The 54,840-nt window shown below is 67.7% G+C and carries 55 protein-coding genes, 2 tRNA genes and 1 pseudogene (1 of these 58 only partly in view); 32 read left to right on the top strand and 26 right to left on the bottom strand.

Annotation, left to right across the window (positions count from 1 at the left end; all coding sequences use genetic code 11):
• Positions 1 to 313: 313 nt before the first annotated feature.
• The 7 genes from CFB89_RS05100 to CFB89_RS05070 all read left to right on the top strand — a co-directional run bounded on the left by CFB89_RS05100 (position 314) and on the right by CFB89_RS05070 (position 9,008).
• The gene (locus tag CFB89_RS05100) at positions 314 to 3,451 is read left to right on the top strand and encodes an Rne/Rng family ribonuclease (RefSeq protein ID WP_089466976.1); all 3,138 of its coding nucleotides are present in this window, start codon (positions 314 to 316) and stop codon (positions 3,449 to 3,451) included.
• 129 nt (positions 3,452 to 3,580) lie between these two features.
• Positions 3,581 to 4,693 carry a GTP 3',8-cyclase MoaA gene (gene moaA / locus CFB89_RS05095; protein ID WP_089466975.1) on the top strand — a complete coding sequence of 371 codons (1,113 nt, stop codon included), beginning with the start codon at positions 3,581 to 3,583 and terminating at the stop codon, positions 4,691 to 4,693.
• A 27-nt stretch (positions 4,694 to 4,720) separates the two neighbouring features.
• Complete coding sequence (mobA, locus tag CFB89_RS05090) at positions 4,721 to 5,338, top strand: molybdenum cofactor guanylyltransferase MobA (RefSeq protein ID WP_089466974.1); 618 nt, start codon at positions 4,721 to 4,723, stop codon at positions 5,336 to 5,338.
• 111 nt (positions 5,339 to 5,449) lie between these two features.
• Positions 5,450 to 6,748, top strand: a complete 1,299-nt coding sequence (gene glp, locus CFB89_RS05085) for a gephyrin-like molybdotransferase Glp (protein WP_089466973.1) — start codon at positions 5,450 to 5,452, stop codon at positions 6,746 to 6,748.
• Between the two features lie 37 nt (positions 6,749 to 6,785).
• The gene (locus tag CFB89_RS05080; protein ID WP_006476519.1) at positions 6,786 to 7,061 is read left to right on the top strand and encodes a hypothetical protein; all 276 of its coding nucleotides are present in this window, start codon (positions 6,786 to 6,788) and stop codon (positions 7,059 to 7,061) included.
• Entirely contained in the window at positions 7,058 to 7,543 is a 486-nt protein-coding gene (locus tag CFB89_RS05075) for a GNAT family N-acetyltransferase (protein ID WP_089466972.1), read from the top strand. The genes CFB89_RS05080 and CFB89_RS05075 overlap by 4 nt, the downstream gene beginning before the upstream one ends.
• A gap of 136 nt (positions 7,544 to 7,679) precedes the next feature.
• On the top strand, positions 7,680 to 9,008 hold the full coding sequence (locus CFB89_RS05070) for an IS4 family transposase (RefSeq protein ID WP_089466718.1): 1,329 nt from the start codon (positions 7,680 to 7,682) through the stop codon (positions 9,006 to 9,008).
• Between the two features lie 57 nt (positions 9,009 to 9,065).
• Here CFB89_RS05070 and rmuC read toward each other — a convergent pair whose 3' ends face one another.
• The 5 genes from rmuC to pncB form a co-directional block, all read right to left on the bottom strand.
• Entirely contained in the window at positions 9,066 to 10,544 is a 1,479-nt protein-coding gene (gene rmuC / locus CFB89_RS05065) for a DNA recombination protein RmuC (protein WP_089466971.1), read from the bottom strand.
• On the bottom strand, positions 10,541 to 11,530 hold the full coding sequence (locus CFB89_RS05060; RefSeq protein WP_089467912.1) for a D-glycerate dehydrogenase: 990 nt from the start codon (positions 11,528 to 11,530) through the stop codon (positions 10,541 to 10,543). The genes rmuC and CFB89_RS05060 overlap by 4 nt, the downstream gene beginning before the upstream one ends.
• An 81-nt stretch (positions 11,531 to 11,611) precedes the next feature.
• Positions 11,612 to 13,042 carry a sodium:proton antiporter gene (locus CFB89_RS05055; protein WP_089466970.1) on the bottom strand — a complete coding sequence of 477 codons (1,431 nt, stop codon included), beginning with the start codon at positions 13,040 to 13,042 and terminating at the stop codon, positions 11,612 to 11,614.
• A gap of 41 nt (positions 13,043 to 13,083) precedes the next feature.
• On the bottom strand, positions 13,084 to 13,746 hold the full coding sequence (locus tag CFB89_RS05050; RefSeq protein WP_089466969.1) for a lactate utilization protein C: 663 nt from the start codon (positions 13,744 to 13,746) through the stop codon (positions 13,084 to 13,086).
• An 87-nt stretch (positions 13,747 to 13,833) separates the two neighbouring features.
• A complete protein-coding gene (gene pncB / locus CFB89_RS05045; RefSeq protein ID WP_089466968.1) occupies positions 13,834 to 15,033 on the bottom strand; it encodes a nicotinate phosphoribosyltransferase in 1,200 nt (399 codons plus the stop codon).
• A 289-nt stretch (positions 15,034 to 15,322) separates the two neighbouring features.
• Here pncB and fdxA point away from each other — a divergent pair, with 289 nt between their 5' ends.
• The 8 genes from fdxA to CFB89_RS05000 all read left to right on the top strand — a co-directional run bounded on the left by fdxA (position 15,323) and on the right by CFB89_RS05000 (position 19,761).
• Positions 15,323 to 15,646: a ferredoxin FdxA gene (gene fdxA / locus CFB89_RS05035; RefSeq protein ID WP_011544919.1), complete on the top strand. Its 324-nt coding sequence runs from the start codon at positions 15,323 to 15,325 to the stop codon at positions 15,644 to 15,646.
• 104 nt (positions 15,647 to 15,750) lie between these two features.
• Positions 15,751 to 15,826 (top strand) — tRNA-Asn (locus tag CFB89_RS05030).
• Positions 15,827 to 15,898: 72 nt separating this feature from the next.
• Positions 15,899 to 15,974: transfer RNA gene (locus CFB89_RS05025), tRNA-Asn, on the top strand.
• Between the two features lie 130 nt (positions 15,975 to 16,104).
• Complete coding sequence (locus tag CFB89_RS05020; protein ID WP_050011493.1) at positions 16,105 to 16,590, top strand: CreA family protein; 486 nt, start codon at positions 16,105 to 16,107, stop codon at positions 16,588 to 16,590.
• Between the two features lie 61 nt (positions 16,591 to 16,651).
• Positions 16,652 to 17,584 carry an AraC family transcriptional regulator gene (locus CFB89_RS05015; RefSeq protein ID WP_089466967.1) on the top strand — a complete coding sequence of 311 codons (933 nt, stop codon included), beginning with the start codon at positions 16,652 to 16,654 and terminating at the stop codon, positions 17,582 to 17,584.
• Between the two features lie 138 nt (positions 17,585 to 17,722).
• Complete coding sequence (locus CFB89_RS05010; protein WP_089466966.1) at positions 17,723 to 18,490, top strand: AzlC family ABC transporter permease; 768 nt, start codon at positions 17,723 to 17,725, stop codon at positions 18,488 to 18,490.
• Positions 18,487 to 18,825, top strand: a complete 339-nt coding sequence (locus CFB89_RS05005; RefSeq protein WP_089466965.1) for an AzlD domain-containing protein — start codon at positions 18,487 to 18,489, stop codon at positions 18,823 to 18,825. Before CFB89_RS05010 ends, CFB89_RS05005 begins: the two co-directional genes overlap by 4 nt.
• 159 nt (positions 18,826 to 18,984) lie before the next feature.
• The gene (locus CFB89_RS05000; protein WP_089466964.1) at positions 18,985 to 19,761 is read left to right on the top strand and encodes a DUF4088 family protein; all 777 of its coding nucleotides are present in this window, start codon (positions 18,985 to 18,987) and stop codon (positions 19,759 to 19,761) included.
• Between the two features lie 131 nt (positions 19,762 to 19,892).
• On the opposite strand, the gene CFB89_RS04995 is transcribed toward CFB89_RS05000, so the two are convergent.
• Positions 19,893 to 20,294, bottom strand: coding sequence for a hypothetical protein (locus tag CFB89_RS04995; RefSeq protein ID WP_089466963.1), 402 nt, complete (start codon positions 20,292 to 20,294; stop codon positions 19,893 to 19,895).
• A gap of 248 nt (positions 20,295 to 20,542) precedes the next feature.
• Between CFB89_RS04995 and CFB89_RS04990 the strand changes: the two genes are divergently transcribed.
• The 3 genes from CFB89_RS04990 to fumC all read left to right on the top strand — a co-directional run bounded on the left by CFB89_RS04990 (position 20,543) and on the right by fumC (position 23,897).
• Positions 20,543 to 20,761 (top strand): RNA-binding S4 domain-containing protein, encoded by a 219-nt coding sequence (locus CFB89_RS04990; protein ID WP_089466962.1) that lies wholly within the window; start codon positions 20,543 to 20,545, stop codon positions 20,759 to 20,761.
• Between the two features lie 168 nt (positions 20,762 to 20,929).
• Positions 20,930 to 22,318 carry a multidrug efflux MATE transporter NorM gene (gene norM / locus CFB89_RS04985; protein WP_089466961.1) on the top strand — a complete coding sequence of 463 codons (1,389 nt, stop codon included), beginning with the start codon at positions 20,930 to 20,932 and terminating at the stop codon, positions 22,316 to 22,318.
• 184 nt (positions 22,319 to 22,502) lie between these two features.
• Complete coding sequence (gene fumC, locus CFB89_RS04980; RefSeq protein WP_089466960.1) at positions 22,503 to 23,897, top strand: class II fumarate hydratase; 1,395 nt, start codon at positions 22,503 to 22,505, stop codon at positions 23,895 to 23,897.
• A 45-nt stretch (positions 23,898 to 23,942) separates the two neighbouring features.
• Here the strand turns inward: fumC and CFB89_RS04975 are convergent, their stop codons facing one another.
• The gene (locus CFB89_RS04975; protein ID WP_027811985.1) at positions 23,943 to 24,455 is read right to left on the bottom strand and encodes an acyl-CoA thioesterase; all 513 of its coding nucleotides are present in this window, start codon (positions 24,453 to 24,455) and stop codon (positions 23,943 to 23,945) included.
• 126 nt (positions 24,456 to 24,581) lie between these two features.
• A complete protein-coding gene (locus CFB89_RS34770) occupies positions 24,582 to 24,728 on the bottom strand; it encodes a hypothetical protein (RefSeq protein WP_179233376.1) in 147 nt (48 codons plus the stop codon).
• A 188-nt stretch (positions 24,729 to 24,916) separates the two neighbouring features.
• Here CFB89_RS34770 and CFB89_RS04970 point away from each other — a divergent pair, with 188 nt between their 5' ends.
• Positions 24,917 to 25,624 (top strand): helix-turn-helix transcriptional regulator, encoded by a 708-nt coding sequence (locus tag CFB89_RS04970; protein ID WP_089466959.1) that lies wholly within the window; start codon positions 24,917 to 24,919, stop codon positions 25,622 to 25,624.
• 150 nt (positions 25,625 to 25,774) lie between these two features.
• Positions 25,775 to 28,336, top strand: coding sequence for a DUF6600 domain-containing protein (locus tag CFB89_RS04965; protein ID WP_256979580.1), 2,562 nt, complete (start codon positions 25,775 to 25,777; stop codon positions 28,334 to 28,336).
• A gap of 99 nt (positions 28,337 to 28,435) precedes the next feature.
• On the opposite strand, the gene CFB89_RS04960 is transcribed toward CFB89_RS04965, so the two are convergent.
• Positions 28,436 to 29,407, bottom strand: coding sequence for a thymidylate synthase (locus CFB89_RS04960; RefSeq protein WP_059836744.1), 972 nt, complete (start codon positions 29,405 to 29,407; stop codon positions 28,436 to 28,438).
• A gap of 42 nt (positions 29,408 to 29,449) precedes the next feature.
• Positions 29,450 to 30,847 carry a sigma-54 dependent transcriptional regulator gene (locus CFB89_RS04955; RefSeq protein ID WP_089466958.1) on the bottom strand — a complete coding sequence of 466 codons (1,398 nt, stop codon included), beginning with the start codon at positions 30,845 to 30,847 and terminating at the stop codon, positions 29,450 to 29,452.
• Positions 30,848 to 31,347: 500 nt separating this feature from the next.
• Between CFB89_RS04955 and CFB89_RS04945 the strand changes: the two genes are divergently transcribed.
• Both CFB89_RS04945 and CFB89_RS04940 read left to right on the top strand, forming a co-directional pair.
• Positions 31,348 to 31,677 (top strand): hypothetical protein, encoded by a 330-nt coding sequence (locus CFB89_RS04945; RefSeq protein ID WP_089466956.1) that lies wholly within the window; start codon positions 31,348 to 31,350, stop codon positions 31,675 to 31,677.
• A 290-nt stretch (positions 31,678 to 31,967) separates the two neighbouring features.
• Positions 31,968 to 32,468 carry a dihydrofolate reductase gene (locus CFB89_RS04940; RefSeq protein WP_089466955.1) on the top strand — a complete coding sequence of 167 codons (501 nt, stop codon included), beginning with the start codon at positions 31,968 to 31,970 and terminating at the stop codon, positions 32,466 to 32,468.
• A gap of 85 nt (positions 32,469 to 32,553) precedes the next feature.
• Here the strand turns inward: CFB89_RS04940 and pmbA are convergent, their stop codons facing one another.
• Complete coding sequence (pmbA, locus tag CFB89_RS04935; RefSeq protein ID WP_089466954.1) at positions 32,554 to 33,924, bottom strand: metalloprotease PmbA; 1,371 nt, start codon at positions 33,922 to 33,924, stop codon at positions 32,554 to 32,556.
• A gap of 127 nt (positions 33,925 to 34,051) precedes the next feature.
• On the opposite strand from pmbA, the gene yjgA reads away from it, so the two are divergent.
• Together yjgA and mog are read left to right on the top strand one after the other, a co-directional pair.
• Positions 34,052 to 34,654: a ribosome biogenesis factor YjgA gene (gene yjgA, locus CFB89_RS04930; RefSeq protein ID WP_277603196.1), complete on the top strand. Its 603-nt coding sequence runs from the start codon at positions 34,052 to 34,054 to the stop codon at positions 34,652 to 34,654.
• Positions 34,638 to 35,246 (top strand): molybdopterin adenylyltransferase, encoded by a 609-nt coding sequence (gene mog, locus CFB89_RS04925; RefSeq protein ID WP_089466952.1) that lies wholly within the window; start codon positions 34,638 to 34,640, stop codon positions 35,244 to 35,246. The genes yjgA and mog overlap by 17 nt, the downstream gene beginning before the upstream one ends.
• Before the next feature lie 34 nt (positions 35,247 to 35,280).
• Here the strand turns inward: mog and orn are convergent, their stop codons facing one another.
• Positions 35,281 to 35,901, bottom strand: coding sequence for an oligoribonuclease (gene orn, locus CFB89_RS04920; protein WP_089466951.1), 621 nt, complete (start codon positions 35,899 to 35,901; stop codon positions 35,281 to 35,283).
• Between the two features lie 125 nt (positions 35,902 to 36,026).
• Here orn and CFB89_RS04915 point away from each other — a divergent pair, with 125 nt between their 5' ends.
• The 3 genes from CFB89_RS04915 (at position 36,027) to CFB89_RS04905 (ending at position 38,606) form a co-directional block, all read left to right on the top strand.
• Positions 36,027 to 37,286: a M48 family metallopeptidase gene (locus tag CFB89_RS04915; RefSeq protein WP_069621220.1), complete on the top strand. Its 1,260-nt coding sequence runs from the start codon at positions 36,027 to 36,029 to the stop codon at positions 37,284 to 37,286.
• On the top strand, positions 37,283 to 38,224 hold the full coding sequence (gene rsgA / locus CFB89_RS04910) for a ribosome small subunit-dependent GTPase A (RefSeq protein ID WP_089466950.1): 942 nt from the start codon (positions 37,283 to 37,285) through the stop codon (positions 38,222 to 38,224). Before CFB89_RS04915 ends, rsgA begins: the two co-directional genes overlap by 4 nt.
• 64 nt (positions 38,225 to 38,288) lie before the next feature.
• A complete protein-coding gene (locus CFB89_RS04905; protein ID WP_089466949.1) occupies positions 38,289 to 38,606 on the top strand; it encodes a putative signal transducing protein in 318 nt (105 codons plus the stop codon).
• Positions 38,607 to 38,683: 77 nt separating this feature from the next.
• Here the strand turns inward: CFB89_RS04905 and CFB89_RS04900 are convergent.
• The 6 genes and pseudogenes from CFB89_RS04900 to rpsP form a co-directional block, all read right to left on the bottom strand.
• A pseudogene (locus CFB89_RS04900) lies at positions 38,684 to 39,620 on the bottom strand (CobD/CbiB family protein).
• A gap of 120 nt (positions 39,621 to 39,740) precedes the next feature.
• Positions 39,741 to 40,427 (bottom strand): CoA pyrophosphatase, encoded by a 687-nt coding sequence (locus tag CFB89_RS04895; RefSeq protein ID WP_089466948.1) that lies wholly within the window; start codon positions 40,425 to 40,427, stop codon positions 39,741 to 39,743.
• A gap of 87 nt (positions 40,428 to 40,514) precedes the next feature.
• Complete coding sequence (gene rplS, locus CFB89_RS04890) at positions 40,515 to 40,907, bottom strand: 50S ribosomal protein L19 (RefSeq protein ID WP_006486838.1); 393 nt, start codon at positions 40,905 to 40,907, stop codon at positions 40,515 to 40,517.
• 133 nt (positions 40,908 to 41,040) lie between these two features.
• Complete coding sequence (gene trmD, locus CFB89_RS04885; RefSeq protein ID WP_006476548.1) at positions 41,041 to 41,835, bottom strand: tRNA (guanosine(37)-N1)-methyltransferase TrmD; 795 nt, start codon at positions 41,833 to 41,835, stop codon at positions 41,041 to 41,043.
• 1 nt (position 41,836) lies between these two features.
• Entirely contained in the window at positions 41,837 to 42,514 is a 678-nt protein-coding gene (gene rimM, locus CFB89_RS04880) for a ribosome maturation factor RimM (protein WP_089466947.1), read from the bottom strand.
• 42 nt (positions 42,515 to 42,556) lie between these two features.
• The gene (gene rpsP / locus CFB89_RS04875; RefSeq protein ID WP_006476550.1) at positions 42,557 to 42,811 is read right to left on the bottom strand and encodes a 30S ribosomal protein S16; all 255 of its coding nucleotides are present in this window, start codon (positions 42,809 to 42,811) and stop codon (positions 42,557 to 42,559) included.
• Positions 42,812 to 42,963: 152 nt separating this feature from the next.
• Between rpsP and CFB89_RS04870 the strand changes: the two genes are divergently transcribed.
• Both CFB89_RS04870 and CFB89_RS04865 read left to right on the top strand, forming a co-directional pair.
• Positions 42,964 to 44,103, top strand: a complete 1,140-nt coding sequence (locus CFB89_RS04870; protein ID WP_089467909.1) for a sorbosone dehydrogenase family protein — start codon at positions 42,964 to 42,966, stop codon at positions 44,101 to 44,103.
• A gap of 109 nt (positions 44,104 to 44,212) precedes the next feature.
• Entirely contained in the window at positions 44,213 to 44,680 is a 468-nt protein-coding gene (locus CFB89_RS04865; protein WP_023475835.1) for an NINE protein, read from the top strand.
• A gap of 51 nt (positions 44,681 to 44,731) precedes the next feature.
• Here CFB89_RS04865 and CFB89_RS04860 read toward each other — a convergent pair whose 3' ends face one another.
• Both CFB89_RS04860 and CFB89_RS04855 read right to left on the bottom strand, forming a co-directional pair.
• Entirely contained in the window at positions 44,732 to 45,910 is a 1,179-nt protein-coding gene (locus CFB89_RS04860; RefSeq protein WP_089466946.1) for a PA0069 family radical SAM protein, read from the bottom strand.
• Positions 45,911 to 46,000: 90 nt separating this feature from the next.
• On the bottom strand, positions 46,001 to 46,489 hold the full coding sequence (locus CFB89_RS04855) for an Lrp/AsnC ligand binding domain-containing protein (protein WP_012492860.1): 489 nt from the start codon (positions 46,487 to 46,489) through the stop codon (positions 46,001 to 46,003).
• Between the two features lie 145 nt (positions 46,490 to 46,634).
• On the opposite strand from CFB89_RS04855, the gene CFB89_RS04850 reads away from it, so the two are divergent.
• Complete coding sequence (locus tag CFB89_RS04850; RefSeq protein WP_089466945.1) at positions 46,635 to 47,921, top strand: D-amino acid dehydrogenase; 1,287 nt, start codon at positions 46,635 to 46,637, stop codon at positions 47,919 to 47,921.
• 319 nt (positions 47,922 to 48,240) lie between these two features.
• On the opposite strand, the gene CFB89_RS04845 is transcribed toward CFB89_RS04850, so the two are convergent.
• The 5 genes from CFB89_RS04845 to CFB89_RS04825 all read right to left on the bottom strand — a co-directional run bounded on the left by CFB89_RS04845 (position 48,241) and on the right by CFB89_RS04825 (position 52,671).
• The gene (locus CFB89_RS04845) at positions 48,241 to 49,176 is read right to left on the bottom strand and encodes an electron transfer flavoprotein subunit alpha/FixB family protein (protein WP_089466944.1); all 936 of its coding nucleotides are present in this window, start codon (positions 49,174 to 49,176) and stop codon (positions 48,241 to 48,243) included.
• A 16-nt stretch (positions 49,177 to 49,192) separates the two neighbouring features.
• Positions 49,193 to 49,942: an electron transfer flavoprotein subunit beta/FixA family protein gene (locus CFB89_RS04840; RefSeq protein WP_089466943.1), complete on the bottom strand. Its 750-nt coding sequence runs from the start codon at positions 49,940 to 49,942 to the stop codon at positions 49,193 to 49,195.
• Positions 49,943 to 50,169: 227 nt separating this feature from the next.
• The gene (locus CFB89_RS04835) at positions 50,170 to 50,964 is read right to left on the bottom strand and encodes a MetQ/NlpA family ABC transporter substrate-binding protein (RefSeq protein ID WP_089466942.1); all 795 of its coding nucleotides are present in this window, start codon (positions 50,962 to 50,964) and stop codon (positions 50,170 to 50,172) included.
• A gap of 29 nt (positions 50,965 to 50,993) precedes the next feature.
• Positions 50,994 to 51,647, bottom strand: coding sequence for a methionine ABC transporter permease (locus CFB89_RS04830; protein ID WP_006476559.1), 654 nt, complete (start codon positions 51,645 to 51,647; stop codon positions 50,994 to 50,996).
• Entirely contained in the window at positions 51,637 to 52,671 is a 1,035-nt protein-coding gene (locus CFB89_RS04825) for a methionine ABC transporter ATP-binding protein (protein ID WP_089466941.1), read from the bottom strand. Before CFB89_RS04825 ends, CFB89_RS04830 begins: the two co-directional genes overlap by 11 nt.
• Before the next feature lie 222 nt (positions 52,672 to 52,893).
• Between CFB89_RS04825 and CFB89_RS04820 the strand changes: the two genes are divergently transcribed.
• Positions 52,894 to 53,811 carry an alpha/beta hydrolase gene (locus CFB89_RS04820; RefSeq protein ID WP_089466940.1) on the top strand — a complete coding sequence of 306 codons (918 nt, stop codon included), beginning with the start codon at positions 52,894 to 52,896 and terminating at the stop codon, positions 53,809 to 53,811.
• Between the two features lie 30 nt (positions 53,812 to 53,841).
• Here CFB89_RS04820 and CFB89_RS04815 read toward each other — a convergent pair whose 3' ends face one another.
• Complete coding sequence (locus tag CFB89_RS04815; RefSeq protein WP_089466939.1) at positions 53,842 to 54,765, bottom strand: histone deacetylase family protein; 924 nt, start codon at positions 54,763 to 54,765, stop codon at positions 53,842 to 53,844.
• 43 nt (positions 54,766 to 54,808) lie between these two features.
• On the opposite strand from CFB89_RS04815, the gene mltB reads away from it, so the two are divergent.
• Positions 54,809 to 54,840, top strand: partial view of a lytic murein transglycosylase B gene (gene mltB / locus CFB89_RS04810; RefSeq protein ID WP_179233375.1) — the 5' end (the start) only. Its footprint extends 1,312 nt past the window's final position; 32 of the gene's 1,344 nt are visible here — the first part of the coding sequence; the start codon lies at positions 54,809 to 54,811; the stop codon falls past the right edge of the window.

Raw genomic sequence — 54,840 nt, 5'->3', positions numbered from 1 at the left:
GCCCAAGCCGCAGCATCTGCCGCCCGTCGGCGCGCGCGACGTATTGCGCGCGCCCGTGGCGATGCCCGGACAGGCTTAGCGCGCTTTTGCAGCGTGCGGTGTGTGAACGCCGTGCTTTGAAGCCGTATTCGCAGGTGCCCTATGGCCGCCGGCCCCGTCTTTCGGGCCCAAGCGCCTCTTCAGGCAATTCTCCCCGCCAGCATTCCCGCTCCAGCGTGCTCGTGACAACACAACAAGGTGCGGCCTGCCGTCGTTCCCGCCCTCGCGCCTGACAACCGCGAGGCGCCGGCAGCGGAGCCGCCTGGAGCCGTTCATGAAACGCATGCTGTTCAATGCGACGCAGCAGGAGGAGCTGCGCGTCGCCATCGTCGATGGGCAAAAGCTCATCGACATCGACATCGAAACCGCCGGGCGCGAACAGCGCAAAGGCAATATCTACAAAGGTGTCATCACCCGCATCGAGCCGTCGCTCGAAGCGTGCTTCGTCAACTACGGCGAAGACCGCCACGGCTTCCTGCCGTTCAAGGAAGTCGCCCGCCAGTACTTCAAGGACGGCATCGACATGCGCTCCGCGCGCATTCAGGATGCACTGCGCGAAGGCCAGGAGCTGATCGTCCAGGTCGAGAAGGAAGAGCGCGGCAACAAGGGCGCCGCCCTGACCACCTTCATCTCGCTCGCCGGCCGCTACCTCGTGCTGATGCCGAACAATCCGCGCGGCGGCGGCGTGTCGCGCCGGATCGAAGGCGACGAGCGCCAGGAACTGCGCGAAACGATGGCGCAACTGCAGATTCCGGACGGCATGAGCATGATCGCCCGTACCGCGGGCATCGGCCGCAGCGCCGAGGAACTGCAGTGGGACCTGAACTACCTGCTGCAGCTGTGGCGCGCGATCGAAGCGGCGTCGCAAAGCGGCAACGCCGGCCAGCCGATGCTGATCTATCTGGAATCGAGCCTCGTGATCCGCGCGATCCGGGACTATTTCCAGCCCGATATCGGCGAAATCCTGATCGACACGAACGAAATTCACGATCAGGCCCGTGCGTTCATGGACATCGTGATGCCGGACAACGTCGCGAAGGTGAAGCGCTACCACGACGACGTGCCGCTGTTTTCGCGTTTCCAGATCGAGCACCAGATCGAAACCGCGTACTCGCGCACGGTGCCGCTGCCGTCCGGCGGCGCGATCGTGATCGACCACACCGAAGCGCTCGTCGCGATCGACGTGAACTCGGCCCGCGCGACCAAGGGCGCGGACATCGAGGAAACGGCCACCCGCACGAACCTCGAAGCGGCCGACGAAGTCGCCCGCCAGCTGCGCCTGCGCGACCTCGGCGGCCTGATCGTGATCGATTTCATCGACATGGAATCGGCGAAGAGCCAGCGTGAAGTCGAGCAACGCCTGAAGGATGCGCTCAAGCACGACCGTGCGCGCGTGCAGATGGGCAAGATTTCCCGCTTCGGCCTGATGGAGCTGTCGCGCCAGCGCCTGCGTCCGGCGCTGTCGGAAGGCAGCCACGTGACGTGCCCGCGCTGCAACGGCACCGGTCACATCCGCGATACCGAATCGTCCGCGCTGCAGGTCCTGCGGATCATTCAGGAAGAAGCGATGAAGGAAAACACCGCGGCGATCCACTGCCAGGTGCCGGTCGAGGTGACCGCCTTCCTGCTCAACGAAAAGCGTCAGGAAATCAACAAGATCGAGTCGCGCTTCAAGGTCGGCATCGTGCTGATCCCGAACAAGCACCTCGATACGCCGCACTACAAGCTCGAGCGCCTGCGTCACGACGACGCGCGCCTCGACGATCCGCGAGCGTCCTGGAAGATGGCCGAGGAAGCGGCCCGCGAACTCGAGTCGGAAACCGGCTACAGCAAGCGTGCAGCCGAAGTGAAGCCGAAGCAGGAAGCGGCGGTCAAGGGCATCACGCCCGAGCGTCCGGCCCCGAGCCCGGCGCCGCAGCGTCCGGTCGAACCGGTTGCGGCCCCCGCCCCGGCGCCCGTCGCCGCCGCAAGCGGCGGCTTCATCGGCTGGCTGAAGGGCCTGTTCGGCGTGTCGCCGGCACCGGCGCCCGCGCCGGTCGCGCCGGCACCGGTGAAGGAGCAGGCAGCCCGTCCGGCTCGTGACCGCACCGAAAAGACCGAGCAGCGCGGCGGCGATCGCAACCGCAACCGTCGCGGCAGCGCCCAGCAGGCGCAAGGCGGCCGCGATCAGGCAGCCGCGGGCCGTGGCCAGCCGCAACGCCAGGAACGCGAAGGCAAGGAAGTGCGCGAACCGCGTGAAGGCCGTGAGCCGCGCGAGGGTCGTGAGGGCCGCGAAGGTCGTGACAACCGTGAGGGTCGCGAAGGCCGCGAGGGCCGTGGCCCGCGCGAAGGTCGCGAGCCGCGTGAAGGCCGTGAGCCGCGCGAACCGCGCGAAAACCGCGAACCGCGCGAGCGCGTCGAACAGCCGGAAGGTGTCGAAGCCGCCGGCCGTGGCGAGCGCCAGGAACGCGGCGAGCGTCGCGAGCGCGGCGAACGCCGCAAGCCGACCCAGCATGCGGCCACGCTCGAAACCGTCACCCGCGGCGAAAACCATCCGGAGACGGAAACCGACAAGGCTGCGGCGGAAGCCCTGCCCGGCGCGGAACTGGCAGCCGATGCGGAAGCCGGCGCACGTGACGGCGAAGAACGCCGCCGTCGCCGTCGCGGCCGCCGCGGCGGTCGTCGCGAGCGCGAAGAAGACGGCTCGGTCGACCAGGCCGAGCAAGGCGCGGAAGGCGAAGTCGCGGCGCAAGCCGTGACGCCGGCCGCACCGGTCGCGGCCGAACCGGCCCACACGGCCGCACCGGCAGTCGTCGCAACCGTGGCGAGCGTGGTCGCCGTGGAAGCCGTCGTCGAGCAGCATGCCGCACCGGCCGCTGTCGAAGCGCAGCCGGCACCGACACACGTCGAAGCGGCTCCGGCCGCCCCGGCCGAGCCCGTCGTCGCCGTCCAGGCAGCAGAACCGGCACCGGTCGCGCCGGTCGCACCAGAGGTCGCGGAAGCGGGCCCGGCGCCGGTCGCGGTGTCGCCGACCGACGCGTTCGAAGTGCCGGTAGCCGCTCCGGCCGTTGTCGAAGCGCCGCAAGCCGCACCGGTCGAGCAGGCCGCACCGGCCGTCGCGATCGAAGCCGCTCCGGTGGCTGCCGAACCGGCACCGGTCGAAACAGCGCCTGTCGAGGCAGCATCGGCCCAGGCCGTCGCCGCACCGGCACCCGCTCCCGCACAACCGGCAGCCGCGCCCGCTTCGGCGAGCCTGGATGTCGTGCTGGAGCAGGCCGGCCTCGTCTGGGTGAACACGGACGCCGACAAGTTCGCGGCCGCGCAGGAAGCCGCATCGCGCCTCCCGCGCCCGGCCCGCGTGCCGCGCGAACGCAAGGTGCTGCCGCCGGCCGATACGGCCCCGATGCAGCAGGTCGAAACGACGCACCACTGAACGGCGCATCGCCCGACCAGGAAGCCCGCCTCCGGCGGGCTTTTTCACGTCCGCGCTGCGGGTTTCCGCCCACCGGCCCCGCCGGCCGGTTGCAGCTAAAATAGCAGTCTGGTTCGCACTTCTTCCAACATGTCCCGACGCATCATTCCCCTCGCCGACGTCAGCGGGATGCCGGACGTCTCCGGCGTCGCGCATGCCCCCGACGGCACGCTGGCCGACACGTTCGCCCGGCCGCTGCGCGATCTGCGCATTTCGGTGACGGATCGCTGCAACTTCCGTTGCGTGTACTGCATGCCGCGCGCGGTCTTCGACAAGGACTATCCGTTCCTGCCGCACAGCGCGCTGCTCACGCACGAGGAAATCGAGCGCGTGGCGCGGCTCTTCGTCGCGCACGGCGTCGAGAAGATCCGCATCACGGGCGGCGAGCCGCTGCTGCGCAAGAACCTCGAATTCCTGATCGAGCGCCTCGCGCGCCTGACGACGCACGCCGGCCGCCCGCTCGACCTGACGCTGACGACCAACGGCTCGCTGCTCGCGCGCAAGGCGCGCGCGCTGAAGGATGCCGGACTCACGCGCGTCACGGTCAGCCTCGATGCGCTCGACGATACGCTGTTCAAGCGCATGAACGATGCCGAATTCGCGAGCGCCGACGTGCTCGACGGCATCTTCGCCGCGCAGGCCTCGGGCCTCGCGCCGGTCAAGGTCAACATGGTCGTGAAGCGCGGCACCAACGACAGCGAGATCCTGCCGATGGCCGAGCGTTTTCGCGGCACCGGCGTGATCCTGCGCTTCATCGAATACATGGACGTCGGCACGTCGAACGGCTGGAACATGACCGAGGTGCTGCCGTCGGCGGACGTCGTCGCGCGCATCGCCGAACATTTCCCGCTCGTGCCGCTCGAGCCGCACACGGCAGCCGAGACCGCCCAGCGCTGGGGCTACGCAGACGGCAGCGGCGAGATCGGCGTGATCTCGAGCGTCACGCAGGCCTTCTGTGGCGACTGCACGCGCGCGCGGCTGTCGACCGAAGGCAAGCTGTACCTGTGCCTGTTCGCGTCGACGGGGCACGACCTGCGTGCGCTCGTGCGCGGCGGCGCGACCGATGCCGAGATCGCGACCGCGATCGCCCGCATCTGGCACGCGCGCACCGACCGCTATTCGCAACTGCGCGGCAGCGCGCCGGCCGACGCAGCGCCCGATGGCGCAGGCAAGCGCGTCGAAATGTCGTATATCGGCGGCTGACGCCCGCCGCTCTTCCCCCTTCGCGCGATGCCCGCTCCCGCCTCCCCGTCGATCGCCGGCCTGCTGCTCGCGGGCGGGCGCGCCACCCGCATGGACGGCGTCGACAAGGGCCTGCAACTGCTCGACGGTACGCCGCTCGCGCTGCACGTCCTACGCCGGCTGTCGCCGCAGGTCGACGAGACGCTGATCAGCGCGAATCGCCATGCCGATCGCTATGCCGAACTCGGCGCGCCGTTCGACGCGCGCATCGTCGCGGACGAAACGCCCGACTTCCCCGGGCCGCTCGCGGGCCTGCTCGCCGGCATGCGCGCGGCGCGCGCGCCGCTGGTCGTGTGCTCGCCGTGCGATACGCCCTATCTGCCCGCCGACCTCGTCGCGCGGCTGCATGCGGCGCTCGACGCACAACAGGCCGCCATCGCGATGGCGGTCACCGTCGACGCGCAGCAGATGCGCTCGCCGCAGCCGACGTTCGCGCTGCTGCGCACGTCGCTGGCGGACGACCTGGCCGCCCGGCTCGCGGCCGGCGACCGCAAGGTGCGTGCGTGGTACGCACGCCACACGACGGTCGAAGTCGAGTTTCGCGACGAGCGTGCGTTTTACAATGCCAACTCCTGGCAGGAACTCGCCGCGCTGGCCCGCCGCTGACGGCACCGCGCCGTTCCCGCCCGGTGTCCGCCACACGCGAAACCCGCGCCCCGGCACCCTCCTCGCGCCACCGGCCACGAACCCGATACGCCTTGCGGCGCAGTCCGACTGATGATCACGCAATCCTCGCCCGCCTCCCGAACCGCACCCGATCCCGATGCGCCGTTGTCGCTCGCCGACGCACAGGCGCTCGCGTGCCGCTTCGCGGTGCCCGTCGACGCGTGCGACACGGTGACGCTGCGCGATGCGCTCGACCGCGTGCTCGCGGCCGACGTGAATGCGCCGTTCGATATTCCCGCGTACGACAACTCGGCGATGGACGGCTATGCGTTCGACGGCGGCAGCGCCGCCCTTGCGTCGTCGCAGGGTGAGGTCGCGATGACGGTCGCGGGCACCGCGTTCGCCGGCCATCCGTTCGACGGTGCGGTGCCGACCGGCGCATGCGTGCGCATCATGACGGGCGCGCCGATGCCGGCTGGATGCGACACGGTGATTCCGCAGGAACGCGTGCGTGTAGAAGGCGACACGATCCGCTTCGCCGCGCACGACGTCGCGCGCGGCGCGAACTGCCGCAAGGCCGGCGAGGATCTCGCCGAGGGCGCCTGTGCGCTCGCCGCCGGCCGCATCCTGCGGCCGTCCGATCTCGGCCTGCTCGCGTCGTTCGGCATCGCCGACGTCACGGTGCGCCGGCGCGTGCGTGTCGCCGTGTTCTCGACCGGCGACGAGCTGCGCGAGCCCGGCGAACCGCTCGGCCACGGCGCGCTGTACGACAGCAATCGCGGCATGCTGATCGCGATGCTCGAACGGCTGCACGTGGACGCGATGGATCTCGGCATCGTCCGCGACGACCCGGCCGCGCTCGAAGCCGCATTGCGCGACGCCCTCGCCGCGCAGGCCGATGCAATCATCACGTCGGGCGGCGTGTCGGTCGGCGAAGCCGATTTCACGCGCGACGTGATGGCGCGGCTCGGCGACGTGACGTTCGCGAGTCTCGCGCTGCGGCCCGGCCGCCCGCTCGCGTGCGGCACGCTCGCCCGCGCGGCCGACGGCGCCGGTCGCGCGCTGTTCTTCGGCTTGCCCGGCAATCCGGTCGCGTCCGTCGTGACGTTCCATGCGATCGTGCGCCCCGCGCTGCTGACGCTGGCCGGCGCGCTGACGCCGGCGCCGGCCATGTACACGGCGCTCAGCACGCAAGCGTTGAAGAAACGCCCCGGCCGCACCGACTATCTGCGCGGCGTCGCGACGCGCGCCGCCGACGGCCAATGGCACGTCGCGCCGGCCGGGTCGCAAAGCTCCGCGTCGCTGAGCGGTCTGGCGGCCGCCAACTGTTTCATCGTCCTGGGCCACGATGCCGCGGCAGTCGACGCGGGCGCCCCGGTCGACATCCTGCCGCTCGACGGCCTGATCTGAATTCCAATCGGTATATCTCTACGGGGGCAATCCGCACATGAAGAAGCAAATCTCGTCGATCGCCGCGGGGCAGACCGCAAAGGCGCTGATCCTCGTCTACCTGACGTTCAGCGTGCCGATCGTGCTGCTCGGCATCCTCGTCGCGTATATCCGTTACGGGATGGTCGAGTTGAGTACGATCCTGAGCGCGCTGCTGCTGAACGCGATCCTCGGTTTCGTGCTGCTGTGGATTGCATGCCACGCATACAACTGGGTCGCGTCGCGCTTCGGCGGCATCGAGATCGTGCTGTCCGATCCGCCGGAAGAAGCATGAGCGGCACGCCGCTGATCCGCGCGGCCGACCCGCGCGACGTCGGCGCGATCCTCGCGCTGATGCGCGAGCTGGCCGCGTTCGAAAAGCTCACGGCGCTGTTCGTCGCGACCGAAGCGGATCTCGCCGATGCACTGTTCGGCGAGCACCCGGCTGCCGAAGCGCTGGTGGCCGAGCGCGACGGCGCGATCGTCGCGTACGCGCTGTTCTTCCACAACTATTCGACGTTCCTCGGCCGCCGCGGGCTCTATCTCGAGGATCTGTACGTGCAGCCGTCGCAGCGCGGCACGGGCCTCGGCACCGCGATACTGCGCCAGCTCGCGGCACTCGCCGTCGAGCGCCGTTGCGCGCGCTTCGAATGGTCGGTGCTCGACTGGAACCAGCCGGCGATCGACTTCTACGAGAAGATGGGCGCGACCGTGCTGCCGGAGTGGCGCATCGTGCGCGTGACGGGCGACGCGCTGGACACGCTCGCCGCGCATTGAGCGCGAGCCGGCCGCGCCGGCGATCGCCGCAAAAGAAAACGGGCGCCGCGGCGCTAATGCCGTTCAGTTAAGAACTGAACGGCATTTTTGTTTTGGGTGTTGTAAACGGTGATGGAGGCTGTTAACCTGCGTCGCCATGCTTGATGACACCCTGAATTTTCTCGCTGAAGAACAGGAGACGCCCGACTGGGCTCGTCTGGGTGAGCACTTGCCCTACGAGTGGATTGAGCAGGTGGTGGCTTACACGGGACGGGCGAGCATCCGGCAACGCCGCTTGCCCGCTGAACAGGTTGTTTGGCTGGTTATTGCGCTGGCATTGTATCGGCATCAATCGATCAGCGAGGTTGTCGACGATCTCGATCTTGCGCTACCGGATATGCAGGCGCCGTTCGTCAGCAAGAGCGCTGTCGCTCAGGCCCGGCAGCGCCTGGGCGCGCAACCACTGAAGGCGCTGTTCGAATTGTCGGCCAAGGCGTGGGCCGAGCAGGACCGCAAACAATACCTGTTCAAGGGGTTGAGCCTGTTTGCGATGGATGGCACGACGCTCAGGACGGCGGACACCCCCGAACATCGGGCTCATTTCGGCGCCCAGGTTTATGCCGGCAACACCATCGCCAGTTATCCGCAGGTCCGTGGCGTGACGCTGACTGCCGTGCCCACGCACCTGATCCGCAGCGCGGCGTTCGGTCCGTATGGCACGAACGAGATGCTATATGCCAAGGATCTGCTCGACGCCATCCCCGATGATTCGCTGACGGTATTCGACAAGGGGTTTCTATCTGCAGAAATCCTGTGTGGCTTGAGCCGCGCGGGTTCGAACCGTCACTTCCTCATCCCGGCCAAGGCCAACACCAAATGGGAAGTCATCGAGGGAACGCCTGATGATGCGGTGGTAAGCATGCGCGTGTCGCCCCAGGCACGCAAGAAATGCCCGGACCTGCCAGAGGTGTGGCAGGCGCGAGCCGTCACCCTGGTCGACTCAAGTGCCCGCAAGCGCGTACTGCTGACGTCACTGTTCGACCGAAAACGCTACACGAGCGCCGATATCGTGGCCTGCTATGCGCGCCGCTGGCAAATTGAAACCAGCTATCGAGAACTCAAGCAGACGATGATGGGCATGGCGCCGATCCTGCGCAGCCGCAGCGTTGAGGGGGTGTATCAGGAAATCTGGGGCGCGCTGATTGCCTACAACCTCGTGCGATTGGAGATTGCCAAGGCCGCGCTTGCGGTGAAGTGCGAGCCGACCGAGATTAGCTTCGTGCGCGCCTTCCACGTCATCCAGTACGAATTGCACTGGGCCGCGGTTACCCGTGCGCAGGGCAAACTCCCAGCCCTGCTGCAACGACTGCGACTACGTCTGGTCGCGCTACTCAAAGAAGAACGGCCCGCTCGAAAATTCGAGCGGGCCGTGAAGGCTGTGCCAAAACGCTATGCCGTCCGTGTCCTTAAAAAGAACCTTAACTGAACGGCATTAGCGCCGCGGCGCCCGTTTTTTCCGTCCGGCGGCGGCCGGCAACGTGCGTCACGCGTCGTCCGCGTCGGCGCCTTCGGCCCCGTCCGCGCCGAGCAGCCCCGCCGCCGTGTCGCCCGGCAGCGCCTCGACCTGCTTCAGCTTGCGGCTCATCACACGCGTGCGCTGCTCGGCGGACTCGATCGAGCGCGTGACCGTTTCGAGCTGCGCCTTCGTGCGCGCGAGCACGTCGCCGAACTTGCCGAACTCGGTCTTGACCGCGCCGAGCACCTGCCAGACCTCGCTCGAGCGCTGCTCGATCGCGAGCGTGCGGAACCCCATCTGCAGACTGTTCAGCAGCGCGGTGAGCGTGGTCGGCCCCGCAACCGTCACGCGGTAGTCGCGCTGCAGCAGGTCGGTCAGCCCCGGGCGGCGCAGGATTTCCGCATAGAGCCCCTCGGTCGGCAGGAACAGCAGCGCGAAATCGGTCGTGTGCGGCGGCGCGACGTACTTCTCGGCGATCGTGCGCGCCTCCATCCGCACCCGCGCCTCGAGCGCACGCGCCGCCTCCTCGACGGCCACCGCATCGGCGCGCTCCTGCGCGTCGATCAACCGCTCGTAGTCTTCGCGCGGAAATTTCGCGTCGATCGGCAGCCACACCGGCGGCGCGTCGCGCGTGCCGGCGTCGCGCCCCGGCAACCGGATCGCGAATTCGACGCGCTCGGTGCTCTTCGGCACCGTCGCGACGTTCTTCGCGTACTGGTCGGGCGTCAGCATCTGTTCGAGCAGCGCCTCGAGCTGCACTTCGCCCCAGGTGCCGCGCGTCTTCACGTTGGTCAGCACCTTCTTCAGGTCGCCGACGCCGGCCGCGAGCGTCTGCATCTCGCCGAGCCCGCGATGCACCTGTTCGAGCCGGTCCGACACGAGCTTGAACGATTCGCCGAGCCGCTGCTCGAGCGTCGCGTGCAGTTTCTCGTCGACGGTGCGGCGCATCTCCTCGAGCTTCGCCGCGTTGTTCGTCTCGATTTCCTTCAGCCGCTGTTCGAGCGTCGCACGCACTTCGCCGATCCGACGGTCGTTCGCCTCGGTCAATTGCGTGAGCTGCCGGTTCAGCGTGTCGCCGAACACGCGCAGCGCGCCCGCCTGTTCCTCGCGCGCCTGCTGGGCCTGGCGCTGCACGCTCTCGCGCATCGCGTCGAACTGCTGCGCATTGCCGGCGACGAGCTTGCCGAGCTGCTGCGCGAACCCCTCGATCTGGTTGTTCTGCACGGTCGCCACGCTCGTCAGTTGCGCGGCGAGCGTCTGCTGCAACTGGGCGAAGCTGCCGGCCAGCTCGGTGCGCGAGCCGCGTGCGTTCTCGACGATCTCGCCGCGCAATTCGCGTTCGAGCCGCTCGACGGCACGCGCCTGCGCATGCGCGGCGTCCTCGATCTGGTCGCCGAGCACGGCCGCATCGTCGTGGCGGCCGCCGCCGCGCACGAGCGCGACGATCGCCGCCGCGAGCGCGACGGCCAGCACGACGACCGCCGCCAACAACAACGTCATCGTCATGCGCGCGGCTTCCCGATCACGTCGGGGTTGATCGGATTCGGCGGCTGCCCCGCACGCGGCCCCTCGCCGAGCGCGGCGATCAGGTTGTCGGCAGCGAGGTTCGCCATCGCGCGGCGGGTCTTTTCGGTCGCGCTCGCGATATGCGGCGTCAGCACGACGTTCGGCACCTCGAGCAGCGCCGGATGCACGCTCGGCTCGCCCTCGTACACGTCGAGGCCGGCCGCGGCGATCGTCCCGTCGCGCAGCGCGGCGGCCAGCGCCGCGTCGTCGACGATCCCGCCGCGCGCGATGTTGGTCAGCGTCGCCGTGGGTTTCATCTTCGCGAGTTCGGCCGCGCCGATCGTGTGATGGTTCTCCTTCGTGTACGGCAGCACGAGCACGACATGATCGGCGCGCGCGAGCAGCACATCCTTCGACACGTATTCGGCATTCAGCTCGGCCTCGATCTCGGGCGCGACGCGCGACCGGTTGTGATAGATCACCTGCATCCCGAAGCCGCGCGCGCGGCGCGCGAGCGCCTGGCCGATACGCCCCATCCCGATCACGCCGAGCGTCGAGCCGTGGATGTCGGTGCCGAGGAAGCCGTCGTACGCCCACTTCCGCCAATGACCGGCGCGCAACCAGTGTTCGGATTCGGCGATCCGGCGCGCGGCGGCCATCATCAGCGCCCAGCCGAAATCGGCGGTCGACTCGTTCAGCACGTCGGGCGTGTTGGTGCCGAGCACGTTCGCCGCGTTGAATGCGGCCATGTCGAAGTTGTTGTAACCGACCGCCATGTTCGCCACGACGCGCAGGCGCGGCGCCGCCGCGAGCGTCGCCGCGCCGACCGGATCGCCGGCCGTCAGCGCGCCGTCCTTGTCGGCCAGGCGCGCGGCGAGCGCGTCGGGCGCGAGCGCGTCGCCGTCGTTCCAGTCGACGTCGAAATACTGCTTGAGCCGTTCGATCACGTCCGGAAAGATCGGACGCGCGACCAGGATCTTCTGCATCGCCATCTCCGCATGCCGCGAACGGATCGCGGCGCGCCATGCGCCGCCGGAGCCGCCCGCTCGGGGTTGAAAAACGTCAGCTTACGCCGTGAAGAAAAGCCACGACGTCAGCAGGAATACCGGTATCAGCACGACGAGCGCCCAGCCGAGGTACGCGAAGAAGCTCGGCATCTTCACGCCGCGCGATTCGGCGATCGCCTTCACCATGAAGTTCGGCGCGTTGCCGATATAGCTGTTCGCGCCCATGAACACCGCGCCGGCGGAAATCGCGGCGAGCGTCGACGCGCCGGCCGTCATCAGCGTCTGCGCATCGCCGCCGGCGAGGTTGAAGAACACGAGGTAGGTCGGCGCGTTGTCGAGGAACGACGACAGGATGCCCGTCGCCCAGAAGTACATCGCGTCGACCGGCTTGCCGTCGGGCCCGGTGACGAGATGGACGATCTGCGCGAACGCGCCGTCGGCGCCCGCGCGCAAGATCACGATCACCGGCGCGATCGTCACGAAGATCCCCGCGAACAGCTTCGCGACTTCCTCGATCGGCGCCCAGTTGAATGCGTTGCCCTCGCGCGCGGAACGCGGCGTCAGCGCGAGCGACGCGAGCGTCACGACCACGAGCGCGACATCGCGCACGAGATTCTGCAGCGCGACGTGCGTGCCCCACACGTCGAACGAGATGCCCGGCTTCCACACGCCGCTCATCAGCACGAGCGCGATCACGGCCGCGAGCAGCACGAAGTTGATCTTGCCGTCGATCGACAGCGCCGCGCCGTCGGGCGTCGGATCGAGCGCGGCCGGCCGCTCCTCGCCGCCCTTCCGGTAGAAGTACGTATCGAGCGCGAAGAACAGCGTCAGCAGCACCACGCAGATGAACAGCATCGGCAGCGCGAGATGGGTGGTCGTCCAGAAGAAGCTCACGCCGTTCAGGAAGCCGAGGAACAGCGGCGGATCGCCGAGCGGCGACAGCGAGCCGCCTGCGTTCGCGACGAGGAAGATAAAGAAGATCACGACGTGCACGACATGCTTGCGGTTGTCGTTGGCGCGCAGCAGCGGCCGGATCAGCAGCATCGCGGCGCCCGTCGTGCCCATCACGCTCGCGAGCAGCGTGCCGAGCGCGAGGATCGCGGTATTCAGCTTCGGCGAACCGTGCAGGTTGCCGTTCACGCAGATGCCGCCCGCGACCGTATAGAGCGCGGTGAGCAGCACGATGAACGGAATATATTCCTCGAGCAGCGCATGCACGAGCGTGCCGAACGCGGCGCCCGCGCCGAACGCGACCGCGAACGGCGCGAGGAACACGATCGCCCAGCCGGCCGCGATCTTGCCGAAGTGGTGATGCCAGAACACGGGGGCGACGAGCGGGAACAGCGCGATGGACAGCAGGATCCCGGCGAACGGGATGCCCCAGAGCGCGGATAACGTGGCACCGTCGAGCGTGGCGGCCGATGCGAGCGCGGGAGCGGCGCCAAGCGCGATTCCCGACGCCATGCCTGCCCAGGCGGCATGTCGTTTCATGCGGAACTTCCTTGTTCGAAACTGTGAATGGGGCGGGCGCGTCATGCGCCCCGTACGACGATCGCGTGCACGCGGTACGGGCCGTGCGCGCCCAGAATGATCGTTTGCTCGATGTCGCCCGTGCGCGACGGGCCCGACACGAAATTGACCGCGCGCGGCAACTCGCCGCACTCCGCGCGAATCAGCGCGAACGCGTCTTCATGACCGGCGACGATACGCGACGCCGGCACGATCGCGAGGTGGGTTTCCGGCAGCAGGCCGGCCGATGCGTAAGTGTCGGGGCCGGACAGCAGCACCAGCGACCCCGTTTCGGCGGTTGCGCAGAAGCAGCCGGTCAGGCCGACGAGATCGCCGTCGCGCGGCTTGCGGCACTCGACCGACAGGCCGGCGCCGGCCCAGTCGAGATCGGCCAGCGTGCGCCATGCGACGGCCTGCGTCGGCAGACCATGAGCGGCAAGATAGCGGGCGGCGGCGGCAGGCACGTCGGCCAGCGTCGCGACTTCGTCGACCGTGGTCGACAGGCGCCCCGCTTCGTCGACGAACGCGGCGACGAGATCGACCGGCGCCGGCGGGCGCGGACCCTGCGGATGACGGGCGAGATAGTCGGCGACGCCGTCGCGCTCCGCTGCATCGGGTTCGGCCGCGCGCCCCTGCGCCGCGCGAATGCGCGCGAGGATCTGGCGACGGGCAGCGGAAGTGTCCATGAACGGTCCTCGTGACGTTGGCGTGCAATACGTCGGATTATACCGGCCACCCCTGCCGCGACACACCTTCGGCCGAACGGCCAACGCCTACTTCGACGTGTCTTCCTCGACCGGCTGCGCGATGCCGAACACCTGGCGCAGGTACGCGAGATAGGCCTTGTCGTCGCACATGCTCTTGCCCGGCGAATCCGACAGCTTCGCGACCGGCTGGCCGTTGCAGCGAACCATCTTGATCACGATCTGCAGCGGCACGTAGCCGAGATCGTTGGTGAGGTTGGTGCCGACGCCGAACGCAAGCTTGCAGCGGCCGCGGAACCGTTCGTACAGCTGCATGACCTTCGGAATGTCGAGCGCGTCCGAGAACACGAGCACCTTGGTGCGCGGGTCGCAGCGGTTCGCCTCGTAGTGGCGCAGCATCCGCTCGCCCCAGTCGAACGGGTCGCCCGAATCGTGGCGCGCGCCGTCGAACAGCTTGCAGAAGTACATGTCGAAGTCGTTCAGGAACGCGTCCATGCCGTAGACGTCCGACAGCGCGATCCCGAGGTCGCCGCGATATTCCTTCGCCCACATCTCGAAGCCGTAGATCTGCGAATCGCGCAGCCGCGGGCCGAGCGCCTGGCACGCCTGCAGGTATTCGTGCGCCATCGTGCCGAGCGGCGTGATGTCGTGCTTCATCGCGTACAGCACGTTGCTCGTGCCCGCGAACTGCGGGCCGAGCCCGTCGCGCAGCGTGAGCGCGACTTCCTCGTGCCAGACCTTCGAGAAGCGCCGGCGCGTGCCGTAGTCGGCGATCTTGCAGTCGGCGAATTCCGGCTTCGCGCCGAGCAGCTTGATCTTCTCGCGCAGCCGCTCGCGCCCCTCGCGATAGTCCGGCTCGCGCTGCGTGTTGCGGAAATACACTTCGTTGACGATCGCGAGCACCGGGATCTCGAACAGGATCGTATGCAGCCACGGCCCCTCGATCACGACGTCGATCTCGCCGTTGCCCTTCGGCGACGGGGTGATCGAAATGTACTTCTCGTTCAGGTGGAACAGCGCGAGGAAGTCGACGAAGTCGCTCTTGATGAAGCGCATCCGCCGCAGGTAGTCGAGTTCGACGTCGGCAAAGCGCAGCGAGCACAGGCCGCGCACCTCGTCGCGAATCTCGTCGATGTACGGCACGAGATCGACGCCGGGCGTGCGGCAGCGGAACCGGTATTCGACGTTTGCAGCGGGAAAGTGATGCAGGACGACCTGCATCATCGTGAACTTGTAGAGATCCGTGTCCAGCAGCGAAGTGATGATCATGATGACGGCAGCGCCAATATCGTGACAGGGCACCGGCGCACCGCGCGCCGCCCGGTCTGCCGGCCATGTTACCCGAATGCGGGCCGGACCATCGTGAAACCGCGCCGCCGCGTCGCCCCATCGCGCCCGTGCGTGGCGTGCGGGTACGCGTGTCGCGCATCCCATAAACTAATCACGAAACGATATAAGCCGGATAGCCGAGCTCGTCATGCGGTTTTGGCGCTTCAGTTACAATGCCGCTTTTGGCGCAAACGCCACCCCATATATACCGCCAAGCAGGAGCGTTTTGATGACTCACGTTGTGACCGAAGGCTGCATCAAGTGCAAATACACGGATTGCGTGGATGTGTGCCCGGTGGATTGCTTCCGTGAAGGTCCCAACTTTCTCGCCATCGATCCGGACGAGTGCATCGACTGCGCCGTGTGCGTCGCCGAATGCCCGACCAATGCGATCTATGCCGAAGAAGACGTTCCGGGCGACCAGCAGCAGTTCACCGAGCTGAACGCGGAGCTGGCGAAGAACTGGCCGTCGATCACGAAGACCAAGCCGGCGCCGGCCGACGCGGACGAGTGGAAGGACGTGCAGGACAAACTGCACCTGCTCGAGCGCTGATCGCACGGCGGCGACTGCAAAAAATTTCATGCGGCGCGGCTTTGAAGTGTTGACAGGTTAGCGAACACTCCATACAATCTCGTTTCTCTGCTGTTGTTGTTTGTTCCCCGATAGCTCAGTCGGTAGAGCGCCGGACTGTTAATCCGTAGGTCCCTGGTTCGAGCCCAGGTCGGGGAGCCAAAAACACAAAGGCCCGTTGAAAGTGGACGGGTTTTTTGTTGGACGACACAACACGCAGATGTACCGATTTATTCCCCGATAGCTCAGTCGGTAGAGCGCCGGACTGTTAATCCGTAGGTCCCTGGTTCGAGCCCAGGTCGGGGAGCCAAACAGCGAAAGGCCCGTCATTCGACGGGCCTTTTTGTTTTTCCGGCCACCGCGATCCATTTTCCTGCTTGTCGTGGCCCGGTCATGCGCATGCTAGAGTCTCTGTCCCGCATCCGCACTCGGTTCCGTCGATGAAGCATCGCCTCCTGCGTTTCGCCCCCGCCGCCCTCCTGCTCTCCGCCGTCGCCGCCGCACCGCTCGCGCACGCGGAGGAAGTCGGCAGCGTCAACACCCATTTCCGCGTCACGGGTTCCGATCGCGTGGTCGTCGAGGCCTATGACGATCCGGTCGTGAACGGCGTGACCTGCTACGTGTCGCGCGCGCGCACCGGCGGGATCAAGGGCACGCTCGGCGTCGCCGAGGATCCGAGCGAAGCGTCGATCGCCTGCCGGCAGGTCGGCCCGATCAGCTTCAAGGAACCGCTCAAGCAGCAGGCCGACGTATTCAGCGAACGCATGTCGTTCATCTTCAAGACGCTGCACGTCGTGCGCGTGGTCGACAAGAAACGCAATACGATCGTCTACCTGACCTACAGCGACCGTATCGTCAGCGGCAGCCCGAAGAACGCCGTCACCGCGGTGCCGATGCCGGCCGGCACGACGATTCCGGTCAAGTAAGCCCGCATCCGACGGGCGCGCGAGCGATACACTGTCGGTTCGACCGCTCCCGCGCCCGATCATGTCCGCCACCCGCCTTCCCGATTCCGCACGCTACTGGCGCACGCCGCTCGTGCCGGACGCGGATCTGCTCACGGCCACCTATCGCGATCACGCGTTCGCGCCCCACTGGCACGATGCGTACACGATCCCCGTGATTCTCGAAGGCGCGGAACGCTTCACCTATCGCGGCACCGGCCATGTCGCCGAAACGGGCACCGTGCCCGTGATCAATCCGGGCGAAGTGCATACGGGGTCGCGTGCCGCCGACGAGGGCTGGTGCTATCGCGTCAGCTACATGCCGATCGAATTCATCCGCGAACTTGCGAGGGCCATCGCGGGCCGTCCGCAGGCTGCGCCTTGGTTTGCCCCCGACGTGATCCGCGACGCCGATCTCGCGGCCCGGCTCACGCGCGCGCACCGGATGCTGGAAGCCGGCAGCGAGCGCGCGCTATCGTCGCATGCGGCCGACGCTCCGGCGGCCGGCGATCCGGCGGCCGGCGATCCGGCGGCCGGCGCTCCAGCTCCCGACGCGCCGCGCCTCTACGATCCGCTCGCCGCCGAAACCGCGATGCTCGATGCGCTGTCGACGCTGATCGCGCGCCATGCCGACGTGCGGCCGCAGCCGGCGCGGCTCGCGGCCGACGAACCGCGCGTCGACGCGATGCGCGAGCGGCTCGCCGCCGATCTGACGTCCACGGTGACGCTCGACGACGTCGCGCAGGCGGTCGGCCTGTCGCCGTTTCATGCCGCGCGCCTGTTCACGCGCACGACCGGCATGCCGCCGCATGCGTGGCGCAACCAGTTGCGGCTGCAGCGCGCGCTGGCGCCGTTGCGCGCGGGCGTGCCGGTCGCCGATGTCGCGGCGGCCAGCGGTTTCGTCGACCAGAGCCACTTCACGCGGCATTTCAAACGGATGTTCGGCGTGCCGCCCGGGCGCTGGCAGGCAAGCTGACGCACGGCTTCCCGCCGTCGTCGGCCGCGCCGCACGGCGATCCGCGCCGGCCGGCACTCAGGCACCGGCAGCGGCCTCGCGCCGGCGAGCGCAAGAACATACAAGCCGGCCGGCCACCGGCCCGCTATCCTCCAGCGCATGGAGGAGCGTTTCTTGAACAAGACACCCGCATCGTCCCCGCGCCGCCCGCTCAACGAATGGCTCGACGGCGCGCGCGACACGATTCCGATGATGATCGGCGCGGCGCCGTTCGGCGTGATTTTCGGTACGCTCGTCGGCAGCGGCCCGCTCGCCGCCTGGCACGGCGCGCTGATGTCGCTCGCCGTATTCGCAGGCTCCGCGCAGTTCATCGCGCTCGGCCTGATCGCCGGCAGCGCGGGTTTCGCCGTCGTGCTCGCCACGACGCTGATCGTGAACCTGCGCCATCTGCTGTACAGCGCGACGCTCGCGCCCTATGTCGCGCATCTGCCGCTGCGCTGGCGCGCGACGCTCGGCGCGTTGACGACCGACGAGGTGTTCGCGGTCGCCTACGGGCACTACCGGCACCATCCGCCCGGCACGATCGGCCCCCACTACTTTTTCGGCTCCGGGCTCGCGATGTACCTGAACTGGCAGGTCTGGACGCTCGCGGGCATCGGCTTCGGCACGGCGTTCCCCGGCCTGCAGTCGCTCGGCCTCGATTTCGCGATGGCGGCGACCTTCATCGCGATCGTCGTCCCGCAACTCGGCACGCTGCGCTACTTCGCGGCGGCCGCCACGGCCGGCACGCTCGCGTACTTCTGGCAGGGCTGGCCGTACAAGCTCGGGCTGCTCGGCGCGGTCGCCGCCGGCGTCGCGATCGGCGTCGTGCTCACGCTGCGGCACGATCGCACGCGCGCCCGCTCCCGCCCGGAGGCCGCCTCGTGAGCTACGCGCTGTTGATCCTCGGCATGGCCGTCATCACGTACGCGATCCGCTCGACACTGTTCCTGTTCGGCGAGCGGCTGACGTTCCCGCCGCTCGTGCGGACCGCGCTCGGCTTCGTACCGGTCACCGTGCTGACCGCGATCATCGTGCCGATGACCGTCTCGCCGCACGGCGGCACGGCCGAGCTGACCTGGCGCAATCCGCAGCTCGTCGGCGCGCTCGCGGCCGTGCTCGTGTCGGCCGCGACCCGCCGCCCGCTCATGACGATCGCCGCCGGCCTCGCGGTGTTCTTCCTGTGGCAAGGGGTCGTCCTGCCGCATTGGCCGCCCGCCTGAGCGCCCGCTCCATTACACGCGCTCAAGTTTCCGTCCGGTGCGCCGATATAGAAGAGGAAGACCGCCACCGGCCCCGGCGCGCATCGGTCAGTCGACGCTGCGCCCGTTCCGGTGCGCCGTGCCGGCGCCGGCTTGCGCGGGGCGCCATCGAGACGATTCATGGGCCAGATCACCCTTTCCCTCAAGGACGACACGCTCGAGTCCCTGCGCAAGGACTACGACGCGTTCGTGCGCGTGTCGCTGAAACTCGACCCGCAATTCGCGACGCCGTCGTTCGAGGATTTCCTGCGCGCCAAGCTGCTCGACAACATGGTGCCGCTCACCGAGCACGCCGTGCAGCGCATGCTGCAGGGCGGCCAGTATGCGTGGGCCAAGCGCACGCTCGACAAGGAATTTCCGGACGTCGTCGCGATCCTGATGCGGCAGGCCGGCGAATTCGGCTTCGGCTTCGCGTCGCGCTCCGAATGGACGCCCGACGAACTCGCGAAGGCATGCCGCGACTGGGCGAAGGCGATCGTCGCCGAAGCGCAGGGCGACGCGTCGCTGATCGACCCGCTCGCGGCGCAGATCAAGGGCGCGGCGCAGGACATCCAGACGCTCGAGGAACTGATGCAGACGCCTGCGTGGCGGCTCGCGGAATCGCTGCGGCAGCGGATCTACGAGGCCAAGCTCGCGTGCGAGATGAGCGTCGGCAGCACCGCGCGCGACAAGCTCGGCGAACTGCGCGGGCTGCTGCGCCTCGGGCTCGCGCACGGCTCGTTCCAGAAGCAGGAAGCGCAGCAGATCATGGAATACCTGCGGCTGTTGAAGCCGGAAATCTTCGTCGAGGAACCGTACGACGTCTTCGCGCGCCTCGCCGCGTGGCTGCGCAGCGTATTCACCCCGGCTGCGGTGCGGCCGGCCCAGGGGCAGGGGCAAGGCCAGCGCCGGCCGTAAGCGCGCGTCCGGCCGCACGTATCGCCTCATGAAAACGGCCCGATTCGCGCGAAGCGAACCGGGCCGCCAGAGGATCGCCCGTCGCGACACGCCGTCCGAACACGCGCGTCGCGACGAGCGCCGGGCACCGCTTACTGCGTGGCGCCCTGCGCCGATGCACCGCCGTGCGCGCCGACCGAGGCGCCGCCTTCGGTCGCGTCGTCCGCCTTCTTCTTGGCCGAGCCCGCATGGCTCTTGGCCGACTTCGCCGCATGCTTCGTGTGCTTCTTGGTCGAATGGACGGCCGACGACGTCGTATCCTTCGCGCCATCGGCTGCCGCGCCGACCGCATCGGTCGCCCCGCCCGCCGCATTGCCCGACGCGTTCGCGCCGGCACCGCCCTGCACGCCTGCACCGACGCCTGCCGCCGGCGTCTGCGCCTGCATGCCGGCACCGGCCGCGCCTTGCGCCGTCGTGCCCGTCTGGGCGAATGCGGCCGACGTGGCGAACGCCGTCAGCGCGGCACCGATCAGCATCGTACGAATCTTGGACATGGCAATTCTCCTCGAGAAGTTGTGAGCGCCGACCGCGGCGATGCGGTCCGTCGCTTCCCCGCCGCAACACGCGACAGGTACGACAGAAGACCCGCGGCCCGCGCGGCCGGTTCGCGAATCTCTCAGACTGTTACCCACCGTTTCATTTGCTGACGAATCGCTCACAGTCCTTTACAACGTGCGGCGGCGGCCCGCGGTGCCGTATGATGCGGAGCGTTTCCTCCCGCGCGTCGCGCCCCTTCCTCGTCATGCCCACTCTGGATTTCACGCTGACCGGCGAATACGTCGAGCTGCACAACCTTCTCAAGATCACCGGCCTCGCGGACAGCGGCGGCACCGCGAAGCTGATCGTCGCGTCCGGCGCCGTGAAAGTCGACGGCGCGGTCGAGCTGCGCAAGACCTGCAAGATCCGCGCGGGCCAGGTCGTGCTGCTCGGCGACACGCGCATCGCGGTACGCGAGGCCTAAGGCCCGTTCACGCCGATAACGGGCTTGCGCCGGCCCCTGGGCCGTTCCCCTGCCCGCGACATGGCCATCGGCGCACGCGTTCGACACGGTACGAATAAAGCCGTAAGCTAGCCGTCTCTCAAAATAACGACAAAAGCGCGGGCCCGCACCCGCGCGAGCGCCCATTCCATGTCGCATTCCGGTCTCACGCGGACGGCCGCCGCGCCGCCGTCCCTGTCCAGTCACGCCGCCGATACCGCGCGCCTTGCCGCCCCGCTCGCGATCGCGCAACTGTCCCAGATGGCGATGAGCGTCACCGACACGGTGCTGCTCGGTTCGCTCGGCCCCGACTCGCTCGCGGCGGGCGGGCTCGGCGCGAACTTCTTCTTCGTGATCGTGACGATCCTGCAAGGCGTGCTGTCGTCGGTCAGCGTGAGCGTCGCGCACGCGCGCGGCGCACAGGCCGAGGATCGCGTGCCGCACATCTACTGGACGGGCTTCGCGCTGTCCGTGCTGCTCGCGATTCCGGCGATCGTCGCGCTGTCGCTGGCCGAACCGATCCTGCTGATGTTCCACGAGCCGCCGCTGCTTGCGCATCACGTCGGCGAATACACGGGCATCCTGCGCTTCGCGGCGCTCGGCAGCCTGATCGGCGTCGGGCTGATGCGCGCGTTCCTGCCGGCGATCGGCGCCGCGCGGCGGCTGTTGTGGGTGTCGATCGGCGGCGTGGGCGTCAACGGCGTGCTGAACTACGGGCTGATCCATGGCGCATTCGGGCTGCCGCGGCTCGGCTTTCTCGGTTCGGCCGTCGCGACGACGATCACGATCTGGCTCACCGCGCTCGCGCTGATCTGGCTGCTGCACGGCCGGCAGCGCTTCCGCCATTTCGTGACCGCCGCGCGCCCGAGGCTGCCCGTGATGGGCGAACTGATCGGCATCGGCTGGCCGGTCGCGATCACGTACGGAGTCGAATCGACGCTGTTTCTCGCCACCGGCCTCACGGTCGGCGTGCTGGGCGCGACGTCGCTCGCCGCGCACCAGATCGCGCTGAACGTCGCGTCGGTGTCGTTCATGGTGCCGCTCGCGATCGGCCAGGCGGCCAACGTGCGCGTCGGCTACTGGATCGGCGCGGGCTCGCCCGTCGCCGCGCGGCACGCGGGCTTCGTCGCGCTCGCGCTCGGCGTCGGCTTCATGTCGCTGTCGGGCCTCGTGATGATCGTCGCGCCGCATACGATCGTCGGCCTGTACCTGCACCTCGACGACCCGGCCAACGCGGGCACGGTGTCGCTCGCCGCGTCGCTGCTCGGCATCGCCGCGGTGTTCCAGATCGTCGACGGGATGCAGACCGTCGGGTCCGGTGCGCTGCGCGGCCTGAAGGACACGCGCATCCCGATGCTCGCCGCGACCCTCGGCTACTGGGGCATCGGCTTCCCGACCGGCTACTGGTTCGCGTTCCACGCGGGCATGGGCGCACGCGGCCTGTGGTGGGGGCTCGCGGCGGGCCTCGCGAGCGTCGCCGTGCTGATGGCATGGCGCTTTCACCGCAAGACCGCGTCGCTCATCGCGGCGGCGCGCTAGCGTCGGCTTGCGCGCGTCACGCGCCGTCGGCGCGACACGACACGAAATCGCGGCCGGCGCTATGCTTGTCGGCTGAACCCGTCGAGACGCCGCACCAGCGGCGCGGTTGCCTCACGATACGTCCGATTACGTCTGACGCCGCGCGACGACGCGCGGCCTTTCCCCTTTCCAGGAGGAGTGCATCATGAATGAAGCAGTTCGGATGGAACGCGACACGTTCGGCGAGATCGCCGTGCCGGCCGACCGGCTCTGGGGCGCGCAGACCGAGCGCTCGCTGCAGAATTTCCGGATCTCGACGGAGAAGCAGTCGCCCGAGCTGATCCATGCGCTCGCGATCGTCAAGCGCGCCGCGGCGGCCGTGAACCAGTCGCTCGGCGTGCTCGCCGACGACAAGGCGCACGCGATCATCGAAGCCGCCGACGAGATCATCGCCGGCAAGCATCCGCGCGAATTCCCGCTCGCGGTGTGGCAGACGGGCTCCGGCACGCAGACCAACATGAACCTCAACGAGGTGATCGCGAACCGCGCGAGCGAGTTGCTGGGCGGCGAGCGCGGCGAAGCGCGCAAGGTTCATCCGAACGACGACGTGAATCGCGGCCAGTCGTCGAACGACGTGTTCCCGACCGCGATGCACGTCGCGGCCGCGTATGCGATCGTCAATCACCTGCTGCCGGCGCTGCGCACGCTGCGCGCGACGCTCGACGCGAAGTCGAAGGCGTTCGCCGACATCGTGAAGATCGGCCGCACGCACCTGCAGGACGCCACGCCGCTCACGCTCGGCCAGGAGTTCTCCGGCTATGTCGCGCAGCTCGACCAAGGCATCCGTCACGTCGAATCGGCGCTGCCGCACCTGTACGAGCTCGCGCTCGGCGGCACCGCGGTCGGCACGGGGCTGAATGCGCATCCGGAATTCGCGGTGCGCGTGGCCGACGAGATCGGCCGGCTCGCGAAGCTGCCGTTCGTGACGGCGCCGAGCAAGTTCGAGGTGATGGCGGCGGCCGACGCGCTGGTCTTCGCGCACGGCGCGCTGAAGACGGTCGCGGCGAGCCTGATGAAGATCGCGAACGACGTGCGCTGGCTCGCGAGCGGGCCGCGCTGCGGGCTCGGCGAGCTGTCGATCCCGGAAAACGAGCCGGGCAGCTCGATCATGCCGGGCAAGGTGAACCCGACGCAGTCGGAAGCCGTGACGATGCTGTGCTGCCAGGTGTTCGGCAACGACGTCGCGGTCAACGTCGGCGGCGCGAGCGGCAATTTCGAGCTGAACGTGTTCCGGCCGATGATCGCGCACAACGTGCTGCAGTCGGTGCGGCTGCTTGCCGACGGCGCACAGAGCTTCAACGATCACTGCGCGGTGGGCATCGAGCCGAACCGCTCGCGCATCGACCTGTTGCTGAACGAATCGCTGATGCTCGTGACGGCGCTCAATCCGCACATCGGCTACGACAAGTCCGCGCAGATCGCGAAGAAGGCGCACAAGGAAGGCACGACGCTGAAGGCGGCCGCGCTCGCGCTCGGCTACCTGACCGAGGCGGAATTCGATGCATGGGTGCGCCCCGAGCAGATGATCGGGACGCGATAAAGGCAGGACGGGGGCGCGGCGCGACGAGCGCGGCGCCCGCGGCACTCAGACGGTGCCCTTCGCGACCTCTTCCGGCTTCATCTCGACGATCTTGTCGAGCGCGGCCCGCACGTCGGCCGCATATTTCGCGAGCACCTTCTGCTCGTCGGTTTCGGGGACGAACGGCGGCACCGGCACCGGGTTGCCGTTCTCGTCGACCGCGACGAACACGACGAGGCAATCGGTCGTCTGGCGCAGCACGCCGCCTTTCGGATCGCCGGCGTGCACCGACACGTGGATGTGCATGCTGGTACGGCCCGTCGCGACGACGCGCGCCTTCAGCTCGACCAGATTGCCGACCAGGATCGGACGCTGGAAACGGATGTTGCCGACGCTGACCGTCACGCAATAGCGGCTCGACCAGACGGCCGCGCACGCATACGCGACCTCGTCGATCCACTTCATCAGCGCGCCGCCATGCACCTTGCCGCCGAAGTTCACGGACGAAGGCTCGGCAAGGAAGCGGAATACGGTTTCGGTGCGGTCGAGAGCGGCCGGCACGGGGGACGGTTGGGGCATCGTTATGGCTCCAGGCGGCAGGGGCGCTGTAATCGGGCCATTATACGTTGCACTGCGGCAATGCGTCGCGGCAAGCCCCGCGTGGCGGGGCTCCGCGCCCATGCCGGCTCGCGCGCGGAACGGCGGTCAGCGGCGCACCGTGATGCCCTGGTCGATCGTCCCGTACATCTCGATACTGCCGCTGCGCTCGCCGGTCGCGCCCGTACCCGCGCCGCCCGACGCACAGGCCGCACACACGAGCGCGGCCGCCAACACACAGAAAATCGTCTTCATCGTTGCATCGCGTCACGTGCGGCGGCCCGCTGCCGCCGCGTCCGGCCATTCTACGCGTGCCCTGCAACGGGCCGCAGTCCGGTCCGCGCAGGCGCCCCGCCGCCGTATCCGACATTTCATCCGGAAGCGAAACATCGAATGCGCGCCCGGACTACACTGCCTGTCATCCCGCTCGACGAGACACGACGATGACCGATCAAGACGACCACCATTTTCCGGGCCTGAGCCGCATCGGCGCACTGATCGCCGATCCCGGCCGCGCCGCGATGCTGTGGGTGCTGATGGACGGCAGCGCGCGGCCGGCCGGCGAACTGACGATGATCGCGGGGCTGTCGCCGTCGGCGGCGAGCGCGCACCTCGCTCGCCTGACCGAGGGCGGGCTGCTGGCCCTCGAGGTGCGCGGCCGGCATCGCTACTACCGCATTGCGTCGGCCGACATCGCCGCCTCGCTCGAAGCGCTCGCGAACGTCGCCCGCGCGGCCGCGCCGCATCGGCCGGTTCCGCCTCCGTCGCGCACGGTCCCGGCCGAACTGCGCTATGCACGCACCTGCTACGACCACATGGCCGGCGAGCTCGCGGTGCGCATCTTCGACGGCCTCACCGCACGCGGCTGGCTGCTCGCCCACGGCGACGCGATCGAGACCACCGAACTCGGCACGCAGGCGCTCGCGCAATGGGGCATCGACGTCGCGCAGCAGCGCGCGCGCCGGCGCCGCTTCGCGTGCGGCTGCCTCGACTGGAGCGAGCGGCGCGCGCACCTCGGCGGCGCACTCGGCGCCGCGCTGCTGGACAGCTTCTGTGCACACGGCTGGATCGAGCGCGCCGCCCGACCGCGCGTGCTGCGCGTCACGGTGCCGGGCCAACAGGTTTTCGACGCATGGCTTACGTCCGCTTGACGCCGGGATTGCAGCTGCACGACAACGGCGCGCGATGGACAGGTTTTGTTACATCGCGTGCCACTCGACTTACAAAACACCGTGCCTTGAAACAGGCCAAGCGGATATCGTGAACTGCACGGCACGAATCGACGCGCCGCGATCACAACGATGACGCTCACCATGGCCTCCCTGTTCGCGCTCAAGCGCACCGCCCGCTCCACACTGCTCGCATTCGCCGCGCTGGCGGCGCTGCCGCCCGCCTTCGCGCAATCGACGGATGCGCCGCCGGCTGCGGCCGCGGCACGGCAACCGGGCGGCGATCCGCCTGGCCGCGTCGCGCGGCTCAATTACCTGTCGGGCGCCGTGACGACCGAACCGGCCGGCACCGATACCTGGTCGTATGCGGCGGTGAACCGGCCGCTGACGACCGGCGACCAGCTGTGGAACGATGCCGGCGCACGCTCGGAACTGCACATCGGCTCGACGGCGGTGCGGCTCGGCGAATCGACGAGCCTGTCGGTGCTGAACCTCGACGACACGACGACGCAGTTGAAGGTGGGCCTCGGCACCGTGTCGACGCACGTGCGCGGTCTGCCGCCCGGCGGCTCGTACGAAATCGACACGCCGAACCTCGCGCTCGGCATCACGGGCCCCGGCGACTATCGCGTCGACGTCGCGCCGAACGGCGCGAGCACGACGGTGACGATGCGCAGCGGCAGCGCGACCGTCTATGGCAGCAACGGGCAGTATCCGCTGTCGCCCGGGCAGCAGGTCGTGTTTACCGGCACCGACCTCCAGGTCGCGCAACAATCGGCCGCACCGGCCCCCGACGCGCTCGACCAGTGGGCCGCCAGCCGCGACGCGGCCGAAGCGCGCTCGGTGTCGGCCCGCTACGTGTCCCGCGACGTTCCCGGCTACCAGGATCTCGACGCGAACGGCACGTGGCGCGAAACTCCGAATTACGGCGCGGTATGGGTGCCGAACGACACGCCGGCCGACTGGGCACCGTATCACGACGGCCACTGGATCTGGCAGGCGCCGTGGGGCTGGACCTGGGTCGACGACGCGCCGTGGGGCTTCGCACCGTATCACTACGGCCGCTGGGCGTACGTGGACGACAGCTGGGCATGGGTGCCGGGCCCGATGGTCGTCAGCCAGCCGCCCGTCTACGCGCCGGCGCTCGTCGCGTTCGTGGGCGGCGGGGGCGGCGGCGGTTCCGACTGGAGCGTCGCGCTCACGGTCGGCGGCGTCGCCGCGGCTGGCTGCGCCTGGTTCGCGCTCGGTCCGGGCGAACCGTGGCATCCGGGCTGGGGCGGCTGGAGCCCGCACTACTACGACCGCGTCAACCGCAACATCGTGGTGAACAACGTCAACGTGAACAAGACCGTGAACGTGACGAACATCACCAATATCACCAACATCAACAAGACGTACGTGAACTTCCGCGCGCCGCACGCGATCACGGCCGTGCCGGCCGCCGCATTCGTGCACGGGCAGCCGGTCGCGCACTTCTCGCAGCACGTCGATCCGCGGCAATGGCGCAACGCGCACGTCACGCCGGGCACGCCCGGCATCGCGCCGGTGCGCCAGAGCTTCACCGGCGGGCTGCGCACCGCCAGCTATCGTCCGCCGGCGGCGATCGCGCAACACCCGTACGTCGCGACGCGCAATCCGGCCGTGCCGCCTGCGTATCGCGACCAGGCCGCCGCCCATCTCGCGCAGCAAGGCGGGCGCGTCCCGGGCGCCGGCGCGCCCGTCGTGAAGACGAACGTGCCGGCCGACTATACGGCGCGCCCGGTCCGTGTTCCGGGCACGCCGGGCGGCGGCGCCTGGGCGATGCACAACGTGCGGCTCGTGAATCCGCACGGCCCCGTCGTGCAGCCGGGCCGCGCGCCGCACGAAGGCAGGCCGGCCGGCGAGCAGGCGGGCCGGCCGGGCGTACCGACGCCGGGCATGCCGAACGTCGGCCGGCCGGCGAACGGCGAAAGCTCCACCGCGCCCCGCTTCGCCAACGGCGGCGCGCCGCAGGCGTCCGGCAGCCCGATCCCGCATCAGGCATTCGCGCCCGGCAACGGCGTTCCGCATCCGCCGGGCGCGAACAACGCTCCGACGGGCATCGGCAATGCACATGCAGCCGCGCCGTCGTCACCCGCGTGGATGCAGCCGCACACGCCGATGGAGCGTCAGCGCGCCGCGCCACCCACCGCGCTGCATGCGGCAGGACAGAATGCGCTGCCGCCCGTGCGCAGCGCCGCGCCGCCGCACCCGGACGGCGTGCCGACCCCGCAGGGCATCCAGCCCGGCGGCCGGAACGAAACGCCGCGCGCGCAGCCGCAGTCGGGCCCTATCGCGCAGATTCCGCAACCGCGGCCGCGCGCCGAACTCCCGACGCCGGCCCGCCAAGCGCAGCCGCAGCCCGAACGGGCCGCCCCCGCGCCGCACCCGCGCCAGGACTTCGCGCAACCGGCGCCCCATCGCGAAATCGCGCCGCCGCGCGTGAACGAGTACCGCCCGCCGGCACCCGCCGTGCATGACATGCCGCGCCCGCAGCCGCAAGCGCCGCGCATGGAGCCGCGGCCGCAACCCCAGCCGGCGCCGCGGATGGAGCCTCGCCCGTCGATGCCCGCCCCCCGGATGGAGCCACGGCCGCAGCCGGCGCCGCACGTCGAGGCGCCGCGTCCGGGCAATCCGCCGCCGCAGGGCGGCCACGAGGAGCGGCATCGCCAGTAAGTGCGGCAAACCTGAAACAAAAAGGCTCGACCGGTATCAGCCGGTCGAGCCTTTTTGCAGGGAGCGGAGCGATGAAACCGCGCGGCCCCGGCCGCGCGATCAGACCGCCATCGGCGCGGTCAGCGGCTCATGGTGCCGGTAGCCGACGAGCGAGAAATCAGAGGGCTCGACCTGCTCCAGCCATTCGGGCGCATAGACGCCCGTCTTCGCGTACTCGGGCACGCGCTCGGCGATCTCGAGCCGCGGGCTTTCGTACGGCTCGCGCGTGAGCTGCTGCTGCAGCATGTCGAGCTGGTTCTCGTAGATGTGCGCGTCGCCGATGAAATACGTGAACCAGCGCGGCGTATAGCCCGTCAGCCGGCCGACGAGCGACAGCAGCGCGGCCCCTTCCGTCAGGTTGAACGGCGTGCCGAGGCCGACGTCGTTGCTGCGGATGTACAGGCACAGCGAGATCTCGCGCTTCGTCGCGTTCGGCAGGAACTGATACAGCAGATGGCACGCGGGCAGCGCGATCTGGTCGAGCACGGCCGGATTCCACGCGTGAAACAGGATGCGGCGATCGGACGGGTTCTCCATGATCGTGTCCAGGCACTGGCGCAACTGGTCGATCGCCTTGTACAGCAGCACCTTCGGCGCGCCGTCTTCGTCGAAACGCGTGACGATCCGGAAGCCACGGCGCGTCGCGTCGGCGATCTGCGCGTCGGCGCTCGCATCGAGCACCTTGTAGCCCGGCCACTGGCGCCATTGCACGCCGTATACGTCGCCGAGATCGTCGACGCCCTGACGATACGGGTTCGCGAGCCACTGCGCGTTCTCATTCGCGTTCGCATCCCACACCTTGCAGCCGAGCGCGCGGAAATCGGCCGCGCTGCGCGACGCACGCAGGAAGCCGACCAGTTCGCCGATCGCGGACTTGAACGCGAGCTTCTTGGTCGTCACGGCCGGAAAGCCTTGCTGCAGGTCGAAGCGCAGCATCGCGCCCGGCATGCTGATGGTGCGAATTCCCGTGCGGTTCTCCTGCCAGGTGCCGGTATCGAGAATGGTACGAACGAGATCGAGATACTGTTTCATGCGGGTTCCTTCGGCCGCGAGGGGCGACCGTACCCGCCGATTTTAGCAAGCGTGGCGCGGAAGCTCCGGCAACGGCGCCGAAAACCCTGCCAGCGTGTCGCCGCGATCGCGCATGCCGTGCGCGCACATCAGCCGGTAGAGCGTGACGCGCGACACGCCGAGCTCACGCGCGGCATCGGCAAAACGGCCGCGATGGCGCAGCAGCGCCTGCTCGATCGCCTGCCGTTCGGCCGCCTCGCGCGCCTCCAGCAGCGACACCGGCGCGAGCGTCGCATAGTCGTTCAGCTCGAGATCGGCCGCGGTGATCATCCGGCCTTCCGACATCACGATCGCGCGCCGCACGCGGTTGATCAGCTCGCGCACGTTGCCCGGCCACGAATAGCCGTACAGCGACGCGACCGCGTCCGGGGAAAAGCCGCGCAGGCGGCGATGTGCATCGCCCTTGAAGCGCTCGAGCATGTGGCGCGCGAGCACCTCGATGTCCTTGCCGCGCGCGCGCAGCGGCGGCTCCTCGATCTTCAGCACGCACAGCCGGTGAAACAGATCCTCGCGGAAGCGCCCTTCGCGCAGCGCCGCTTCCATGTCCACGTGCGTCGCGCAGATCACGCGGACATCGACCGGCATCGACACGTGCGCGCCGAGCCGCTCGATCTTGCCTTCCTGCAGGAAACGCAGCAGGCTCGCCTGGCTTTCGAGCGGCAGGTCGCCGATCTCGTCGAGAAACAGCGTGCCGCCGTTGGCGGCCTCGACGCGGCCGATCTTGCGCTGGTTCGCACCGGTGAACGCGCCGCGTTCGTAGCCGAACAGTTCGGCCTGCAGCAGCGTCGACGGTATCGCACCGCAATTGATCGCGATGAACGGCGCCTGCGCGCGCGACGAACGCTCGTGAATCGCGACAGCCGTCAGTTCCTTGCCCGTGCCCGACTCGCCCGAGATGAACACCGGTGCGTCGGTCGCCGCGACCCGGCGAATCGTCCTGAAGAGCCCGAGCATCGCATCGCAGGTGCCGACCATCTCGCCTTCGCTGCGCCCGGCGCCGACCGGCGGCGCGACAGGATCGGTCAAGGCGACCATGCCGTGCGCATGGCCCACGGTCTCGACGATCCGCGCCGTTTCGTACGGCATCGTCACGTAGTCGAAGCAATAGTCGCGGATGAGATGCCGCAGCATCGCGTCCTGCAACTGGCCGCGCCGCGTCGCCGCGATCCAGCCGATGTGCTGGATGCTCAGGCAGGCTTCGAGTTCGCGCAGATCCGACGGCTTGAAGCCCGGCGAGAAATCGAGCAGGCCGGCGGTGGCCACGCCGTGCTGAACGACGCGCCGTACGTCGCGCACGGTCTCGGCGAGATCGACGCGCCAGCCGCGTTCGTCGAAATGGCCGCGCAACGCGTCGTTCGGTTCGCGCGAATAGTAGATCACGTGCCGCTGATCGGCTCCCATATGCTCACCCCGTTCATCAACCGTCTAACGATTGCCGCACACGTCAAATCGCGTGCAAAAGGATCGAATCGGGTCAGCCAGAGGTGGCTCGATTCGCCATGCCGATGCGCGGCAACGACAAAGCCTCGCATGATGGCGCTTATCTCGCGTCCAATAATTTTTGACAAGACAACTTGGTTATAGGCGCTGAATACGACAAACCCGTTTCAGCACCGATGGCGATGCGGCCAAATCGCTCAGGAGGTCGATGCAGATCAATCCTCTGCACATAATGGATGCGCACGAAGGGCTTCGTCACCAACACACGCGCCGATTTTCATCCTTCGAGCGTATCGGTTGAATCAGCAATATTCCCGAGCCGCCTCGTTTCAGGCCTGAAACATTTCCAGGCGTTTTCGGCCGCCATTCGAAATGCTCGGGCACGAATCGCAATGGCGGCAACGGTCCCGATACGGTGGCATGTATTTCGCTGAATACGGAGACGACCGGAGACAGTCGCCATGCGAAAACTTTTTTTACTTTCCTTCGTGCCGATGACGCTCGTGCTGTCGGCCGCCGGCCCGCCTGCACCGGCCTGCGCGGACGAAGGCATGCAGCCGCATCGCGCCACGCTGCTTGCCGAAAACACGCCGGGCAAACCCGACAACGGGTTCGGCATCGTGACCGTGTCGGCGCCGCAACCGCTGCCGGCACGCCAGGCCTCCGTGACGCTGTGGGACGAGATTTCACCGCCGCCCCAGTTGCCGCTGCCGGCGCCGCTGCCGGTGCCGCAGCCGGGCAATATCCGACATGCGATGGAAGGCGACGCGCGAGTCAATACGCATCCCTGATCATTCGACACCTCGATTCGATCGGGATTGCGTATCGACCTGACGATCCTGTCGGACGGGAGACCATCGAGCGGAACCGGTATCGCCGATCGCGCGATGCAAAAAGTTTTTGTGCTCCGTCCCCCGGCGGGCACTCTTTTTATTCGGACGGCCGCCGCGGCGCGCGAGCATCCCACGTCGCGGCGCACGGCGCAAGCAACGCGGGGCGCCCGTGCAGGCACGCGGAACCCGGCGCGCGCCGCCGTTCCGGTAAAATCGGCCCGTTCCGTCTTCCCTCTTCCCCGACCTTCATGACGACGTTGACCCTGATCGTCGCGCGTGCCCGCAACGGCATCATCGGCCGCGACAACCAGTTGCCCTGGAAACTTCCCGAGGATCTCGCGTTCTTCAAGCGCACGACGATGGGCGCGCCGATCGTGATGGGCCGCAAGACCCACGAATCGATCGGCCGGCCGCTGCCCGGCCGCCGCAATATCGTCGTCACGCGCGACGCCTCGCGCCGTTTCGACGGCTGCGACACCGTCACGTCGCTCGCCGACGCACTGGCGCTGGCCGCGCACGACGGCGTACCCGAGGCATTCCTGATCGGCGGCGCGCAACTCTACGCGGAAGGTCTCACGCTCGCCGACAAGCTGATCGTCACCGAGATCGATGCCGATTTCGACGGCGACGCGTCGTTCCCGGCGCCCGACGCCGCGCACTGGCAGGAGATCTCGCGCGACGCGCATCAGGCTGCTGCGCCGAACACGTTCGGCTATGCGTTCGTCGTCTACGAACGCAAGCGCGGCTGACATCTTCTTCGCACGATGAAAAAAGCCCGACCGGCTCGCGCCGGTCGGGCTTTGTCGCTTCCTGGTGGCCTGCGCCGCGCGCGGCTTACTGCCCCGCGATCGTCATCTGCTCGATCAGCACCGAGCCGGTTTCCTTCGTACCGCGCACGAGCGAATCCGCACCAATCGCGACGATATGGCGGAACATCTCCTGCAGCGTGCTGGCGACGGTGATTTCCTCGACCGGATACTGGATCACGCCGTTCTCCACCCAGAAGCCCGCCGCGCCGCGAGAATAGTCGCCCGTCACGTAGTTCACGCCCTGCCCCATCAGCTCGGTCAGCAGCAGGCCCGTGCCGAGCTTCTTCAGCATCGCGTCGAAGTCGTCGCCCGCCTGCGTGTTCGAGCTGCGCAGCGCGAGGTTGTGCGAGCCGCCCGCGTTCCCGGTGGTTTGCGTGCCGAGCTTGCGTGCCGAATAGGTCGACAGGAAATAGCCTTCGACGACGCCGTCCTTCACGACGCTGCGCGCACGCGTGCGCACGCCCTCCTCGTCGAACGGCGCGCTGCCCATCGCGCGCGGCACGTGCGGATCCTCGACGACCTGGACGTGCGGCGCGAACACCGGCTTGCCGAGGCTGTCGACGAGGAACGACGTCTTGCGATACAGCGCGCCGCCGCTCACCGCCTGCACGAACGCGCCGAGCAGGCCGGCCGCGAGCGGCGCTTCGAACAGCACCGGCACCTTGCGCGTGTCGAGACGGCGCGCACCCATCCGCGCGAGCGCGCGTTCGGCCGCGTAGCGGCCCACCGCTTCGGGCGCGGCGAGATCGATCGCGCTGCGCTTCGACGAATACCAGTCGTCGCGCTGCATGTGGCGGCCGCTGCCCGCGATCGGCGCGCAGGCGATGTAGTGGCGCGAGTACGGATAGCCGGCGAGGAAGCCGCGCGACGTCGCGAGCATGAACTGCGAGTGCTGCGCCGACACGCTCGCCCCTTCCGAATTGCGGATCTGCGGGCTGACCGCGAACGCGGCGTCCTCCGCGCGGCGGGCGAGCTCGACGGCTTCGTCCGCGCTCAGCGCCCACGGGTGGTACAGATCGAGGTCGCGCGGATCGGTTTCGAGCAGCTCGGCTTCGGCGAGGCCGGCCGCTTCATCCTCGGCCGTGAAGCGCGCGATGTTGTAGGCGGCGGCGACGGTATCCTTGATCGCGGCCGGCGAGAAGTCCGACGTGCTCGCGTTGCCGCGCTTCTTGCCGATGAACACGGTGACGCCGACCATCTTGTCGCGGTTGTGCTCGATCGTTTCGACTTCGCCGCGGCGCACCGACACCGACAGGCCGTCGCCCTCGGAGATTTCGGTCGCGGCGTCGGTCGCGCCGAGCGCCTTCGCATGACGAAGGATGTCCGATGCGATTTCCTTGAGCTGGTCCTGCGTGTGCGGGAAATAGCGCGCTTGTACGTCGAGATTGGCTGCCATCGTCTTGGTATCCGGTGGCGGGCGGGCGCCCGCATGGTCAAAATGTTGCGTATCCCGCGATCATAGCAAGGTCCGGGGCCGCGCACAGACAAGCTTGGGGTGTCCGCGCCGCGATACAATGCGGCCCATGACACGCAAAACCCGAATCCAGCCGATCGAGCCTGTCGCCGAAGAAGACGACAACGGCTACGATCGCCCCAGCAAATCCCAGTTGAAGCGCGAAATGCACGAGTTGCAGGTGCTCGGCCAGGCGCTCGTCGATCTGCCGAAAGACGCACTGAAGCGCATGCCGATGCCTGAAAGCCTCGCGGACGCCGTGCGCGAGGCGCGCCGGATCACCGATCACGAAGGCAAGCGCCGCCAGCTCCAGTACGTCGGCCGCGTGATGCGCTCGCTGACCGACGACGAAACGGCCGCGCTGCGCACCGCGCTCGACGCGCAACGTGGCGTGAACAAGGCCGCCACCGCCCGCCTGCACTGGATCGAGCGCACGCGCGAGCAGCTGCTCGCGAGCGACGACGCGCTGACCGAATTCCTGCGCCAGCACCCCGACGCCGACATCCAGGAAGGCCGCACGCTGATCCGCAATGCCCGCAAGGAAGCGCAGCAAGGCAAGCCGCCGCGCTATTTCCGCGAGCTGTTCCAGTGGATCAAGGCGGCCGGCGGCGCGTCCGACAGCGACGACGAAGCGGCCGACGAGGCCGGAGACGACCATGACGACGAAGCGTAACCACCCGGACGAGCTCGTGGTCGGCCTCGTGTCGATCAGCGACCGCGCGAGTACGGGGGTCTACGAAGACAAGGGCATTCCGGCGCTGCAGGAATGGCTCGCCGGCACGCTGGTTTCGCCGTGGCGTGCCGAAACGCGCCTGATCCAGGACGACGCGCCGACGATCTCGGCCACGCTGACCGAACTCGTCGATGTCGCCGGCTGCGATCTCGTGCTGACGACGGGCGGCACGGGCCCCGCGCGTCGCGACGTGACGCCGGAAGCCACGCTGGCCGTGGCGACGAAGGAAATGCCGGGATTCGGCGAACAGATGCGGCAGATCAGCCTGAATTTCGTGCCGACCGCGATCCTGTCGCGGCAGATCGCGGTGATCCGCGAAACGGCCGACCATGCGGCGCTGATCATCAACCTGCCCGGCCAGCCGAAGTCGATCCGGGAAACGCTGGAAGGGCTGCGCGACGCCGACGGCAAGTCGACCGTGCCCGGCATCTTCGCCGCGGTGCCCTACTGCATCGACCTGATCGGCGGCCCGTATATCGAGACCGACGCCGCGGTGGTCGCGGCGTTCCGGCCGAAAAGCGCGCGGCGCTGAGCGTTTGCCGAGCGCCCCGCGCGTGCCGGCCCGCTCAGGCCGCCGGCACGGAATCGCCTGCCGGCGCCGACGCGGCCGGAATCAGGAAATGCTCGCGGTAGTACTTCAGCTCGTCGATCGACTCGTGGATGTCGGCCAGGGCCGTATGCATCGCCCGCTTCTGGAAACCCTTGTAGATGGCCGGCTGCCAGCGGCGGCACAGCTCCTTGAGCGTGCTGACGTCGAGGTTGCGGTAGTGGAAGAACCGCTCGAATTCCGGCATCCAGCGCGCCATGAAGCGGCGATCCTGGCAAATCGAGTTGCCGCACATCGGCGACTTGCCCGGCGACACGTACTGCGCGAGGAACGCCTGCAGTTGCGCGGCGGCTTGCGCCTCGGTCACGGTCGATGCGCGCACGCGGTCGATCAGCCCCGAGCGGCCGTGCGTCGACTTGTTCCAGTCGTCCATCTTCGCGAGCGTCTCGTCGCTCTGGTGAATCGCGAACACCGGGCCCTCGACGGCGACGTCGAGCGTGGAATTGGTCACGACGACCGCGATCTCGATGATGCGGTCGTTATCCGGGTCGAGGCCCGTCATCTCCATGTCGAGCCAGACGAGGTTCAACTCGTTGCGCACGAGCGCGGGCTGGCTGGCGGAAGCGGCGGTATCGGTCATGATTCATCCTGGAAAATAGCGAACCGAGCGCGCCGATGCGGCGCCGCCCAGGCGGCCGGCATCGCATCAGCGGGGCCGGTCCGCAAGAACATATAATTCTCGCATAGAACCCTTTGGCGCCTTCGATGTCACCCTTTTCGTTCACCCTGCTGTTCGCGATCGCCGTACTCGCGATGGTCGTCACCAAGCTGTGGCTCGCGTCGCGGCAGATTCGCTTCGTCGCCGCGCACCGCAACGGCGTGCCCGCGCAGTTCAGCGCCACCATCCCGCTGACCGCCCACCAGCGCGCGGCCGATTATACGGTCGAGCGCACCCGGCTGACGATGCTCGAGATCGTCGTCAGCGCGGCCGTGCTGGTCGGCCTCACGCTGCTCGGCGGCGTCGGCGCGCTCGACACGCTGCTGACCGGCTGGCTCGGCCGCGGCTACGGGCAGCAGGTCGCGCTCGTTGCCGCGGTGCTCGCGATCACGGGCGTGATCGACGTCCCGTTCGAGTATTACCGCCAGTTCGGGATCGAGCAGCGCTTCGGCTTCAACCGGATGACGAAGCGGCTGTTCTTCACCGACATGCTGAAAAACACGTTGCTCGGCGCCGTCCTCGGCCTGCCGCTGCTGTTCGTCGTGCTGTGGCTGATGAACCAGGCCGGCAACCTGTGGTGGCTGTGGACCTGGATCGTGTGGGTCGCGTTCCAGATGCTCGTGCTGCTGATCTACCCGACCTTCATCGCGCCGCTGTTCAACAAGTTCGAGCCGCTGAAGGACGACGCGCTGCGCGCGCGCATCGAGTCGCTGATGAAGCGCTGCGGCTTCGCAGCCAAGGGGCTGTTCGTGATGGACGGCAGCCGCCGCTCCGCGCACGGCAACGCGTATTTCACGGGCTTCGGCGCATCGAAGCGGATCGTGTTCTTCGACACGCTGCTCGCGCGCCTGTCCGGCCAGGAAATCGAGGCCGTGCTCGCGCACGAGCTCGGCCACTTCAAGCGCCGCCACGTGATGAAGCGGATGCTCGTGTCGTTCGTGCTGAGCCTCGTGCTGCTCGCGCTGCTCGGCTGGCTCGCGCAACGCACGTGGTTCTATACGGGGCTCGGCGTCACGCCGTCGCTCGACACCAGCAACGCGGGCGCCGCGCTCGTCCTGTTCTTCCTCGCGATTCCGGTGTTCCTGTTCTTCGCGACCCCGTTCAGCAGCCTCACGTCGCGCAAGCACGAATTCGAGGCCGACGCGTTCGCGGCCAGCCAGACCGATGCGCAGGATCTCGTCAGCGCGCTCGTGAAGCTCTATGAGGACAACGCGTCGACGCTGACGCCCGACCCCGTCTACACGGCCTTCTACTACTCGCATCCGCCCGCGTCGCAGCGGATCGACCGCCTGCTGCAGCACGCATGAGCCGGCCGACCTCCCGCCAGCCGGCCCCGCGCGCCTCGGGCGCGCAGCGGGCCGAAGGCCGCGTGATCGCGGCGCACGGCCGCCACTACATCGTCGCGCCCGACGACGGCGGGCCGATGCTGCAATGCTTCCCGCGCGGCAAGAAGAGCGACATCGCGGTCGGCGACCGCGTCGTGTACGAACTCGCATCGGCCGACCAGGGCGTGATCGTGGAAATCGGCGAACGGCGCAACCTGCTGTACCGCTCCGACCAGTTCAAGTCGAAGCTGTTCGCGGCGAACCTCGACCAGTTGCTGATCGTGCTCGCGACCGAGCCCTATTTCAGCGAGGATCTGCTCGGCCGCGCGCTGATCGCGGCCGAGGCGAACGAGCTGAAGCCGCTCGTCGTGCTCAACAAGATCGACGTCGAGGCCGCGCTGCCGGTTGCGCGCGAGCGTCTCGCGCCGTACCGCGCGCTCGGCTACGACGTGCTCGAGCTCTCCGTGAAAGGTGCGCCGGACGACGCGTGCGCGCAGTTGATGCCGCACCTCGCCGGGCATTCGACGATCCTGCTCGGCCAGTCCGGGATGGGCAAATCGACGCTCGTGAACCTGCTCGTGCCCGACGCCGAAGCCGCGACCCGCGAGATTTCGGCTGCGCTCAACAGCGGCCGCCACACGACCACGTTCACGCGCCTGTACCCGCTGGAAGGCGGCGGTGCGCTGATCGATTCGCCGGGCTTCCAGGAATTCGGCCTCTACCACCTGACCGAAGGCCGCCTCGAACGCGCGTTTCCGGAATTCCGGCCGCTGCTCGCGGACTGCCGTTTCTATAATTGCCATCATCTGCACGAGCCCGGCTGCGCGATCCTCGAAGCCGTCGCCGACGGCCGCATCGCGCCGTCCCGGCACGCGCTGTACGCGCAGCTCGTGCACGAGGCAAGCCAGATCGTGCGCTGATCGCGCGACGTATGCGACGGCCGGCCGCCGCCAGCCGGGCCGGCCTTCATCGACAGGAGCCGCGATGCGTTTCAAGGCACCCGACCTCGCGACCGCACAGCATTGGGCCAACGTGCTCCAGGTGGCCGGCATCGGCTGCGAGCTGCACAACTGCTACGCGACCGGCGCGCTCGGCGGCCTGCCCGCCGATGCGTGCACGCCCGAACTGTGGCTGAACGACGAACGCGATGATGCGCTCGCCCGTCGGCTCCTCGACGCCGCGTCGCACGGCCCGTCGGCCGGCGCGGCACCTTGGTGCTGCCGGCAGTGCGGCGAAGCGCTGGAAGCGCAATTCACCGCGTGTTGGCAATGCGGCGCCGTGCGCGATCCACTCGACGACTGAACGCACCGCGCCGACGCACAGCGAAAAGGCCGGCATCGAGCCGGCCTTTTCATTTCATCGGGCGCTGGGTTAGCACGTCACGATACCCAGACGGCCAGCGTCAGCATCAACAGCAGGATCATCCACAAGATCACCGCACGCCATACGAGGCCGACCGCCGACTGCAGCGTGCGCGGCGTGCAATCGTCACCGACCGTCAACGGACCGCTGTCGCCGACCGCCAGCGCATCGAGGCTCGACGGTTCCGCGAGCGGCCCCGCGAGACGCGCGCCGAGCGCACCGCTGCCCGCGGCCAGCAATACGCCGTCGTTCGGGTCGGGCCACTGGCGCGTATGGTTGCGCCACGCATAGATCGCATCCTCGAAATTGCCGACGATCGCGAAGCCGAGCGCCGTCAGTCGGGACGGAATCCAGTCGATCACGAAGAACGCGCGCTGCGCGAACGTCGAGAACGCGGCCGTGCGGTCGTCGCCCGGCGTCGACCAGCTGCGCGCGAGGTATTCGGAAATCCGGTACAGCACGGCGCCGGCCGGGCCGATCGGCAGCACGTACCAGAAGAACACGCCGAACACGTGCCGATGCGACGCGACGACCGCGTGGATCAGCGTATGGCGGACGATTTCGCCGACCGGCATGTCGACCGTGTCGATGCCCGTCCACTCGTGCAGGATTTCGCGCGCGCGGCACGTCGTCGTTGTTGAGCGCGAGATGGATATCGGTGAAGTAGTGGCTGAACTGGCGGAAGCCGAGCGTGAAATACACGACGGCGACGTTCCACAGGAACGCGAGCACGAAACTCACCTTGTACAGCAGGAAATAGATCAGCGCGACGATCAGCACCCACGGCAGCACGACCGCAAGCCATGCGAGGATCCCGTGCTTCTGCTTGCCGGCGTCGAGGCCATGCGCGACGGTTTCCGCATGAAACTGGAACAGTGCGAACACCGGATTGCTCGGCGACAACGCGCGGACCTGTTCGATGATGAGAGCGAGGAGAACCGAAAAGAAAGTCATGCGTGGCGCCGTCTTCGGAGTTATGTCATTTTTTGCATAACGATAGCACAGCGTCAGCCGCGCATGGCTGCCGGCGCGGTCGCCGCGCGGGCGCTCGCGCGCACCGGCCGGCGCGCCCGCCTACCCGGCGGCCAAGAAGCGATACAGATTGCGAAACATGGCGGCAGTTGCGCCCCAGATGAAGTAATGCCCGTCCGATTCGTCGTTCGGGTAGGGCATGGCAAAAAAACGACGCTCGCCGCCTTCCCACCGGAACACGCGAACCTGATGGTTCGCGGGATTCATCACGAACGCGAGCGGCACTTCGAAAATCTCGGCGACTTCGAACGTGTCGGCCTGCACGGTGAACGGCGGATGCACGAGGCCGACGATCGGCGTCACGCAGAAACCCGTGCCGGTCAGGTAGTCGGGCAACGCACCGAGAATCTCGACGCGTTCGGCGGCCAGCCCGATCTCCTCCTTCGCCTCGCGCAAAGCGGTGGCGGTCGCATCGCGGTCGAACGGCTCGCGACGGCCGCCGGGAAAACTGATTTGCCCGGCGTGGTCGTTCAGGTGATCGGCGCGCTGCGTCAGCAGGACGGTGAGGCCCGACTCGCGGACGACGAGCGGCATGAGGACGGCGGCGCTGCGTGGATCGACGCCTTCCTGCAACTTCGCTTCGCCGGGCTCGACGCTCCATTCGAGCGTGCGCGCGAAACGTTCGCGCAGGCCGGACGGCGTCATCAGCCCGGAATCGATGACAGGCAGGCCGGCGCCGGTGCCTTCGACCGGCAATACTTCGGGATCGATGATGGGGCGGCGATTCAATGGGGCTCTCGGGTTCGTGTCGTATCGAGCATATTGTCGCGCCAGAATGAAAAAAGCACCCGGTTGGGTGCTTTTTCCTTACAGCTCTTACTCTTGGGAAGCTGCTGCGGCGCGATCCTTCGACACCAGCTTTTCCTTGATACGAGCCGACTTGCCCGAACGCTCGCGCAGGTAGTACAGCTTCGCACGACGCACATCACCGCGACGCTTCACGACGATGCTTGCCAGCAGCGGCGAGTACGTCTGGAACGTACGCTCGACGCCTTCGCCCGACGAGATCTTGCGGACGATGAAGTTCGAGTTCAGACCACGATTGCGAATCGCGATCACGACGCCTTCGTAAGCCTGAACGCGCTTGCGGTTACCTTCAACCACGTTCACGTTCACGATCACCGTGTCGCCCGGGGCGAAATCGGGGATGGTCTTGCCGGCGAGCGCGCGCTCGATTTCTTCCTGCTCAAGTTTTGCGATCAGATTCATTACTGACTCCTTATGCCATCGTGTCGGCGTTCACACCCGCCTGCTTCCAGGCTTGGCCCCGATAGAGGATGGATTCACATCAGGCGCCGCACACGCATGTGCGGCACCGCCAATTCCCGCTCGCGCAGCCGCCTCAGGAGGCGTCCTTCGCTTCGCGTGCGAGGTTCGCGAGCCACGCCTCGTCGGCGCGGCTCAGCAACTTCTCGCGGCGCGCCCGGACGATCAGGTCCGGCCGCTTCCGCAACGTATTCCTCAATGCTTCCTGACGCCGCCACTTCTCGATCTCGGCATGATGCCCGCCGAGCAGCACGTCCGGTACGCGCACACCGTCGTATTCCTCGGGACGCGTGTAGTGCGGACAATCGAGCAGGCCGTCCGCGAAGCTGTCCTGCACGGCCGACAGCGAATCGTTCAGCACGCCGGGCAGCAACCGCACGACGGCATCCATCATCGCCATCGCCGGCAATTCACCGCCCGACAGCACGAAATCGCCGAGGCTGATTTCCTCGTCGACGCAACGATCGAGCAGGCGCTGGTCGATCGCTTCGTAGCGACCGCACAGCACGACGACGCCGGGTTCCTGCGCCATTCGCACCGCCCGATCGTGCGTGAGCGGCGCGCCTTGCGGCGACATCATCACGACGCGCGTGCTCGCGATGCCCTGCTCCGCCTGCGCCGCTTTCGCGGCGTCGATCGCGGCTTCGAGCGGCCTGGCCAGCATCACCATGCCCGGACCGCCGCCGTACGGACGATCGTCGACCGTGCGATAGTTGTCCGTCGTGAAATCACGCGGGTTCCAGGTGCGCAACCCGAAGCGCCCCTGCTTCACGGCCCGGCTGGTGATCCCCCAGTCGGTCAGTGCACGGAACATCTCGGGAAAGAGCGTGACGACGTCGAACTGCACCGCGCTCTCGGTAACCTGGTTCATTTCAGTAATCGGCTTCCCAGTCGACGACGATGCGACGCGCCGCCTGATCCACCGTTTTGACGTAGACGCCGACGAACGGAATCAACCGCTCGTCGATGGTCGGCTGACCGTCTTTGCCGGTTGCCGGATACTCGACACGCATGATCGAATGCACGCCGTTGTCGATCATCCCGCTCACCTTCCCGAGCGCCACCGATTGCTCGTTGACGACCTCGAGGCCGATCAGGTCGACCCAATAGAATTCGTCCGCGGCCAGTGCCGGGAAATCTTCCCGGCGCACGAACACGCGAAAGCCGCGCATGGACAGCGCAGCATCGCGGTCGCTGACGCCCGCGGGTTGCGCAACGACAGTGTCGCTGTGCGTCTTCGACTGCATGATGCGGACGGAAAGCCGCTCCGCACCGCGTTCCAGCCACCAGCGACGCGCGTTGAGCAGCGCGTCGCCACCGCGACCGGCATCGGCATGCGTCGCCACCTTGACCCAGCCCTTCAGGCCGTAGGCGTCGACCACCGCTCCGACCTCGACGGCATCGTCGGGCCAGGCTTGCGTCGCTTCGGGACTGCCTCGTTCGGCAGCCTGACCGGCGTTCGCGACCGCGTCGCGCTCGACCGGCTTGCGGACGAATGCGCCGAATGACGCACGCCCGCGCCTTGCATTACCGGAATCGTGACCCGCCATCAATGCACCTCACAGCCGGCACGACCGGCACACCGTGCCATGTCAGGCAGCCGGTTGCGCCTTTTGCGCTTCCTTCACGAGACGCTGGACGGTCGGCGACAGTTGCGCGCCAACGCCTTGCCAGTACGTCAGGCGATCCTGAGCGATACGCAGCGATTCGCCCTTCGTGGCGACCGGGTTGTAGAAGCCGACGCGCTCGATGAAGCGGCCGTCACGACGGTTGCGCGAATCGGTAGCAACGATGTTGTAGAACGGGCGCTTCTTCGAGCCGCCGCGAGCCAGACGGATGATAACCATATGATGTCCTTCGGGAAAACCGGGTTCGAAACTACTGAAACACGCGATTATAGCCGGAAACCAGAGGTACAACAAACACTTACGCGTAAAAATCCGCGGACGGCCCGTGCGCCGGGCATACAATCGTCGTATCCAGGATGCTCCCGACCGTCATGCCATCCCTTCGCGCCGCCCCGATGCGCCGCGTGCAGCACCCGTTCGCGGCGCTGCTTGCCGGCCTTGCCTGCCTCGCGTGCGCCCCGGCGTTTGCCGCGCCGTTGCCGGTGAACGAACTCGTCCTTCCGCCCGGCTTCCATGTGGACGTGCTGACCGACGCCGTACCGGCCGCACGGGAAATGGCGTGGTCGCCGCGCGGCATCCTGTATGTCGGCACGCGGGAGGGCCGCGTCCATGCGCTGGTCATGCACGAGGGCCGGATCAGCGCACGCTATGTCATCGCGTCGGGACTCGACATGCCCGTCGGCGTGGCCTACCGCGGCGGCTCCCTTTATATATCCGCCGTGTCGCGCATCCTGCGCCTCGACCATATCGACGACCGGCTCGCGAAACCGCCCGCGCCCGTCGTCGTGACCGACGCCCTGCCGACCGATCACCATCACGGCTGGAAATTCATCGCGTTCGGCCCCGACGGCAAGCTGTACGTGCCGATCGGCGCGCCGTGCAACGTCTGCCTCGCCGATCGCAGCCGCTACGCGATCATCGCGCGGATGAACCCCGACGGCAGCGAACGTGAAGTGTTCGCTCGCGGCATACGCAATACGGTCGGCTTTGCATGGCACCCCGAGTCGGGCGAGCTGTGGTTCACCGACAACGGGCGCGACCTGATGGGCGACGACGTACCGGACGACAAGCTGAACCGCGCGCCGCGCGCCGGCCTCGACTTCGGTTTTCCATACTGCCACGGCGGCGATACGCCCGATCCCGAATTCGGCAGCGCCGACGCGTGCCGACGTTATGTGCCGCCGGTCCTGAAACTCGGCGCGCACGTCGCGGCGCTCGGAATGCGCTTCTATACCGGGCCGATGTTTCCGGCGTCGTATCGCAACAATGTCTTCATCGCCGAACACGGCTCGTGGAACCGCCGCACGAAAGTCGGCTACCGCGTGATGCGCGTGGTCGTCTCGGCGGACGGCAGCCACGCACGACAGACACCGTTCATCACGGGCTGGCTGCGACCCGACGGCACGGCATGGGGACGCCCGGCCGATGTATTGCCGCTGCCGGACGGCTCGCTGCTCGTCAGCGACGATTACGCGGGCGCGATCTACCGCGTGACGTATGCGGCACCCTGACGCACGCGAGGGGTGACCGGCCACGACCGGGCATCGTAGAATGCGTGCCGGGCCGCGCGCCCGCGCCGGCCTGCCGGCCGCCCATGCCAACGACACTACGCCGCCATCCATGTCCAGCAGCACCGCATCGCCCCGCCGCTTCCGCTCCAAGACGCTCACCGCCGCCCTCGCGTTCCTGCTCGGGTCGATCGGTGCGCATCGCTTCTATCTGTACGGCTTTCGCGACGTATACGGCTGGGCCCACCTGCTCGCGACGATCGTCGGCATCCCGGGCTTCCTGCTGCTTGCCGCAACCCAGCGCAGCGCCGGCCTCGGCTGGTGGCTCGCGGTGCCCGGTGCAATCTCGCTGCTGGCGGCGTTCCTTGCCGCACTCGTCTACGGGCTGCGCCCCGATGAAAAATGGGATGCGCAATTCAACGCCGACACCGGCAAGCACAGCCAGTCGGGCTGGACCGTGATCTTCGTCGTGATCTTCTCGCTGTTGATCGGCGCGTTCCTGTTGATGACCGCCCTCGCGCTGTCGTTCCAGACGTACTTCGAATCGCAGGTCGAAGCAGCCAAGCAGATTTCGCAGTAAGCACGACCAATACGGTCGATACGGCCCACCGACGGCTGCGTTGGTCGCCGGTCAGAACAGGTTCAACTGCATGTCGTCGCGCGACTTCGCGCCGGCTGCACGAACCGCGACGCGCGGCGCCGGCACCTCGGCGCCAGACGCAGCGCGGAACCGCGACAGATCGAGGATGCCGTTCGTACGCTCGTTCAACCCGAGCCGCTTGACGGCCTGGCGGAAGCGCTGCCGCAACAGGTCGGCCCAGATCCCCTCGCCCTTCATCCGTTTCGAGAAATCCGAGTCGTAATCCTTGCCGCCGCGCATGTCGCGCACACGGTTCATCACGCGCTCCGCACGATCGGGAAAATGCGCGGCAAGCCACTGCTTGAACAACGGCGCGACCTCCCACGGCAATCTCAGGATGATGTAGCTCGCGTGCGTCGCACCGGCTTCCGCGCAGGCTTCGAGCACGCGCTCCATGTCGGGCTCGGTCACGAACGGAATCACCGGCGCAATGCTCACGCCGACCGGCACGCCCGCATCGCACAGCGCACGGATTGTGCGCAACCGCCGCGCCGGCGTGGCCGCGCGCGGCTCGAGCGTGCGCGCGAGTTCGGCATCGAGCGTCGTGATCGTGACCGCCGCCATCACCTGCCCGCGTTCGGCCATTGGCGCGAGCAGGTCGAGATCGCGCTCGATCAGCGATGACTTCGTGATCGCCGCGAACGGCAGCCCGCGGTCGTGCATCACCTGGATCACGCTGCGCGTGATGCGCAGGTCGCGCTCGACCGGCTGGTACGCGTCGGTGTTGACGCCGAGCGCGATCGGCTCCGGCACGTAGCGCTTGCGCGAAATCTCGCGCTCGAGCAGTTCGGCTGCGTTGACCTTCGCGTAGATGCGGCTTTCGAAATCGAGACCCGGCGACAGCCCGAGGTAGCTGTGCGTCGGCCGCGCGAAGCAGTAGATGCAGCCGTGCTCGCAGCCGCGATACGGATTGAGCGACACGCTGAACGGAATATCGGGCGACTGGTTGTGCGTCAGGATGCTCTTCGCCCGTTCCTCGAAGACCTGCGTGCGCAGCGGCGCGGAGAAATCGGCATCGTCGGACTCGTGCGTCCAGCCGTCGTCCACCGCTTCGCGCTGCGCGATTTCATACCGCCCCTGCAGGTTGTCGACCGCACCGCGCCCCTTGCGGGGCACGGGCGGCGCTATCGGAAATTCGTTGTCGGACCGATCGTCCATGTGCCCACCCATTCGCCTGCGCCCAATACTGTACATTTATACAGTATTGGGCGCAGCATGCCAAGCACGGGATAAAGGGCCGGACGACGGGCCGCGGGCACGTCACTCGCCGACGGCGATCGTCAGCGTTTCCTTGATTTCTTCCATCACGACATAGCTCTTCGACTGCACGGCGCCCGGCAACTGCAGCAGGATGTCGCCGAGCAGCTTCCGGTAGTCGGCCATCTCGCCGATCCGCGCCTTGATCAGGTAGTCGAAATCGCCGGAGACGAGGTGGCATTCGAGCACCTCGTCGATCTTCATCACTTCCCGGCGGAATTGCTCGAACATGTTGCCGCCCTTGTGGCCGAGCGTGATCTCGACGAAAACCAGCAGCGCGGCCCCCAATTGGCCCGGGTCGACTCGCGCGTGATAGCCGGTGATCACGCCGTCGCGCTCCATGCGCCGCACGCGCTCGATGCACGGCGTGACGGTCAATCCGACCTGTTCCGCGAGGTCTTTCATCGCCATCCGGCCGTCGTCCTGGAGCAGTTTCAGGATGCGCCGGTCGAGCTTGTCGAGCGAGCGTACGGGCTGACGTTGCGTTCTCATTTGTTTATGCTGAAAACCAGAAAAATACAATAACAAAAACTGCACATTCGACAATACCATAGCGCAAAAAACTAGATCAGCTAGAGGTTACACGGAGCCGCAGGTGCGTCCGGCCTCGACCTGGTTCCTTCCATCTGGAGCAGCTATGCGAGTCGTCATTCTGGGCAGCGGTGTCGTGGGCGTGGCAAGCGCGTATTACCTTGCGCGCGCCGGTCATGAAGTCACGGTGATCGACCGGGAAGCCGGCCCGGCGCTGGAGACGAGCTTCGCGAACGCAGGCCAGATCTCGCCCGGCTATGCGGCACCGTGGGCCGCGCCCGGCGTGCCGCTGAAGGCCGTCAAATGGATGTTCGAAAAGCATGCGCCGCTCGCGATCCGCCTCGACGGCACGCGCTTCCAGCTCCAGTGGATGGTTCAGATGCTGCGCAACTGCACGGCCGAGCGCTATGCAGTCAACAAGGGCCGGATGGTCCGTCTCGCCGAATACAGCCGCGACTGCCTGCAGGCGCTGCGCGCCGATACCGGCATCGAATACGAAGGCCGCACGGGTGGCACGCTGCAATTGTTCCGCACGCAGCAGCAGCTCGACGGCGCGGCGAAGGACATCGCCGTGCTGCAGGAAGCGAACGTGCCGTTCGAACTGCTGTCGCCGGCCGAACTGAAGCATGCCGAACCGGCGCTCGCGGCCGTCTCGCACAAGCTGACGGGCGGCCTGCGCCTGCCGGGCGACGAAACCGGCGATTGCCAGCTGTTCACGACGCGCCTCGCCGCGCTCGCCGAATCGCTCGGCGTCAAGTTCCGCTACAACACGCCGATCGACGCGCTCGCGATCGCGGGCGGCAAGATCGCCGGCGTGCAGTGCGGCAGCGAGACGGTGCGTGCCGACGCGTACGTCGTCGCGCTCGGCTCGTACTCGACGAATTTCATCTCGAACCTGATGAAGATTCCGGTCTATCCGCTCAAGGGTTATTCGATCACCGCGCCGATCGTCAACGAAGCCGCCGCGCCCGTATCGACCGTGCTCGACGAGACCTACAAGATCGCGATCACGCGCTTCGACCAGCGCATCCGCGTCGGCGGCATGGCGGAAATCGTCGGCTTCGACAAGACGCTGCGCGCGGCGCGCCGCGAAACGCTCGAGATGTGCGTGAACGACCTGTTCCCGGGCGGCGGCGACACGTCGACGGCCACGTTCTGGACGGGCCTGCGCCCGATGACGCCGGACGGCACGCCGATCGTCGGCCGCACGCCGGTGTCGAACCTGTTCCTGAACACCGGCCACGGCACGCTCGGATGGACGATGTCGTGCGGCTCGGGTCAACTGCTCGCGGACCTGATCTCGGGCAAGATGCCCGCGATCCAGGCCGACGACCTGTCGGTGCATCGTTACCTGAAGGACGTGCCCGGTCGGACCCGCCCGGCCTACGCGTAAACCGGCACGGCCCGCGGCGATGCGGGCCCGTTGCATCAACGAGAAAGGCGTCCGAGGGCGCTTTCCTCGTTTCGGCGGCTGCGGCTGCGGAGTGGCGACCCGGCACGAGGCTTCGGGCGACGGGCGCATGCGCTCATCGCCCGTCGAACGAATCGACGTTGCCGGTCGCGTACGCGACGACATGTTCCGCCCGCCACGGTACGAGCGCGAATCGTCTGGACGAACGACACCCGCTCCTCATTCGGCGACGACACAACGAAAAAGGGGCGCTCGTCGCGCCCCTCTTCTCGTGTGCTTACCGCTGAAGCGTCACACCGCGTCAGCCGAGTTCGGTCACGAGCTCCGGCACGAGCGAGAACAGATCGCCGACGAGGCCGTAATCGGCCACGCTGAAGATCGGCGCTTCCGGATCCTTGTTGATCGCGACGATCACCTTCGAATCCTTCATGCCGGCCAGATGCTGGATCGCACCCGAGATGCCGACCGCGATGTACAGCTGCGGCGCGACGATCTTGCCGGTCTGGCCGACCTGGTAGTCGTTCGGCACGTAGCCGGCATCGACCGCCGCGCGCGATGCGCCGAGCGCTGCCGACAGCTTGTCGGCCAGCGGCTCCAGCACCTTCGTGTAGTTCTCGCCGCTGCCCAGGCCGCGGCCGCCCGACACGATGATGCTCGCCGACGTCAGTTCCGGACGGTCCAGCTTCGTCACTTCGCGGCTCACGAACTGCGACTTGCCGGCGTCCGCCGCTGCTTCGAGCTTGTCGACCGATGCGCTGCCGCCTTCCGCCGCCACCGGATCGAAACCCGTTGCACGCACCGTGATGACCTTGATCGGGTCGCTCGACTGCACCGTCGCGATCGCATTGCCCGCGTAGATCGGGCGCTCGAACGTATCGGCCGAATCGACTGCCGTGATGTCCGAGATCTGCGCGACGTCCAGCTTCGCGGCGATGCGCGGCGCGATGTTCTTGCCGTACGCGGTGGCCGGCGCGAGGATGTGCGAGTAGTCCTTCGCGATGTTCAGCGCGGTCGCTTCGACGTTTTCCGCGAGGCCTTCGGCCAGTTGCGGCGCGTCGGCCAGCAGCACCTTCGAAACACCTGCGATTTTTGCCGCCGCATCGGCCGCCGCTTGCGCGTTGTGGCCCGCGACCAGCACGTGGATGTCGCCGCCGATCTTCGCGGCCGCCGCCACCGTGTTCAGCGTCGCGGCCTTGATCGACGCGTTGTCGTGTTCTGCAATCACCAGAATCGTCATTTCTTTGCGCTCCCTCTTACAGCACCTTGGCTTCGGTCTTCAGCTTCTCGACCAGCGTCTTCACGTCCGGCACCTTCACGCCGGCCGCGCGCTTCGGCGGCTCGACCACCTTCAGCGTCTTCAGGCGCGGCGCGACGTCCACACCGAGGTCTTCCGGCTTCACGGTTTCCAGCGACTTCTTCTTCGCCTTCATGATGTTCGGCAGCGTCACGTAGCGCGGCTCGTTCAGGCGCAGGTCGGTCGTGACCACCGCCGGCAGCGTCAGCGACAGCGTTTCCGCGCCGCCGTCGACTTCGCGTGCCACCGTTGCCTTGCCGTCGGCCACCGTCACCTTCGACGCGAACGTCGCTTGCGGGAGACCTGCCAGCGCGGCCAGCATCTGGCCCGTCTGGTTCGAATCGTCGTCGATCGCCTGCTTGCCGAGGATCACCAGTTGCGGCTGTTCCTTGTCGACCAGTGCTTTCAGGATTTTCGCGACGGCCAGCGGCTCGACGCTGTCGTTCGACTCGACGAGGATCGCGCGATCCGCGCCGATCGCCAGCGCCGTGCGCAGCGTTTCCTGCGCTTGCGTCACGCCCACCGACACCGCGATCACTTCGGTCGCCACGCCCGCTTCCTTGAGGCGCACCGCTTCTTCCACCGCGATTTCGTCGAACGGGTTCATCGACATCTTCACGTTCGCGATGTCGACGCCCGTGTTGTCCGACTTCACGCGGACCTTCACGTTGTAATCGACCACTCTTTTCACTGGCACCAGGATTTTCATGCACACGCTCCAAAGTTACGAATACGACCAGAGGCCATTTTATAGCGAGGCCTCGTGACTGCGCGGCCGGGCGGACCCAACCATGATGGTTGTCGAGGATACCGCTTCTTGGCGACGCGCCAATGATAGCGAACGGTCGTTCTATTTTAAAAGAGAAAAAACCCGGACGCAAAGCCCGGGTTTTCGATCATCGACTCTAATCCCGCCGGGCGTGCGTGCTCTGCCCGTTACCAGGCGGCAATGACCGCGCCGCCGAACTTGCCTTCGATGAACTGCTTCACGTCGGCCGAGTGGTACGCCGCGATCAGCTTCGCGACCCACGGCTTGTTCCGGTCCGCCTCGCGGATCGCGAGGACGTTCGCGTACGGGCCGTTCGGGCCCTCGATCGCGATCGCGTCCTGTTTCGGTTTCAACCCCGCTTCCATCGCGTAATTGGTGTTGATCGCGGCCGCGTCGACGTCGCCGAGCGAACGCGGAATTTGCGCGGCGTCGAGCTCGACGATCTTCAGCTTGCGTGGATTGTCGACGATATCGAGCGGCGTCGCCTTCAGCCCGGCATCCGCGCGCAGCTTCAGCAGCCCCTGCTTCTGCAGCAACAGCAGCGCGCGGCCGCCGTTGGTCGGATCGTTCGGCACCGCGACGCGCGCGCCCGGCTTCAGTTCGGCCAGCGACTTCACGCGCTTCGAATAGATGCCCATCGGGAACGTGACGGTGTCCGCGACCTTGATCAGCTTGTAGCCGCGATCCTTCACCTGCGCCTGCAGATACGGATCGTGCTGGTAGCTGTTCGCGTCGAGATCGCCCGACGCGAGCGCGGCGTTCGGCTGCACGTAATCGGAGAATTCGACGATGCGAATCTCCAGGCCGTCCTTCGACGCGACCTTCTTCACCACTTCCATGATCTGCGCGTGCGGGCCGCCCGTCACGCCGACCTTGATGGTTTCGGCCTGCGCATGCGCACCCGCGAACAGCGCGGCCGCGCCCAGCGCCGCCGCGAATTTCAGCATGAAGCGTCGTTGCATCGTTTCTCCCCTGTCGAATCGGTCGGGTCTTATTTGTGGCTCAGCCGGCGCACCAGCCAGTCGCCGAACGATTGCACGATCTGCACGAACACGATCAGGATCGCGACGACCGTCCACATCACTTCCGGCAGATAGCGCTGGTAACCGTAGCGGATCCCGAGATCGCCGAGCCCGCCGCCGCCGATCGCGCCCGCCATCGCCGAATAGCCGACCAGCGACACGAACGTGATCGTCAGGCCCGCGACGATGCCCGGCAGCGATTCGGGCAACAGCACCTTGAAGACGATTTGCGACGTGGTCGCGCCCATCGATTGCGCGGCCTCGATCAGCCCGCGGTCGACTTCGCGCAGCGCCGTCTCGACGAGACGCGCGATGAACGGCGCGGACGCGAGCGTCAGCGGCACGACCGCCGCGGCCGTGCCGATCGACGAGCCCGTGACGAGCCGCGTGAACGGAATCACCGCGACCAGCAGGATGATGAACGGCGTCGAGCGGACCGCGTTCACGATGCCGCCCAGCACGCGGTTCACCGCGAGATTCTGCAGCACGCCCTGGCGGTCGGTCAGGTAGAGCAGCACGCCGAGCGGCAGGCCGACGAGCGCACCGACCGCCCCGGAGATGCCGACCATGATCAGCGTCTCCCAGAACGACTGCACGAACATATCGAACATCTCACTCAACATACGAAAGCTCCTCTACCACCACACCTTGCTCGCGCAGGAACGCGAGCGCCTGCCCGACCTTGCCCGGCTCGCCGCCCGCGAGCACCGCGAGCGAACCGAATGCCTGCCCCTGGATCTCGTCGATCTGGCCGTGCAGGATATTGAAATCGAGTTCGTACCGGCGGATCGTCTCCGACAGGATCGGCTGGTCGACCCCCGAGCCCGTGAACGCGAGCCGCAGCAGATGCCCGCTGCCCGTCTTCAGCCGCTCGGCCACGCGCGCCTTCAGCGCGGGCGGCAGTTCCTGCGCGATCACGTCGCCGATCAGCGCGCGCGTCACTTCATGATGCGGCTGCAGGAACACGTCGATCACGCGGCCTTCCTCGACCACGCGACCCGCATCGAGCACCGCGACGCGATCGCAGACCTGCTTGATCACTTCCATCTGGTGCGTGATCAGCACGATCGTCAGGCCGAGCTCGCGGTTGATGCGCTTCAACAGATCGAGGATCGAACGCGTGGTTTCGGGGTCGAGCGCGGACGTCGCTTCGTCCGACAGCAGCACCTTCGGCTGGCTCGCCAGCGCACGGGCGATGCCGACGCGCTGCTTCTGCCCGCCGCTGATCTGCGACGGATAGCGGTCCTTCTGCGCGGACAGCCCGACCAGGTCGAGCAGCGGCAGCACCGCGGCCTCGATGTCGGCACGGCTCGCGCCGGCCAGCTCGAGCGGCAGCGCGACGTTGTCGAACACCGTGCGCGACGACAGCAGGTTGAAGTGCTGGAAGATCATGCCGATCTCGCGGCGCGCTTCGCGCAGCGCGCCGGCCGACAGCAGCGTGAGATCGCGCCCGCCGACGACGACATTGCCTTCGGTCGGCCGCGTCAGCAGGTTGATGGTACGCACGAGCGTGCTCTTGCCGGCGCCGCTTCGTCCGATGATGCCGAACACCTCGCCTTGCGGGATCGTCAGGTTGACGTTGTGCAACGCTTCGACCCAGCCGCCCGGGCCAGCGAAACGCTGCGAGAGATTGCGTAATTCGATCATGTAAAAAACAAAACGGCGGCCGGCCGGCGAGTGGGCCCGCCAGTCGGCCGCCGATGCATCTGGAATAGCCGGCGATTTTACCGCAAACCCCTCATTCCCCTTAATAATCGATTTCGATCTTTTCATAACCAGACGAAATTAGAGGAGCGCGGCTGGGCTCGCGCCGGAAGGCCGCGACTATGATCGCGAAACGCACATGCCAACGAACAGGAGACACGCCCGATGAGCACCCCCACCACGCCGGCCACCGCATCCGCCGCCACCGGGTCGGCGCCTTCGGCGCCCGCGCCGCGCATGGGCCGGCTGCGTACCGCGGACGGGCTCGAACTGGCGTCGTACCGCTGGCCGGCCGGCGACGGCACCGCGCCGCCGCGCGCGACGATCGCGCTGGTGCACGGCCTCGCCGAACACGCGGGCCGCTATGCCGCGCTCGCCGGCCGGCTGAACGCAGTGGGCATCGACGTGCTGGCGATCGATCTGCGCGGGCATGGCCAGTCGCCCGGCAAGCGCGTGTGGGTCGAGCGTTTCGACGGCTACCTGAACGATGCGGACGCGCTGGTCGCCGAAGCCGCGCGCGGCGATGCGCCGCTGTTCCTGATGGGGCACAGCATGGGCGGCGCGGTCGCGACGCTCTACGCGATCGAACGCGCCACGGCCCGCGGCCACGCGCTGGCGGGCCTCGTGCTGTCGAGCCCGGCGCTTGCGCCCGGGCGCGACGTGCCGCGCTGGATGCTCGCGCTCAGCCGCGTCATCAGCCGTGTGTGGCCCACTTTCCCCGCGATCAGGATCGATGCGGCCCTGCTGTCGCGCGATCCGGCCATCGTCGCGGCCAATCGCGCCGATCCGCTCGTGCATCACGGCACGGTGCCCGCACGCACCGGCGCGGAGATTCTCGACGCGATGGCGCGCATCGAAACCGGCCGCGGCGCGCTGCGCGTGCCGGTGCTCGTCTATCACGGCACCGAGGACAAGCTGACCGAACCCGACGGCAGCCGCGCGTTCGGCGCGCACGTCGGCTCGCCCGATCGTACGCTGACGCTGTACGAAGGCGGCTTCCACGAAACGATGAACGATCTCGAACGCGACCGCGTGATCGACGCGCTGATCGCGTGGATTCACGCGCGCGCGCCGGCGCGCTGAGCGCACCCGGCCCGGCCGGCCGAGCGGGAATCAGATCCCGGCGAGCACGCGCAGGTGCGCGACGACGCTGCGGCCGAGCGCGGACAGGTTGTAACCGCCCTCGAGGCAGCTGACGATACGGCCCTGCGCATGTCGGCGCGCGACGTCGACGATCCGCGCGGTCAGCCATTCGAAGTCGGCTTCGACGAGGCCGAGATTGCCGATGTCGTCCTCGCGATGCGCGTCGAAGCCGGCCGACACGAACAGCATCTGCGGCTTGAACGCGTCGAGGCGCGGCAGCCACAGCATGTCGACGGCTTCGCGGATCGCCATCCCGTTGCTGCGTGCGGGCATCGGCAGGTTGACCATGTTCGGCGCCTGATGATCGACGCCCGAGAACGGATACAGCGGATGCTGGAAGAAGCTGCACATCAGCACGCGTTCGTCGTTCGCGAACGCCGCCTCGGTGCCGTTGCCGTGGTGCACGTCGAAATCGATGATCGCGACACGCTCGATGCCGTGTACGTCGAGTGCGTGCCGCGCGGCGATCGCGACGTTGTTGAAGAAGCAGAAGCCCATCGCACGCGCCGGCTCCGCATGATGACCGGGCGGGCGGACGCCGCAGAACGCATTCGCGTAGCGGCCTTCGATCACCGCGTCGGTCGCCGCGATCGCGGCGCCGGCCGCGCGCAGTGCCGCGCGCCACGTGTCGCGATTCATCAGCGTATCGGGATCGATCTCGACGTAGCCGTCGACCGGCGTCATGCTGCGGATGTAGTCGATGTGCGCCTGCGTATGCACGCGGCCCAGCGCGACCTCGCTCGCGAACGGCGCGGTTTCGTGCACGATCAGGTCGTCGATACGGCTCGCGATCAGTTGATCCTGGATCGCCGACAGGCGGGCCGGACATTCCGGATGCCATTCCCCCATTTCGTGCAGCATGCAGTCGGGGTGCGTATAGAAAGCGGTTGCCATAAGCTGTCATCCGCGGCGCGCGGTGCGTCGCAGGTCTCCCTCAATGATGTCCATCGTCTGCCGCGAATTCGCCGC

Origin of the sequence: Burkholderia sp. AU16741, assembly GCF_002223345.1 — a bacterium.
GTDB classification, from domain to species: Bacteria; Pseudomonadota; Gammaproteobacteria; order Burkholderiales; family Burkholderiaceae; genus Burkholderia; species Burkholderia sola.
This window is presented reverse-complemented; position numbering and strand designations above follow the sequence as displayed.

Excerpts from the sequence above, each read along its gene's own strand:
- CFB89_RS05100 (WP_089466976.1), top strand. The coding sequence starts at position 314 with ATGAAACGCATGCTGTTCAATGCGACGCAGCAGGAGGAGCTGCGCGTC.
- moaA (WP_089466975.1), top strand. The coding sequence starts at position 3,581 with ATGTCCCGACGCATCATTCCCCTCGCCGACGTCAGCGGGATGCCGGAC.
- mobA (WP_089466974.1), top strand. The coding sequence starts at position 4,721 with ATGCCCGCTCCCGCCTCCCCGTCGATCGCCGGCCTGCTGCTCGCGGGC.
- glp (WP_089466973.1), top strand. The coding sequence starts at position 5,450 with ATGATCACGCAATCCTCGCCCGCCTCCCGAACCGCACCCGATCCCGAT.
- CFB89_RS05080 (WP_006476519.1), top strand. The coding sequence starts at position 6,786 with ATGAAGAAGCAAATCTCGTCGATCGCCGCGGGGCAGACCGCAAAGGCG.
- CFB89_RS05075 (WP_089466972.1), top strand. The coding sequence starts at position 7,058 with ATGAGCGGCACGCCGCTGATCCGCGCGGCCGACCCGCGCGACGTCGGC.
- CFB89_RS05070 (WP_089466718.1), top strand. The coding sequence starts at position 7,680 with ATGCTTGATGACACCCTGAATTTTCTCGCTGAAGAACAGGAGACGCCC.
- rmuC (WP_089466971.1), bottom strand. The coding sequence starts at position 10,544 with ATGACGATGACGTTGTTGTTGGCGGCGGTCGTCGTGCTGGCCGTCGCG.
- CFB89_RS05060 (WP_089467912.1), bottom strand. The coding sequence starts at position 11,530 with ATGCAGAAGATCCTGGTCGCGCGTCCGATCTTTCCGGACGTGATCGAA.
- CFB89_RS05055 (WP_089466970.1), bottom strand. The coding sequence starts at position 13,042 with ATGAAACGACATGCCGCCTGGGCAGGCATGGCGTCGGGAATCGCGCTT.
- CFB89_RS05050 (WP_089466969.1), bottom strand. The coding sequence starts at position 13,746 with ATGGACACTTCCGCTGCCCGTCGCCAGATCCTCGCGCGCATTCGCGCG.
- pncB (WP_089466968.1), bottom strand. The coding sequence starts at position 15,033 with ATGATCATCACTTCGCTGCTGGACACGGATCTCTACAAGTTCACGATG.
- fdxA (WP_011544919.1), top strand. The coding sequence starts at position 15,323 with ATGACTCACGTTGTGACCGAAGGCTGCATCAAGTGCAAATACACGGAT.
- CFB89_RS05020 (WP_050011493.1), top strand. The coding sequence starts at position 16,105 with ATGAAGCATCGCCTCCTGCGTTTCGCCCCCGCCGCCCTCCTGCTCTCC.
- CFB89_RS05015 (WP_089466967.1), top strand. The coding sequence starts at position 16,652 with ATGTCCGCCACCCGCCTTCCCGATTCCGCACGCTACTGGCGCACGCCG.
- CFB89_RS05010 (WP_089466966.1), top strand. The coding sequence starts at position 17,723 with ATGGAGGAGCGTTTCTTGAACAAGACACCCGCATCGTCCCCGCGCCGC.
- CFB89_RS05000 (WP_089466964.1), top strand. The coding sequence starts at position 18,985 with ATGGGCCAGATCACCCTTTCCCTCAAGGACGACACGCTCGAGTCCCTG.
- CFB89_RS04995 (WP_089466963.1), bottom strand. The coding sequence starts at position 20,294 with ATGTCCAAGATTCGTACGATGCTGATCGGTGCCGCGCTGACGGCGTTC.
- CFB89_RS04990 (WP_089466962.1), top strand. The coding sequence starts at position 20,543 with ATGCCCACTCTGGATTTCACGCTGACCGGCGAATACGTCGAGCTGCAC.
- norM (WP_089466961.1), top strand. The coding sequence starts at position 20,930 with ATGTCGCATTCCGGTCTCACGCGGACGGCCGCCGCGCCGCCGTCCCTG.
- fumC (WP_089466960.1), top strand. The coding sequence starts at position 22,503 with ATGAATGAAGCAGTTCGGATGGAACGCGACACGTTCGGCGAGATCGCC.
- CFB89_RS04975 (WP_027811985.1), bottom strand. The coding sequence starts at position 24,455 with ATGCCCCAACCGTCCCCCGTGCCGGCCGCTCTCGACCGCACCGAAACC.
- CFB89_RS34770 (WP_179233376.1), bottom strand. The coding sequence starts at position 24,728 with ATGAAGACGATTTTCTGTGTGTTGGCGGCCGCGCTCGTGTGTGCGGCC.
- CFB89_RS04970 (WP_089466959.1), top strand. The coding sequence starts at position 24,917 with ATGACCGATCAAGACGACCACCATTTTCCGGGCCTGAGCCGCATCGGC.
- CFB89_RS04965 (WP_256979580.1), top strand. The coding sequence starts at position 25,775 with ATGACGCTCACCATGGCCTCCCTGTTCGCGCTCAAGCGCACCGCCCGC.
- CFB89_RS04960 (WP_059836744.1), bottom strand. The coding sequence starts at position 29,407 with ATGAAACAGTATCTCGATCTCGTTCGTACCATTCTCGATACCGGCACC.
- CFB89_RS04955 (WP_089466958.1), bottom strand. The coding sequence starts at position 30,847 with ATGGGAGCCGATCAGCGGCACGTGATCTACTATTCGCGCGAACCGAAC.
- CFB89_RS04945 (WP_089466956.1), top strand. The coding sequence starts at position 31,348 with ATGCGAAAACTTTTTTTACTTTCCTTCGTGCCGATGACGCTCGTGCTG.
- CFB89_RS04940 (WP_089466955.1), top strand. The coding sequence starts at position 31,968 with ATGACGACGTTGACCCTGATCGTCGCGCGTGCCCGCAACGGCATCATC.
- pmbA (WP_089466954.1), bottom strand. The coding sequence starts at position 33,924 with ATGGCAGCCAATCTCGACGTACAAGCGCGCTATTTCCCGCACACGCAG.
- yjgA (WP_277603196.1), top strand. The coding sequence starts at position 34,052 with ATGACACGCAAAACCCGAATCCAGCCGATCGAGCCTGTCGCCGAAGAA.
- mog (WP_089466952.1), top strand. The coding sequence starts at position 34,638 with ATGACGACGAAGCGTAACCACCCGGACGAGCTCGTGGTCGGCCTCGTG.
- orn (WP_089466951.1), bottom strand. The coding sequence starts at position 35,901 with ATGACCGATACCGCCGCTTCCGCCAGCCAGCCCGCGCTCGTGCGCAAC.
- CFB89_RS04915 (WP_069621220.1), top strand. The coding sequence starts at position 36,027 with ATGTCACCCTTTTCGTTCACCCTGCTGTTCGCGATCGCCGTACTCGCG.
- rsgA (WP_089466950.1), top strand. The coding sequence starts at position 37,283 with ATGAGCCGGCCGACCTCCCGCCAGCCGGCCCCGCGCGCCTCGGGCGCG.
- CFB89_RS04905 (WP_089466949.1), top strand. The coding sequence starts at position 38,289 with ATGCGTTTCAAGGCACCCGACCTCGCGACCGCACAGCATTGGGCCAAC.
- rplS (WP_006486838.1), bottom strand. The coding sequence starts at position 40,907 with ATGAATCTGATCGCAAAACTTGAGCAGGAAGAAATCGAGCGCGCGCTC.
- trmD (WP_006476548.1), bottom strand. The coding sequence starts at position 41,835 with ATGAACCAGGTTACCGAGAGCGCGGTGCAGTTCGACGTCGTCACGCTC.
- rimM (WP_089466947.1), bottom strand. The coding sequence starts at position 42,514 with ATGGCGGGTCACGATTCCGGTAATGCAAGGCGCGGGCGTGCGTCATTC.
- rpsP (WP_006476550.1), bottom strand. The coding sequence starts at position 42,811 with ATGGTTATCATCCGTCTGGCTCGCGGCGGCTCGAAGAAGCGCCCGTTC.
- CFB89_RS04870 (WP_089467909.1), top strand. The coding sequence starts at position 42,964 with ATGCCATCCCTTCGCGCCGCCCCGATGCGCCGCGTGCAGCACCCGTTC.
- CFB89_RS04865 (WP_023475835.1), top strand. The coding sequence starts at position 44,213 with ATGTCCAGCAGCACCGCATCGCCCCGCCGCTTCCGCTCCAAGACGCTC.
- CFB89_RS04860 (WP_089466946.1), bottom strand. The coding sequence starts at position 45,910 with ATGGGTGGGCACATGGACGATCGGTCCGACAACGAATTTCCGATAGCG.
- CFB89_RS04855 (WP_012492860.1), bottom strand. The coding sequence starts at position 46,489 with ATGAGAACGCAACGTCAGCCCGTACGCTCGCTCGACAAGCTCGACCGG.
- CFB89_RS04850 (WP_089466945.1), top strand. The coding sequence starts at position 46,635 with ATGCGAGTCGTCATTCTGGGCAGCGGTGTCGTGGGCGTGGCAAGCGCG.
- CFB89_RS04845 (WP_089466944.1), bottom strand. The coding sequence starts at position 49,176 with ATGACGATTCTGGTGATTGCAGAACACGACAACGCGTCGATCAAGGCC.
- CFB89_RS04840 (WP_089466943.1), bottom strand. The coding sequence starts at position 49,942 with ATGAAAATCCTGGTGCCAGTGAAAAGAGTGGTCGATTACAACGTGAAG.
- CFB89_RS04835 (WP_089466942.1), bottom strand. The coding sequence starts at position 50,964 with ATGCAACGACGCTTCATGCTGAAATTCGCGGCGGCGCTGGGCGCGGCC.
- CFB89_RS04830 (WP_006476559.1), bottom strand. The coding sequence starts at position 51,647 with ATGTTGAGTGAGATGTTCGATATGTTCGTGCAGTCGTTCTGGGAGACG.
- CFB89_RS04825 (WP_089466941.1), bottom strand. The coding sequence starts at position 52,671 with ATGATCGAATTACGCAATCTCTCGCAGCGTTTCGCTGGCCCGGGCGGC.
- CFB89_RS04820 (WP_089466940.1), top strand. The coding sequence starts at position 52,894 with ATGAGCACCCCCACCACGCCGGCCACCGCATCCGCCGCCACCGGGTCG.
- CFB89_RS04815 (WP_089466939.1), bottom strand. The coding sequence starts at position 54,765 with ATGGCAACCGCTTTCTATACGCACCCCGACTGCATGCTGCACGAAATG.